Genomic DNA, 54,951 nt, shown 5'->3' on the forward strand with positions numbered 1-54,951 from the left:
ACGACGGCGCCGAACGGCTACGGGCAGAGCCGCTCCACCCGCCACCCGGTGGGGTCGGCCGGCTCGGCGAGGTAGCGGAGCCGGTCGTGCAGCCGGTTCTCCCGCCCCTGCCAGAACTCGACGCTCTCCGGGATCACCCGGTACCCGCCCCAGAACGGCGGCACGGGCACGCCCTCGCCCTCCGGGTAGCGGCGTTCCAGTTCGGCGTAGCGCTGTTCGAGGACGGCACGCCCGCCGACCGGGCTGGACTGCTCGCTGGCCCAGGCGCCGAGCTGGGAGCCGTGCGGCCGGGTGCGGAAGTAGGCGGCGGTCTCGTCCCGGCCGACCTTCTCCACCCGGCCCTGGACGATCACCTGGCGGGCCAGCTCGATCCACGGGAACAGCAGTGCGGCGTACGGGTTGACGGCGAGCTCGGAGCCCTTGCGGGAGCCGTAGTTGGTGAAGAACACGAAGCCGCGCGCGTCGTAGCCCTTGAGCAGGACGGTGCGCGAGCTGGGCCGCCCCTGGGCGTCGGCGGTGGAGAGCACCATCGCGTTGGGCTCGACCACGCCGGCGTCGGCCGCCTCGTGGAACCAGCGGGCGAACTGGCCGATCGGCTCGGGCGCGAGCTGCTCCTCGACCAGGCCCTCATGGCTGTAGTGCTTGCGCATCACGGTGAGGTCCGGTCCGGGCCGGGCCTCGTCGGCCAGGTTCCGGGTGGCGGGGCTCAGGGGCGTCGACTGGGCGCGTTCCGGGGTCTGCACGTCAACATCATCCCGTACGACAAGCAACCGGCACCGCTACCTCCGGACAAACCCCGGTGGGAGTTAAGGTGTCTCGCCACCGCTCGGCCACCCGCCGTACGGTGAATTGTCCGGAACACGGCGTTTGGTTCCGGAGATTCCCGGGCACGACCGACCCTCGGCGAAAAAGTCAAGCGGGCCCAGGGGCAACATCACCGCGGTGGTGTATGGCGTAATGCACCCCGTGCCTGCCACTCTGGCACCGAGTGCCAACCACCATTCGGTCACTGGCGCGCCGCCCCACCACGGCGCAGCGCCGATCGCAGAACTGAAGGAGCCGTCGTATGTCCGACTTCGTACCCGGGCTTGAGGGAGTCGTCGCGTTCGAGAGCGAGATCGCCGAACCCGACCGTGAAGGCGGCGCGCTGCGGTACCGCGGTGTCGACATCGACGACCTGGTGGGGAAGGTCTCCTTCGGCCACGTGTGGGGCCTGCTGGTGGACGGCAAGTTCAACCCCGGCCTGCCGGCCGCCGAGCCGTTCCCGATCCCGGTGCACTCCGGTGACATCCGGGTCGACGTGCAGTCCGCGCTCGCCATGCTCGCCCCGGTCTGGGGCCTCAAGCCGCTGCTGGACATCTCCGCCGAACAGGCCCGCGACGACCTCGCCCGCGCCGCCGTGATGGCGCTGTCCTACGTGGCCCAGTCGGCCCGCGGCCAGGGCCTGCCGATGGTCCCGCAGAGCGAGATCGACAAGGCCGAGACGGTCGTCGAGCGGTTCATGATCCGCTGGCGCGGCGAGCCGGACCCGAAGCACGTCAAGGCCATCGACGCCTACTGGACCTCCGCCGCCGAGCACGGCATGAACGCCTCCACCTTCACCGCCCGCGTCATCGCCTCCACCGGCGCCGACGTGGCGGCCGCGCTCTCCGGCGCGGTCGGCGCGATGTCCGGACCGCTGCACGGCGGCGCGCCGTCCCGCGTGCTCGGCATGATCGAGGAGATCGAGCGCACCGGCGACGCCACCGCCTGGGTCAAGAACGCGCTGGACAAGGGCGAGCGCCTGATGGGCTTCGGCCACCGCGTCTACCGCGCCGAGGACCCGCGCGCCCGGGTGCTGCGCCGCACCGCCAAGGAGCTCGGCGCGCCCCGCTTCGAGGTCGCCGAGGCGCTGGAGAAGGCCGCGCTGGAGGAGCTGCACAACCGCCGCCCCGACCGCGTGCTGGCCACCAACGTCGAGTTCTGGGCCGCCATCATGCTGGACTTCGCCGAGGTGCCGGCGCACATGTTCACCTCGATGTTCACCTGCGCGCGCACGGCCGGCTGGTCGGCGCACATCCTGGAGCAGAAGCGCACGGGCCGGCTCGTGCGCCCGGCCGCGCGCTACATCGGCCCGGGCCCGCGCCGCCCCGAGGAGATCGAGGGCTGGGAAGCCATCGCCCACTGACCACCTCGGTACCGTCCTGAGCAGCGGGTCCGGCCTCGTCCGGGCCCGCTGTTTCCGCAGCTGGGAGCCGCGAAGATCACATCTCACCGGGCGGACGACCGTACCCCGGCCGGGTCCGCGGCCGGTAGGCTGCGCGCGTGGCTCAGATCCAGATCCCCGCTGACATCAAGCCCGCAGACGGCCGTTTCGGCTGCGGACCGTCCAAGGTGCGCCCCGAGGCCCTGAGTGCCCTCGCCGCCACCCAGACCTCCCTGCTCGGCACCTCGCACCGCCAGGCCCCGGTCAAGAACCTGGTCAAGCGCGTACGCGAGGGCGTGAGCAGCCTCTTCTCGCTCCCCGAGGGCTACCAGGTCGTCCTCGGCAACGGCGGCTCCACCGCCTTCTGGGACATCGCCGCCTTCGGCCTGGTGCGGGAGAAGTCCCAGCACCTGGACTTCGGCGAGTTCTCCTCCAAGTTCGCCTCCTCGGTCAAGGCCGCGCCGTGGCTCGCCGAGCCGACCGTGATCAAGACCGCCCCGGGCACCCACCCGCTGCCGGTCGCCGAGGCCGGCGTGGACGTCTACGGGCTCACCCACAACGAGACCTCGACCGGCGTCGCGATGCCGATCAAGCGCCCGGTGGGCGCGGACGAGGGCTCGCTGGTCCTGGTGGACGCCACCTCGGGCGCCGGCGGCCTGCCGGTGGACATCACCGAGACCGACGTCTACTACTTCGCCCCGCAGAAGTCCTTCGCCTCCGAGGGCGGCCTGTGGCTGGCCGCGTTCTCCCCGGCCGCCCTGGAGCGCGCCGCCGGGATCGCCGGCTCCGGCCGCTACATCCCGCCGTTCTTCGACCTGCCGACGGCCATCGACAACTCGTCGAAGGACCAGACGTACAACACCCCGTCGATCGCCACCCTGTTCCTGCTGGCCGACCAGCTGGAGTGGCTGAACGGCAACGGCGGGCTCGACTGGGCCGTCGCCCGTACGGCTGACTCCTCGTCCCGGCTGTACGCGTGGGCCGAGAAGTCCGGCTACGCCACCCCCTTCGTGGCGAACCCGGCCGAGCGCTCCCAGGTGGTCGGCACCATCGACTTCGACGCGTCGGTGGACGCCGCCGCGGTCGCCGAGGCACTGCGTGCCAACGGCATCGTCGACACCGAGCCGTACCGCAAGCTGGGCCGCAACCAGCTGCGCATCGCGATGTTCCCGGCGATCGACCCGGCGGACGTCGAGGCGCTCACCCACTGCATCGACTACGTGGTCGAGCAGCTCTGAGCACCGACCCCACGCACGGCTGAGGGCCACCGCCTCCGGGCGGTGGCCCTCGCGCCGTTCCGGCCCATCCGCCCTTTCGGGCCTACTTGCCGACCATCGAGCTGATCAGCACGACGACCAGCAGCAACACCAGGGTGCCGGTCACGATACGCATACGAGTCTTGGGATCCACGGTCAACGAGCGTACCTCCGCCTCACCCCCGACCGAACGCCGAGGCCCGCGCCGCACCCCGGGACCTGCCCCGACGCCGAGTCCCGCCCCGACGCCGAGTCCCGCCCGCCCCCGGGGCCCGCACCCCGGGCGTCAGCTCCAGTGGGCCAGCGGCCAGGCGTGCAGCGAGGCGTAGTGCGCGGAGACACCGTCCGGCTCGCTCCGCATCAGGTGCAGTTCGGTGGCCTCCCACATCGGCCCCCGGTATTCGGCCAGTGCGGCCGCCAGGGCCTCCAGCTCGGCCGCCGCGACGCGCTGGGCGGCCCGCCGGCGGCCGCGGGAGGAACCGGCCCGGGCCAGGGTGAGGTGCGGATGGAAGGTGAAGGTGTCGAGTTCCCCGGTCAGCTCGGCGGTGGCGTCGCCGACGGCCTCGGCGAGCCGGCGCAGCGCCCAGGTCTGCCCCTCCAGCCCGGCCCAGAGCACCCGGTCGCCGAACCGGCCGGCGCCGGACACCCGCAGCCGGTGCGCCGGGTGGACCTCGGCGACGGCGGCCAGGTCCGCCTCCAGCTCCGGCAGCCGCTCGGGCGCCACCGCGCCGAGGAAGGCCAGCGTCAGGTGCCAGCCCTCGACGGTGGTCCAGCGCAGCCGGTCGGCCCCGGGCAGCCCGCGCACCGGCGCCACCGCATCGGACAAGCCCTGCAGCACGTGGACCGGCGGGAGGACCGCCACGAAGAGCCTCACACCGCCATCTTCCCTCGAACGTCGGTTTGGGCTAGAACGGCCTCTGTGATTCGTTCCAGCAACATCAAGATCCGCACCGGTGGTCCCGAGGACGTTCCCGCCATCCTCGCCCTGCTCGACGGCGCCGTGGGCTGGCTGGCCGGCCAGGGCCGCACCGGCCAGTGGGGCGACCAGTCGTTCAGCACCGTCCCGGCCAGGGTCGAGCAGATCGCCCAGTACGGCACCGAGCCGTTCCTGATCCGCCTCGCCGAGGACGACGAGGGCCGCGCGGTCGGCTCCTGCGTGCTGTCCGAGCAGCGGGGGAAGTACATCCCCGCAGTGGACGAGCGCGAGCTGTTCATCCGCAACCTGGTCACCGACCGCAGCCGCAAGGGCTCGGGGATCGGCGCCGCACTGATCGCCGACGCGGTCGAGGAGGCCCGTCGGCGCGGCATCGGCCTGCTGCGGGTGGACTGTTACGGGGGCGCCGACCGCAAGCTGGTCGGCCAGTACCGGGCGCTCGGGTTCACCGAGACGGAGTCGTTCGAGGTCGAGCAGCCGAGCGGGATCTGGCCCGGCCAGGTCCTCGCCATCCGCCTCTGACACCGCTGCCCAACCCCTGCGTCACACACCCCGGGGGCGGCCACCGCCCCCGGGGTTTGACGCACCGTCAGCAGGCCGGAGCCAGCCCCGACTTGGCGGTGGCGACGGCGCGCGGCACGAAGGCCACCACCCGGCCGCCACGACCCGGGTGCAGGTCGAACCGCACCCGCAGGTCCGCGCTGCGGGCCAGCACCAGGCCGACCACGCCGGCCGCCAGCGCGGACACCAGCCCGCAGGCCAGCAGGCCCAGCCGGGGCCCGTACGAGGCGGTCACCCAGCCGACGATCGGGGCGCCGATCGGCGTGCCGCCGGTGAAGACCAGCACCAGCAGGCCCATCACGCGCCCGCGCATCGCGGGGTCGGTGGCCAGCTGCAGCGAGGCGTTGACGGAGGTGTTGAAGCTGAGTCCGAACACGCCGACCAGCATCAGCAGCACCGCGAAGGTCCAGTAGTCGGGCGCGAACGCGGCCACCACCTCCAGCGCGCCGAAGGCCAGCGCCGCCCCCACGAGCCGGCGCAGCCTGGGCACGCCCCGGCGGGCCGCGAGCAGCGCGCCGGTCAGCGAACCGACCGCCATCGCGGTGTTCAGCAGGCCGTACTGCCCGGCGCCGACCTTGAAGGTGTCGTAGGCGAACCCGGAGAGCAGCGTCGGGAAGTTGAAGCCGAAGGTGCCGATGAACCCGGCCAGGACCATCGGCCAGAGCAGTTCGGGCCGCTCCTTCACGTACCGCAGGCCCTCCCGCAGCTGGCCCTTCTCGCGGGCGATCGGCTCGGTCGGGCGCAGTTCGCTCTCCCGCATGGCGAGCAGCCCGCCGATGACGGCGACGAAGGACAGCGCGTTGACCGCGAACGCCCAGCCACTGCCGACCGCGGCGATCAGCAGGCCCGCGACGGCGGGGCCGACCAGCCGGGCGGTCTGGAAGTTGGCGGCGTTCAGGCTGACCGCGTTGGCGAGGTCCTTGGGCCCGACCATCTCGGACACGAAGGCCTGCCGGGTCGGGTTGTCGACCACGGTGACCAGGCCGAGCAGCAGCGCGAAGGCGTACACGTAGTACGGCGTCACCACGCCACCGAAGGTCAGGGCGGCCAGGCCGGCGGCCAGCAGGCCCATCGTGCCCTGGGTGTAGATCAGCAACCGGCGCTTGGGCATCCGGTCGGCGAGCACGCCGCCGAACAGGCCGAGCAGGAGCATCGGCAGGAACTGCATGGCGGTGGTGATGCCGACCGCGAGCGGGCTGCCGGTGAGGCTGAGCACCAGCCAGTCCTGGGCGATCCGCTGCATCCAGGTGCCGGTGTTGGACACCACCTGGCCGGCGAAGAAGTAGCGGTAGTTGCGGACGCGCAGGGAGGAGAACATCCCTCCGGGCCGGGTGAAGCGGGCGCCGGCGGCGGACGAGCCGCTGGACGACGAGCCGGTGGCGGACGACGGCGTGGCCGAGTGGGTTCGGCCGGGAGCGGCGGGGTCGTCCGCCGCGGTGCGTTCGTCGGGGTCGTCGTCGCCGCTGCCGGGCAGCCCCGTGGGGGCGGGTGCCTGGAGGTCGGCGGCCGCGGCGCCCGCCGCGGTGGGGTCGGTGGTCTGGTCGTCGGTACGGATGGCGGCGGCGCTGGCTGCGGCCGGCGGTGTCACGGTGGTCTCCCCTCGCGGCGCGACGGCCCGGACGAAGGCCGTCGCGCTCCTGGTTTCGGTGGTCGGTCCTGCGGTGATGCGGTACTCCTTCTTCTCCCGGCGGCCGGCCGGGGTCGGTGTGCCTAGAGGTGTGCGAGCTTGTAGAGCACGGGCGCGGCCTCCCGGAGGACGGCCCATTCCTCCTCGTCGAGCCCCTCGGCGAGCTCGGCGAGCCAGACGTTGCGACGCCGACGGCTCTCCGCGAGGATCGCCTCGGCCTGCTCGGTGCTGCTGACGACCACCTGGCGGCGGTCCTCGGGGTGCGGCTCCCGCCGCACCAGGCCCTTCTCCTCCAGCATCGCGACGATCCTGGTCATGGAGGGAGGCTGCACGTGCTCCTTCCGGGCGAGCTCACCCGGTGTGGCCTTTCCGCATCGGGCGAGGGTGCCGAGCACCCCCATCTCGGTGGGGCTCAGCGACTCCTCGACCCTCTGGTGTTTGAGTCGACGGGAGAGGCGCATCACGGACGACCGCAGCTGATTGACCGCTGCGAGGTCCTGCTCGGACATCTCGGGCATGTTCTTTAGCTTACGTCATTACTCTCCCTAAGGAAAATGCGTTCACTTCGCGCCCCATCAGCCTCACCGACCCTCGCCCCGCCCGCCCGTCCACCCGCCACCCCGTTAGCCCGACCAGCCCTCCGGCACCACCGCGCCGGCCCGCCCGACACCACCGCACCAGCCCCTCCGGCACCACCGCGCCGGAAGATCGGCCCGGTGCGATGCTGGTCGTAGGCCTCGATCCGACGCGCCGCCGGGCGCCCGCTCCCCCTTCCAGAAGGGCCGACACCACTCCCAGAAGGGCCGACCAGACATGTCCGACCTCGCCGCCGAGCAGAACGACACCGGGTTCGCCCGCCTCGCCATGGTCACCATCGACTGCGCCGACCCGGTCGCGCTGGCCGGCTTCTACGGCGAGCTGCTGGGCTGGGAGACCCGTCACACGGACGAGCAGTTCGCGATCCTGGACAACCCGGAGGGCGGCAGCCCGCTGGGCTTCGGCCGGGTCACCGGCTACCGGCCGGAGGCGTGGACGGAGCCGGACGGCGGCAAGCACTTCCACCTGGACTTCTACGTGGACGACCTGGACGAGGCCATCGCGAAGGCGCTCGCGCTCGGCGCGACCGAGCCGACGTACCAGCACGGCCGGACGCTCAAGGTGCTGATCGACCCGGCCGGCCACCCGTTCGGGCTAGCCCCGTTGGAGTAGCCCTGCGCAGGCGTTGTCAGGAATTGGTGCCAAGATCATGTAGGCCCCGTAAATGCCCATCCTGACCTGGGATTTCACGAAAAGCACGAACATTGTGCGACTGCCGGGTAGTGGTTACTGTCCCGGTTGTCAGGGGCACCACTACGCCAGGTCTCCCTTCGGCGGGACCATTCTCCCGTGCCCACCTCCGCACGCGTTCCCCCGGCCTTCCCCTCCTCGGCCACCCGCGTCCGCCCGAGTCCTGGCGCCCTTATCCCCGCATCCCTCCAGGGAGCTCTCTTGGGTGAGATCCATCATGCCGACCACGGCTGGGTGACACCGGCGGTCTCGTACTTCGTCGCCTGCCTCGGCGCCTTCGTCGCCCTGCGCAGCGCCCGCTGGGCTCTCGTCTCCCAGGGCCGCACCCGGGTGGTCTGGCTCCTCTTCGCCTCGACCTCGCTCGGCGCCGGGATCTGGTCCATGCACTTCATCGCGATGCTCGGATTCTCCGTCTCCGGGGTCGAGATCAGCTACCAGCCCTGGCTGACCGTGCTCAGCCTGCTGGTCGCCGTCGCCGTGGTCGGGATCGGCCTGTTCACCGTCGGGTACAGCCGCCGTCCGGTCCTGTCGCTGCTGGCCGGCGGGCTGACCACCGGCCTCGGGGTCGCGGCGATGCACTACCTCGGCATGGCCGCGATGGTCCTGCCCGGCCACCTCCAGTACGACCACGTCACGGTGGGGCTGTCCGTCGCCATCGCGGTGTTCGCGGCGACGGCCGCGCTCTGGGCCACGCTGAACATCCGCGGCACGCTCGCCGTCCTCGCGGCGGCGCCGGTGATGGGCGTGGCGGTCTGCGCGATGCACTACACCGGCATGGCGGCGCTCTCGGTGCAGCTCGACTTCTCCCACTCCACTCAAGACGGGGTGATGGCCCTGCAGTTCATCTTCCCGCTCGGGGTCGGACTCGGCTGCTACATCTTCTTCGGCTCGCTGGCCTTCGCCGTCTCGCCGAGCCGCGCGAGCTCTCAGCCGCTGCTGGTCGGCCCGGCGGCCCCGCTGGTCCCGCGCCCGCGGCGGCCGCTGAACCAGGCCGGCGCCAGGCGCTGAGCCGGCCGACCGAAGCTCCGGAGGCGTCCGGCCGGGTCCCCCACCCCGGCCGGACGCCTCCGGCTCGTTCCGAACACCCTCAGCTCACGCGGGACACCCTCAGCTCACCCGGGACGCCCCCCGCTCGCACCGGACGCCCCGCTCACGCGGGACGTCCCCGCCTCACTCCGGCCGCCCGAGCAGCCCGGTCAGGTGCTCGGGCGTGGCCACCGGGCAGACCTTGTGCACGAAGTCCCGCCGCAGCGCGTGGTACGGCTCGCCCACCCGGTAGAAGTTGGCGTGCATCCGCCGCAGTTCCTCCGCCCGGTACTCGGCCAGCGGCTGCGCCTCCTCGTCGGCGGACCGGCGGCGCTTCTTGTCGACCAGTCGGCCGGTGAGCTCCGGCGAGGCGCCGAGCCCGGCGGCCTCCCGGGCCACCCGGCGGCGGAAGGCGGCCGCGTCCCCGCCGAAGGTGCGGTCCACCAGGCCGATCCGGCGCGCGTGTTCGGCGCCGACCGGCAGCGCCTCGGTGGTCAGCCGATCGGCCTGCTCGGCACCGACCCGGCGCGGCAGGGTGTACGTCCAGTACTCGGAGCCGTACAGGCCCATCAGCCGGTAGTGCGGGTTGAGCACCGCCGACTCCCGGCACCACACCTCGTCGGCGGCGAGCGCCAGCATCAGGCCGCCGGCCGCCGCGTTCCCCGCCAGCGCGGCGACGGTGAGCTTGTCGGTCGTGGCGAGGATCGCGTGGACGAGGTCGTCCATCGCGTTGATGTTCTCCCAGGACTCCAGCGCCGGGAAGGCCGCGCCCTCGATGACGTTGAGGTGGATCCCGTTGGAGTAGAAGTCCCGGGGCGCCCCGAGCACCAGCACCGAGGTGGGCCGGTCGGCGGCCTGGCGGTAGGCGGCGAGCAGCCGGCGGCACTGCCCGGTGCTCATCGCCCCGCCGGCGTAGGCGAATTCGAGGTAGCCGACGTCGCCGTCCTCGCGGTAGCGCAGCTCCGACCAGGTGTCCCGGCGGGCCGCCGAGGCCGGTGTCACCGGCACTTCGCGGACCCGGTGCAGCCGGTCGGCGAGCACCGTCGCGGCGGGGAGCTTGTAGGTGGCCGGCCCGCCCGGGGTGCGGCGCGGGCGCAGTTGCGGAATCCAGACCGCGCCGTCCACGGTGGCCCGGCAGATCGCGCCGTCGCGGGTGGCGAGCACGGCACCGGGCACCGGGCCACGCAGCTCGTCCTCGGGGTGGCCGCCGTGCAGGAAGTACTCGCGCCCGAACAACTCGTCGAGCACGCCGGGTTGGGAGTCGGCGGCGCGGAGCTTGCGGAGCACGGTGGCGGTGTCGTCGGCGGCCCAGTCGATCCGGCGCGCCTCCTGCCGCAGGAGCGGGCGGAGCCTGCCGTGGACGTCCGGCCGGTCGTAGTCGAGCGGTTCGGGGGTGAACAGGCCACCCTCGTAGCGCTGGACGGCGAGCAGGACGGCCTCGACGGCGGCGTCGGCGACCTCGCCCCGGTACAGCTCGCTCTTGCCGCAGTCGGCGACGGGGAACTCGACGGACGCCCAGATGTCGCCGGCGTCCATCTCCTCGACGGCCTGCAGGACGGTCACGCCCCAGCGCTCCGCCCCTTCGGTGATCGCCCAGTCGAGCGAGGAGGGCCCGCGGTCGCCCTTGGGACCGGGGTGCACGATCAGGACGGTTCGGGTGGACCAGATGTCCTCCGGGACAGCCTTGGTGAGCATCGGGCAGATGATCAGCTCGGGGTCGGTACGGGCCACCGCCGCCCTCATCGGCTCGTCACCGAGGGCGAGTTGGACGGCGACCTGGTGGCCGCGCTCGCGCAGCTCGGTGTGGACGCGCTGGGTCAGGCTGTTGAACGCGCTGGCGATCAGGAGAATGCGCAAGGGGGCCTCCGGCAAGGAACTGGGGTCGCGCGCAGGCGATGAAACCAGGGCATGGACACGCAATGATTACGTTTTACGCCTTCCCGCCCGACCCTCACGCATCCCGCACACCTGTGTCCCCGGAGTGGCCCGCACGCGCCGGATCTCCCCAGCGCCTCCCCGGAGTTGACGTACGGCGCTCGCCTTCGTCCGCTAGGGCCCGTCCGGCCGGTCCTGCCGGACCGGCCCTGGCGCGGCGGGCTACCTCGGGAACGCCCGGCGGGCCCGCCAGGTGGTGTGCTCGCGGGACACGGCGTCCTCCGCCTCGGCGGCCAGCCGGGCCCACCGCGCCTCGGCGTCCGGCGCCTTGAGGTCGAGGTCGGAGAGCTGGTTGCCGACGTTCTCCAGCTCGCGCGCGGCCAGCTGGTAGGCGGCGGCCAGCGGGCGCAGCTGCTTGAGCTGGGTCCAGGCGATGATGGCGGCGGCCGCGGCCGAGCTGGCCCCGAAGACGTGCACCTGCAGGGCGCCCGTCGCCTGGGCGATGGCCGCCGCCGCGCCGATGATGATCATCGCCGCGATGCCGAGCCCCCAGGACACCCCCTGCGTCTCGCACGCCTCGGCCCGGGCGCGGTACCAGGTGCGCTGGCCCTCGACGCGGGTGCGCAGGTAGAGCGTGCGGCGGGCGGTCAGGCTGCCGGCCCGCATCCGCCGCATCTCCGGGGTGATCTCGGGGACGGTGCCGGGCGGCACGATCTCCGGGTCCTCGAAGGCCCGCAGCACGTCCTCGACCTGGAGCAGGTAGCCGCGGTCCACGTCCGCGGACTCAGCCTCGCCGTCGAACGGCCGGGCTCGGACGGTGTACTTCCAGGCCAGCGTCTTGACCGACTCGGCCGCCGCCCGGGCCTCGTACCAGCGGCCCTGCGGGTTGCTGCGGCGCAGCCGGGACCAGAAGTAGCCGGCGATCAGGAAGGCGGCCACCGAGTACAGCGGCGTGGTGTCGAAGGCGCCGCGTTTGTCCGGCCCGGGGAACGAGCCGATCAGGGCGGCGATCACCAGCATCGCGATCAGTCCGCGGTACCAGCGCAGCGTCTCGCGCTGGCCGTCCAGCGAGGCCTTGTCCGCCGTCCAGAACAGCTCCGGCAGCAGCTTCGCCTCGTCTCCCCCGGGCGGATCCTGTTGCACCATCGGTCGAGCCCCCTCCCCGTGTCCGTCCAGGCAGTATTCCCTCCGCCAACTGCCCTACACAGACCGATTTTTGACATATTCCAGCCGACGATGACTGCCCCCGCCGTCCGGAAACCGCTACAACCGGTCACATGCCGCTGCACTGGAAGCTCGTCATCGACTGCGCCGACCCGAACCGCCAGGCCGCCTTCTGGGCCGCCGCCCTCGACTACACCCTGGAGGAGCACGGCGCCCTGATCACCCGCCTGCTCGACGCCGGCGCCGTCACCCCGGACGCCGTCACCGAGGTCGACGGCCACCCCGCCTGGCGCACCCTCGCCGCCGTCCGCCACCCCGAGGACCCGTACGACCCCGCCACCGGCACCGGCCTCGGCCGCCGCCTGCTCTTCCAGGCCGTCCCCGAGCCGAAGCCCGACAAGAACCGCCTCCACCTCGACGTGCACCCGGGCCCGGGCGAGCGGGAGTCGACCGTCGCCCGCCTCCGGACCCTCGGCGCCACCCTCCTGCGCGACGTCAAGGAGCCGGGCGGCGCGTGGACGATCATGGCCGACCCCGAGGGGCAACGAGTTCTGCGTCCACTGACCGGCGGCCGGAAAACGACGGCGGCCCCGCGCTCCGAGGAGGAGTGCGGGGCCGCCGTCGTGGCCGGGCCGAGGAGTCAGAGCAGACCGAGGGCCGGCATCAGGTAGTAGAAGGCGAACACCGCCGCCACCGCGTACAGCGGGACCGGCACGCTGCGCCCGCGCCCGGCGGCCAGCCGCAGGATGCAGAAGGCGATGAAGCCGAAGCCGATGCCGTTGGTGATGCTGTAGGTGAACGGCATCATCACGATGGTCAGGAAGGCCGGGATCGCGATGGTGTGGTCCGCCCAGTCGATCTCCTTGATCGAGCCGGCCAGGATCAGGAAGCCGACGGTGACCAGGGCCGGGGTGGCCGCCTGGGCCGGGACCATGGTGGCGAGCGGGGTGAGGAAGAGCGCCACCACGAAGAGCAGGCCGGTGACGATCGAGGCGAAGCCGGTACGGGCGCCCTCGCCGACGCCGGCGGTCGACTCGACGAAGCAGGTGTTCGCGGAGGCGGAGGTGGCGCCGCCGGCCGCGGTGGCGATGCCGTCGACCATCAGGATCTTGTTGATGCCGGGCAGGTCGCCCTTCTCGTCCAGCAGGTGCGCCTCGTCGGCGACGCCGAGGATGGTGCCCATCGCGTCGAAGAAGCAGGACATCAGCACGGTGAAGACGAACAGCACGCCGGTCAGCACGCCGACCTTCTCGAAGCCGCCGAACAGGCTGACCTTGCCGACCAGGCCGAAGTCCGGGGCGGCGACCGGGTTGCCCGGCCAGACCGGGACGGTCAGGCCCCACTTGAGCGCCGGGATGTCGACGAACTTGTCGACCAGCACGGCGAGCGCGGTGCTGGCCGCGATGCTGATCAGGATCGCCCCGGGCACCTTGCGGATCACCAGGACCAGGGTGAGCACCAGGCCGAACACGAAGATCAGCACCGGCCAGCCGAGCAGGTGCCCGCTGCCGCCGAGCTGCAGCGGGACGGTGGTGTGCGCGGCGTCCGGCATGCGGCTGACGAAGCCGGAGTCGACCAGGCCGACGAGGCAGATGAACAGGCCGATCCCGATCGCGATGGCCTTGCGCAGGCCGAGCGGCACGGCGCTCATGACCCGCTCGCGCAGGCCGGTGGCGACCAGCAGCATGATCGCGAAGCCGGCCAGCACGACCATGCCCATGGCGTCCGGCCAGGTCATCTTGGGGGCGAGCTGGAGCGCCACGATGGTGTTGACGCCGAGGCCCGCGGCCAGGCCGATCGGCACGTTGCCGATGACGCCCATCAGCAGGGTGGTGAGACCGGCGGTGAGGGCGGTGGCGGTGACCAGCTGGGCGCTGTCCAGGTGGGCCCCGGTCAGGTCCGTGCCGCTGGCCAGGATGATCGGGTTCAGCACCAGGATGTAGGCCATGGTGAAGAAGGTGGCGATGCCGCCGCGGATCTCGCGCGGCAGGCTGGAGCCGCGCTCGCTGATCCGGAAGTAGCGGTCCAGGGCACCGGAGGGGGGCTCGGGTGCGCTGGAGGCGGGTTCGGGCGACTCGGTGGTCGGCTGGACCACAGGCATGCGTGCGTCCTCTATGGGGGAGCTGAGGAGGGGACGCCCAGGGCTACGGTGGCCGGGCGGGGGGTTTTCAGTATGGTTTCCCGATCGCACACGCGCTATCTTCGCGCGTAGAACCCCGTGGGCCCCTGCGGGCCACCCGCCGCACCGTACGCTAGGCCCCATGCCCAAGACCCCGCTGCACCCCTCGCCCCCTCCGCTGGAGGCCAACGACGTCGCCATCGTCGGCGGCGGCACGGTGCTGTGGTTCGTCGCCTTTCTGGCCCTGCTCCCCTTCCAGGGCACCCTCTCCGACCACGGCCACGGCACCTGGCCGTGGATCTGCCTCTCCGGCGGCCTACTCGGCTTGATCGGCCTCTGGTACTGCCGCGCCCGGCGGGACGCCATCGCCCGCGACCGCGCCGCCGAGGCCGCGAACCGGACGACCAACGACGCGCAGCGGGCACCCGGCGACGACGGCCAGGGCCCGGCCACCCGGTCGGACTGAATAGTCCTTTAGTAGCACGCATCGGACATAAGGCGCCCGTAGAGTCGGTGCCATGACGCAGCCTGCCCACCCCGCGGAAGAGCAGCCCGGCGACGGCGACCGCCCCGAAGGTGCGCACCCCCTCGGGCTGCTGCCCGGCCGACGCGGCGGGCTGACCGCCGCCGAGGTGGCCGACCGGGTCGCGAACGGGCAGGTCAACGACGTCCCGGTACGGTCCAGCCGCTCCGCCAAGGAGATCGTCCGGGCCAACGTCTTCACCCGCTTCAACGCGATCATCGGCGTGATGTTCGGGATCATCCTGATCGTCGGCCCGATCCAGGACGGCCTGTTCGGCCTGGTCATCGTCGCCAACACCGCGATCGGCATCATCCAGGAGCTGCGCGCCAAGAAGACCCTGGACAGCCTGGCCCTGATCGGCGAGGCCCGCCCGCAGGTCCGCCGGGACGGCAGCGTCGAGGCGATCGCCGTCGCCGAGATCGTGCTGGACGACACGGTGCTGCTCGGCATCGGCGACAAGGTGATCGTCGACGGCGAGGTCACCGAGGCGGACGGCCTGGAGATCGACGAGTCGCTGCTCACCGGCGAGCCCGACCCCGTCCTCAAGCAGCCCGGCGACCAGGTGATGTCCGGCAGCTTCGTGGTGGCCGGCGCGGGCGCGTTCACCGCCACCAGGGTCGGCCGCGAGGCGTACGCGGCGCAGCTCGCCGAGGAGGCCAGCCGGTTCACCCTGGTGAAGTCGGAGCTGCGCAGCGGCATCAACAGCATCCTGCGCTTCATCACCTACCTGCTGATCCCCACCGCCCTCGGCCTGATCATCAGCCAGCTGGCCGTCGAGGGCCGCGACTGGCGCGAGGCCGTGCGCCGCATGGTGGCCGGCATCGTGCCGATGGTCCCCGAGGGGCTGGTCCTGCTGACCTCGGTCGCCTTCGCGATCGGCGTGATCCGGCTGGGCCGCAAGCAGTGCCTGGTCCAGGAGCTCCCGGCGATCGAGGGCCTGGCCCGGGTCGACACCGTCTGCCTGGACAAGACCGGCACCCTCACCGAGGGCGGCATGGACGTCGTCGACCTGCGCGTCCTGTCCGACGGGGAGCCCGGCGCCGTCACCCCGGACACCATCAAGCACGCGCTCGGCGTGATGGCCGGCGCCGACGCCCGCCCCAACCCCTCCATACAGGCCGTCATCGCCGCGTACGGCGACGGCTCCCCGGGCGACGGCTCCACCGGCGACGGGAGCAGCCCCGGGGGCGGCGCCGGCGGCAACGGCTGGCGGGTGATCGAGGCGATGCCCTTCTCCTCCGCCCGCAAGTGGAGCGGCGTGCAGCTGCTGGAGCCGCAGGGCGGCGAGGCCAGCTGGCTGCTCGGCGCCCCCGACGTGCTGCTGCCGGCCGGGCACCCGGCGCTCGCCGAGGTCGACGAGCTGGGCGCCAAGGGCCTGCGGGTGCTGCTGCTCGGCCGCACCCCCGTCCCGCTGGACTCCCCCGACCCGGCGGCCGGGCTCACCCCGCTCGCCCTGGTGGTGCTCCAGCAGCGGCTGCGCCACGACGCCGCCGAGACCCTGCGCTACTTCGAGGGCCAGCAGGTGCAGGCCAAGGTCATCTCCGGCGACGCCGCGGTCTCGGTCGGCGCGGTCGCCGGCCACCTCGGCCTGCCCGGCGCCGACCACCCGCTGGACGCCCGGACCCTGCCCGCCGAACCGGACGCCCTCGCCGACACGGCCGAGCGGACCACCGTCTTCGGCCGGGTCACCCCGCAGCAGAAGCGCCAGCTGGTCGCCGCCCTGCAGTCCCGCGGGCACACCGTGGCGATGACCGGCGACGGCGTCAACGACGTGCTCGCGCTCAAGGACGCCGACATCGGCGTGGCGATGGGCACCGGCAGCGACGCCACCAAGGCGGTCGCCCAGATCGTGCTGCTGAACGACTCCTTCGCCACCCTGCCCTCGGTGGTCGCCGAGGGCCGCCGGGTGATCGGCAACATCGAACGGGTCGCCGGGTTGTTCCTGGTGAAGACGGTCTACTCGGTTCTGCTCGCGCTGCTGGTGATCTTCACCCACTCGCCGTACCCGTTCCTGCCCCGGCACTCCACCGTGCTCTCCACCCTCACCATCGGCGTGCCGGCCTTCTTCCTCGCCCTCGCCCCCAACAACGAGCGGGCCCGCACCGGCTTCGTGAAGCGCGTCCTGCGGCTCGCCGTCCCGGGCGGCGTCATCGCTGGCACGGGGACGTTCGTGGCCTACGCACTGGCCCGCGCCGACCACGTCACCGACCTCAAGGCCGACACCAGCGTGGCCACCCTGACGCTCTTCCTGATCGCCATCTGGGTGCTCGCCATCGTCGCCCGCCCGTACAACTGGTGGCGCCTGCTGCTGATCGGCACCATGGGCGGCGCCTTCGCCCTGGTCCTGCTGGTGCCCTGGCTGTCGGACTTCTTCCAGCTCCGCCTGGTCGGCATCCGCGATCCCTGGGTCGGCGTCGGCATCGCGGTGATCTGCGGTCTGGCCCTGGAGGTCGCCTGGCGCTTCATGAAGCGCCGCGGGATGGAGTGAGGCCCTGGCACCCCCGGCCCGCAGGCTGGATGATGGACCCCGAGAGGGGGTGCCGACATGGCCCGCACGGGTGGGGAAGCCGAGCGCGAGACCGGACAGGTGGAGGCGTTCGCCGCCTTCCTGGCCGGCCTGCTGGCGGCCGGGCTGACGGTCCTGGCCCTGGTGGGCGGCCGCTGGCTGATGACCGCCGACGGGATGACCGCCCTGGCGCTGCCGCGGACGCCGACGGCCCTGAAGGCCCTGGTGGCGGCCGTCTGGCTGGCCACCACCGTCGGCGTCTACCTGCGGCTCAAGCGCCGTGGGCGGGACCGCTGAGGGCTCAGCCCTCGAAGTCCCGCGCCGCGGACAGCTCGTAGGCCCGGTCCGGCTCGCTGAGCGCGGCCAGCACCTCGAACCGCCGGTGCCACTGCCCGACCGACCAGGCGAGCCCGGCCGCCAGGCCCTCCGGAGTGGCGGCGTGCAGCAGCCCGGGCACCGGCGGGAGCTCGAACTCGTCGTCCTCGTCGGCGGCTTCGGCCGCGTCCGGGTCGTAGGGCGCCTCCGGGGCGTCCGCCTCGACGTCCCACCGCCAGTCCACCGCGGCCTCGCCGCCGTCCGGACCGACCACGAGCAGCTCCTCGTGCTCCTCGTAGGCGACCGGGCAGCCGGGCAGCAGCTCCCTGACCACCGCGGGGACCCGGTGTAGCACGCCCTCGGAGAGCACCCGCCCTCCGGCCACCTCGCTGGCGAGCGAGACGTGCAGCCGCTCGGCGAGGTCGGCGGCGAGCGCCGGGGCGACCGGCAGTAGCGGGTACGGGTGCAACAGCTGGACCAGGTCGGGGGCGTCGGCGACGACCGCCTCGGTGGCGTCGACGATCACCGTGTGGGCCGGCCGGCGGCCGGTGTCCGGGTCGAGCGGCGGCAGCGCCCGCACCACGTCGAGCGGATCGATCCGCTCGATCTCGACCCGGGCCAACGCGCTGTGGACGCCGTGCAGTTGACGGTGGCCGATCGCGGAGGCCGGGTCGGTGAGCCGGTCCAGCACCTCGTCCGGGCCGTGCGGTTCGGCGAGCAGCGCGGCCAGCGTGGTGCGCACCCCGAGCGCGTGCAGGAACTGCTCGTCCAGGGTTGTCCGGGCCTCGTCGTAGAGGCCGCGCAGCAGCGGGTCGGCCCCGGCGGCGCGCAGCCCGGCGGGCTCGCGGCCGTCCAGCACCGGGTGGTCGCGCAGCCACCAGGCGGTGTACGGCGGCAGGTCGGCGTAGGAGCCGTCCGGCAGCAGGGTGCGGACGGGGTTGACCACGGCGTCCCGGTACGGCGGGCGGGCGAGCGCGGCCAGCGCCTCCGGCCAGGCGTCGTCGTCGACCAGGTCGAGGTCGCGGACGGCCAGCAGTTCGGCGGCCACCGGCGGGACGCCCGAAACGTCGTCGGCGTGCAGGGTTTCGAGCGCGTCCTCGGCCCATTCGGCGAGGCCGTCGGGCGCCTCGTCGAGCAGGCCGGTGGGCAGGCCGCCGGCCGCGCGGTCGGCGGGCGCGGTGGGGTCGAGCCGCTCCAGGTCGTCCGGGTCGAGCACCACGTCCTCGGCGCGGACCAGGACGAAGTCGGCGAGCACGCCGACGGCGGTGAGCACGTCGGGGCCCCAGCGCTCCAGCAGTTCGTCGTCCACCCAGCCGGCGTCCTCCTCGCGGGCGAGGGCCGCGAGCGGGCTGCCGGGGAGCAGGAGTTCGCCGGCGCGGGCGGGCTCGCCCTCGTCGTCGAGCAGGGCCAGCCGGGCCAGCCACGGGTGCTCGCCGACGGCCGGGGCGGCGGCCTTGACCAACGCCAGGACGGCATCGCCCAGTTCGAGCGCGGCGTCCGGGTCGTCCTCGGCCACCTCGTAGGAGCGGGCGACGGCGGCCCGCACCTCGGGGGTGTCGAGCACCCCGGCCGGGGTGGCGGTGCCGGCGCCGAGCTTGGCGAGCAGCGGGTGGGCGGCCTCGGGGTGGGCGAGCCGCAGGTCGAGGGCGGCGAGCGCGTCGGCCAGCGACTCGGGGTAGCCGGGGAAGGCCGCCCAGTCGGCGTCCTCGGAGGGCAGCAGGACGCGCCGGGGCCCGGTGACGGTCCGGCCGTCGGCGAGCGGGACGGGCAACGCGCCGAGCGCCTCCGGGTCGGCGGCGCCGAGCGCCGCGTACAGGTTGCGCCACCAGGCGGGTTCCCGGTCGAGGCCGCCGAGCTGGTCGACGACCTCGGCCAGCGGCACCCGGCGCACGTTCAGCACCCGCAGCTCGGTGCGGCGTTCCAGGCCGGCCGGCAGCAGCCCGGGGAAGATCGGCGCGAGCGCCTCGACCACCGAGCCGTCGGCGCCCTCCAGCAGGGTGGCGTCCCGGGGCCGCAGCGCGGGCGTGCCCTCCTCGACCGGCGCCGGGTGCGGCAGGAACGGCGTGCCGGGCAGCCGGGAGAGCACGGCCGCGCGCAGGGCGTTGTCGAGCGCGCCCTGGCCGAGCGGCCCGGGGACGAGCCCGAGCGAGCCGAGGTCGGCGCCGCGGGCCCGCAGCAGGTCGGCGTAGCTGTCGGCGGCGCGCTCGGTGAGGAAGTCGGCGAGCGGGCCGGGGGCGACGTGCCGGCGGGTGGAGTCCAGCGGGTAGGAGGCGATGAGCAGCGCGGGCAGCCCGATCGGCTCGTCGCTGGGGGTGGGCGCGTGCAGCACGGGGGCGATGCCGGGCGGCTGCGGGGCGCCGTCGGCGGCGACCGGGACGGCCCAGGTGACGGTCCAGTACGGGCGGGCGCGCTCCTCGGTGGGTCGGTCGGCGAGCAGGTCGGCGTCCAGGGTGCCGGTGGCCCCCGCGGTCTGCCAGACGGTCCGCCGCGGCTGCCCGTCCCCGTCGTCGGTGACGGCGACCTCGGTGACGCCGTCCGGGCGGGGCTCGGCGGCGGCGCGGGTGAGCGTCCGGGTGCCCTCCGGGGTCTCCACCACGACCTCGGCGAGGCCGGGCAGGGTGAGCAGCAGCGCGTCGTCGATGCCGGCCAGCAGACGGCGGGTCAGGTCCTCGGCGGCGGCGTCCCGCAGCGGCAGCACGACCACCGTGTCGTAACCGGCGGGGGCCGGGCCCTCGGCGGCGAACGGCAGCCGCAGCAGCGGCACGTGGCCGTCCCGGCGGCGCAGTTCCTCGGCCAGCGCGGGCTGCGCGGCGGCCAGCGAGCGGGCCTCGCCGAGTGACCAGCGCACCCCGCCGGCGGCGCCGAGCACGGCGGGCTCGTCGGTGACGGCGAGGACGGCGGCGAAGCCGACGCCGAACCGGCCGACGGCGGGCGTCTCGCCGCGCTTGGAGGAGGCGCGCAGGGTGGACAGCGACTCGACGGCGGCCGCGTCCAACGGGGCGCCGGTGTTGGCGGCCGCGAGGACGCCGTCGGCGAGGGTGAGCCGCAGCCGCCCGGGCCCGTGGCCGGCCCGGACCGCCGCGTCGGCCGCGTTCTGCGCCAACTCGACGACCAGGCGGTCGCGGTAGCCGCCGAGCGCGAGTTCCTCCTCGGCGTTGGCGTCCTCCCGGAACCGGGCCGGCGAGGCGGCCCAGGCGTCGAGCACCCGCCGGCGCAGCGCGGCGCTCCCGAAGGGGTCCGCGAGGTGCTCGTCCGTGCCGCTGCCGATGATCCGAGGTTCCACTGGACCTGCCGCCTTCCGCCGCCCTGTACTTCGTACGGTGGGCATTCTCCCCCGCCCCGGCCGCTGCTCCGGACCGCGCCCCCGTCCTGGGGTCCGTCTGCACGAACGCCGCGGCCCGCTCCACCGGTTCGGTGGAGCGGGCCCCGGGCCCGAACGATCAGGAGTGGCCGAGCTCCTCGGCCGGGGCGTCCGGCTCGACCGAGCCGGAGGTGCGGTCGGGGTGCAGCTGCAGCGGCTCGACCACCAGCTCGTCCAGGATCAGCTCGGACGGCGCCGGCGGGGCCGGGATGACGGCCGCCTCGGAGTGCCCCCCGCAGCCGTACGCGAAGGAGACGATCTGCCCGTCCGCCGGGCCGAACTCGTTGCCGCACACGCCGAAGGCCTGCCCGAGCGAGCCGCCGATCGGGATCAGGAAGCCGCAGCTGCCGCACGCGGCGGGCGCGGCCTGCGCCATCGGGGTCTGCGGGCCGTGGGACTTCTCCCAGCGGTCGGCGGCCAGGTGCAGGCCGAGCCTGGAGAGCACCCGGCTGCGGCCCATGCCGAGTTCCTCGGCGACGGCGTTGATCTGGGCGCGGGCCGGGGCGGGCTGGACGCCCGGGTCGGAGACGACCACGTCCTCCTCGGCGGCGAGGGCGACCGCGGAGTTCGGGGCGAGCTCGTCGTCGCCGCTCCAGCCGGGCTCCAGGCGCTCGTCGTCGGCGCCGGTGGGCAGCAGGTCACCGGGGCCCATGTCGCCGGGGCGCAGCCGCTCGCTCCACGGCACCCACTCGGGGGCGAGGACGGCGTCGGGGCCGGGCAGCAGGACGACCTCGTCGAGGGTGACGTTCTTGGCGCGCGGGGCGCGGGCGACGGTGACCGCCCAGTGCCAGCCGCGGTAGGCGGCGTCCAGGCACTCGAAGGTGTGGGTGACGACGCGGTCGGCGTCCGCCTGGGCACCGAGATGTGGACCGACGGTCTCCGGCCCGACGGCCTCCTCGGCCGCTTTCCGTGCGAGTTCGACGGCCTCGGCACAGAGCCGATCAGGGGTACGGCTTCGCATCGCAGCACTCACGGCGTCGATTCTCTCCCAGTTCTTCTGTCGCCCACGGCGTGTTGCCTGTTCCGTCGCGGATCGGTAGTCCCTTGTCCATTCTGCGCGACCGGGGGCCGTCGCGGATACCGGCCGCGCCGCTCGTCCGGACCTGCCCGGCGCCCCGGCGCTCGGCGCACGGCCTCCGGGCAGGCTACCCGCCGGTCGGCGCCCCAGCACAGTCCGGGGCGGCAGCAGCCGTTCCAGGGCCGCGCCGAGCGGGGTCGAATCCCGCGTCACTGTGGCGATTCTGGGGCAGGATGGGCATGTGGCGGACGAGAACCCGTCGCAGCACGCACTGCGCCCCTCGCAGGCCGGCAGCCCCGACGAGGCGGATGCCGCGCCGCGACAGCAGTCTCCGGTCCCCGCTGCGGGCGAACCGCAGCCGGTGGGCGATCCCGGGCCGCCCGCCTCCCCGGTGAGCCTCATGAAAGCCGACCCCGAACCCGGCCTCCTGGACGAGGACGACGAGGACCTCGCCGAGGAGCCCCCCGAGCCGAGCCGCAACCTCCTGGTCCGCACCGCCTCCGCCGCCGGCGCCCGGACCGGCCGGGTGGTGCACGGCACCGGCCGCCGGATCCGCAAGGCCACCTCCGCGGAGGGCGCGGGCGAGTCCGGCCTGGCGAAGCTGATCGAGCTGCACGCGCTGAACTCCTTCGGCGACATGCTGATCACCATCGCGCTGGCCTCGACCATCTTCTTCTCCGTGCCCACCGGCGAGGCCCGCGGCCGGGTGTCGCTCTACCTGCTGATCACGATGGCCCCGTTCGCCCTCCTGGCCCCGGTCATCGGCCCGCTGCTGGACCGCCTGCCGCACGGCCGCCGGGCGGCGATGGCGATGTCGATGCTGGCCCGGGCAGTGCTGGCCTGGACGATGGCCGGGGTGATCGCGGGCGGCGGCCTGGCGCTCTACCCGGAGGCGCTGGGCGTGCTGGTGGCGTCCAAGGCGTACGGGGTGGTGCGCAGCGTGGTGGTGCCGCGGCTGCTGCCGAGCCGGCTGTCGCTGGTGAAGGCGAACTCGCGGGTCACCCTGGCCGGGCTGCTGGCCACCGGGGTGGCGGCCGGGGTGGGCGGCCTCCTGCACCTGATCGGGCCGGGCTGGCCGCTGCGCGGCGCGTTCCTGGTCTTCGTGATCGGCACCCTGATGGCCTTCCACCTGCCGCACGCGGTGGACTCCGCGAAGGGCGAGCAGCGGGCCGTCCTGCACGCCGAGGTGCACGGCGGGCCGGCGCGGGAGGGCACCAGGACGCCGAAGGCCTCGCTGCGCACGGTCGGCCCGTCGGTGATCCTGGCGCTGCGGGCGATGTCGGCGCTGCGCTGGCTGGTCGGCTTCCTGGTGATGTTCCTGGCGTTCCTGCTGCGGGACGAGCCGATCGGGGGCCTGCGGCCGACGCTGGCGCTGGGCCTGGTGGCGCTGGCGGCGGGGACGGGCAACGCGCTGGGTTCGGTGCTGGGCTCCTGGCTGCGCACCCGGGGCCCGGAGGCGACGGTCACCGCGATGCTGCTGCTGGCGACGGGCGTGACGGCGGCCGCGGCGCTCTGGTACGGCGTGGTGACGGTGGTCCTGGTCGCGGGCGCGGCCGGGGTGGCGGCCTCGCTGGGCAAGCTGGCGCTGGACGCGCTGATCCAGCGGGACGTCCCGGAGGCGGTGCGGACGTCGGCGTTCGCCCGCTCCGAGACGCTGCTCCAGCTGTCCTGGGTGGCCGGCGGCGCGGTCGGCATCCTGCTGCCGCTGAACGGGGTGCTGGGGCTGTCGGTGGCCGCCGCAGTGGTGGGCCTGATGCTGCTGTGGACGGTCCGCACGCTGTTCCGGGTGGGTTGGCGGCGGCGCACGGCGGCGCCCCGGGTGGCGTGAGCGGGCGACGGGCAACACGCGGTGGCCGACCCCCGCGTAGCGTGATCGGCGAAGCCCGGTAGATTCTGACGCATGAGCCTCAATACCCGTGCCATCGCCGCCCTCGGCGCCGTCGTCGTGGTCGGTGTCGCCACGGTCGGCACGTCCGTCGCCATCGCGAGCGGCCAGACCGAGCACAGCTCCCACCGGGCGACCCTCACGGTCGGCAACTCCTCGATCGTCGCGGACCCGCTGTGCTTCAACGGCGGCAGCCCGATCACCGAGGACCTGCAGCAGGAGTGCCAGGACAAGGCCACCCAGGCCCTCAAGGACGGCACCCTGCCGACCTCGGACGTCGTGGTGAGCGACCAGGTCGGCGTCGGCGTCAGCCCGAACGTGGCCGACAAGGGCTGGTGGGCCTTCACCAACGGCGGCTCGCAGGGCCAGGGCGGGCGCTACAGCCTGTTCTCCTACGCCAAGGGCCCGAGCTACTCCGGCTCCCAGTCGGCGAGCAAGCTGCTGAACGCCTCCGGCAAGACCCTGCTCACCGTGGTCGAGGGCGACAAGAACTCGGACAACCCGGTCGCCGTCTGGTACTTCCAGCTGAACACCCAGGACAACTGACGGTCCTGCGATGACCGCGCACGCCGTCTCCGACGGGCGGAACGAGCAGTCGGGCCCCGACCGGGCCCGGCTGCTCGTCGTCGTCGCGGTGCCCGCCGAGGCCGAGGCGGTCCTGCGCGGCCTGCCGGGCCCGGCCGCCGTGCTGCCGCTGCCCGGCGGTGAGCTGCACCGCGCCGAACACGTCCCGGTGGACGTCCTGGCGGGCGGGGTCGGCCCGGCCGCCGCGGCGGCCGCCACCTCCGCCGCGCTCGGCGCGTCGGGGGCCCGGGGAGAGCGCTACGGCCTGGTCGTCTCGGCCGGGATCGCCGGCGGGTTCGCCCCGCACGCCCCGGTCGGCGCCACCGTGCTGGCCGACGCGATCGTCACCGCCGACCTCGGCGCCGAGACCCCGGAGGGCTTCGCCGACGTCACCGAGCTGGGCTTCGGCACCGTCCGGCACACCCCTCCCCCGGCCGCCGTCGCCCTGGCCGCCGAGGCCGTGGGGGCCGTCACCGGCCCGGTGCTGACCGTCTCCACCGTCACCGGCAGCGCCGAGCGGGCCGCCGCGCTGGCCGCCCGCCACCCGGGCGCGCTGGCCGAGGCGATGGAGGGCTTCGGCGTGGCCGAGGCCGCCGCCCGGTACGGCGTGCCGGTGCTGGAACTGCGGACCGTCTCCAACCCGGTGGGCCCGCGCGACCGGGCCGCCTGGCGGATCGGCGAGGCACTGACCGCCCTGGCGCGGGCCTTCGCCGCGCTGCCCGTCCCCGAACTGATCGAGGAGGCCGGCCGTGGCTGAACGGCTGAGCATCGCGTACTCGCCCTGCCCGAACGACACCTTCGTCTTCCACGCCTGGGCGCACGGCCTGGTGCCCGGGGCGGACGCCCCCGAGGTGACCTTCGCGGACATCGACGTCACCAACGGCCTGGCCGAGCGCGGCGAGCTGGACGTCCTGAAGATCAGCTACGGCGCGCTGCCCTGGGTCCTGGACGAGTACACCCTGCTGCCCTGCGGCGGCGCGCTCGGGCGCGGCTGCGGCCCGCTGGTGCTCACCCGGCCCGGCACGGAGGCCCCCGCGGACCTCACCGGGAAGACGGTCGCGGTGCCGTCCGAGCGCTCCACCGCCTACCTGCTGTTCCGGCTCTGGGCGGCGAAGGCGGTGCCGGGCGGCTTCGGCGAGATCGTCGTACTGCCGTTCCACGAGATCATGCCCGCCGTGCGGGACGGCCGGGTGGACGCCGGCCTGGTGATCCACGAGGCCCGGTTCACCTACCGGCAGTACGGCCTGCACAGCCTGGCCGACATGGGCGAGGCCTGGGAGCGCGAGACCGGCCTGCCGATCCCGCTCGGCGCGATCGTCGCCCGGCGTTCGCTCGGCGCCGAACGGCTGCGCGCGCTGACCGACGCCGTCCGCGCCTCCGTCCGGCAGGCCTGGGCGGACCCCGCGGCCAGCCGGGAGTACGTGCTGGCGCACGCCCAGGAGATGGACCCCGCCGTCGCGGACCAGCACATCGGCCTGTACGTGAACGAGTTCACCGCGGACCTCGGTGAGGAGGGCTACGCGGCCGTGCGCGCGCTGCTCACCCGGGCCGCCGCGGAGGGGCTGGTGCCCCCGCTCGACCCGGGTGCGCTCGACTTCTAGACCCTTCCGGACCCTTCCTGACCTCAGATGTCGAACTGGTCGGCCACCGCGCGCAGCAGGCCGGCCAGCTTCTGACCGGTCGCCTTGGCCGGGTAACGGCCGTGCTGGAGGCCCGGCAGCACCGCGTCCAGCGTGGTGATCAGGTCCTGGACGATCGGCGCCATGTCGTCGGCGCTCTTGCGCTGGGCGGCGGCCACCGACGGCAGTGCGTCCAGCAGCTGCACGGCCATCGCCTGGTCGCCGCGGTGGCCGGCGACCACGCCGAACTCGACCCGCTGGCCCGGCTTCAGCACGGTGACACCGGCGGGCAGCGCCTTGGTGTGGACGAAGACGTCGCCGCCGTCGTCGCGCGACAGGAAGCCGAAGCCCTTCGTCTCGTTGAACCACTTGACCTGGCCGGTGGGCATCTCGAACAGTCCTCGAATGGGTGTGAGGGATCCCGGCCCTGGCCGGGGATCACTGGGTGGTGGGAAAGGCGGCCGACCTCGGCTCGGCGCCCGCGGGCGCTCATGGTCAGCACGCTGCCAGGAGCAGACTAACGGTCCGTCACTGCCTCATCCGCGTTCCGCGAAAGATCCGCGTTCCAGGGCCCGTTGGGGGCGGTACGGGCGCGGCGTTCTCGCGGTCCGGAGCGACCCGGTACTGGCACGACCGGGGCGCGACTCGGCGCGGTCCATCGGCTCACACCCCCGGGTCTGAGGACACGGGGCGCACCTGTCGCACCCCTCGGCACCCCCTGCATACCCCCGCCCAGCAGGGATCAAAACGTTCAGCTTCCGAGAAACTGCGCAACGTGACCGAACCGCTCCGGTGACGGGGCCCGGCGGCCGCTCTGCCAGACTGGGGGGACCGCCGGACAGCCCCGAGGAGCGAGCAGTCGTGAGCAGCCAGAGCGCCGATCCCGGCGACGTGTACGTCAAGGCCGGAACGGTCGTCTTCGGTCTGGGCGCGCTCGCCACCCTGGTGACCTTCGTCCCGCTGTTCCTGCACCTGACGCCGCTGCCGACGGCCGCGTACTGGCTGAGCATGCTGATGCCGGCGGGCTTCCTGGCCGCGCTGGTCGGGCTGCTGCGCAACGCCCGGGCCCAGCGCCGCCGGGTGGAGGCCCAGTCCTAGGGCCTGGGCTCAGCCCGCCAGGTGGACGGCGAGCCAGGCCGGGAACTCGGTGAGGTCCGCGAGCACCACGTCGGCCCCGGCCGCGCGCAGCTCGTCCGCGTCGTACGGGCCGGTGGCCACGCCCACGGCGACGGCGTCCGCGTGCCGGGCGCCCCGGATGTCGCCGAGGTGGTCGCCGACGTAGACGCTCGCGCCGTGCTCGCGCAGCGCTTCGCCCTTGGTCTCCGCCCACAGGTCGCCGACCAGCGCGTCCGCGTGCAGCCCGGCGTGCTCCAGGTGGAGGCGGGCGTTCGGCTCGTACTTGCCGGTGATCACCGCGACCCGGCCGCCGTGGCTGCGGACGGCCTCGATGGCGGCGTGCGCGCCGGGGAGGGGGACGGTCGGGGCGAAGGCGTGGGCGCGGTAGAGCTCGCGGTAGCGGGTGGCGACCCGCTCCACCTCGTCCTCCGGGAACCAGTTGCGGATCTCGTCCAGCAGCGGCGGGCCGAGCCGGGTGACGACCAGGTCGACGTCGATGTGGGCGCCGGTCTCGGCCGAGAGCGCCAGATAGGTGGCGCGGATACCCGGCCGGGTGTCCAGCAGCGTCATGTCCAGGTCGAAGCCGACGGTGAGCGGGGCGAAGGAGGTCGCGGGCATACCGCCAGGTTATCCAACGAGCGGTACGGGCACCGGGGTAATTTGCCCCGGCTTCCGGCGGGAACTTAGGTTGACCTGAGTTGTCTGCGGAGAGGGCTCATGACCGACACCACCGCGCCGCCCGGCGCGAGACGGACACCGCGCCACCGAATAGCGTGGCTCGCCGCCGCACTGGCCGTGCTGGCCGTCGCGGTGCTGCTGAGCCTGGCGGTCGGCAGCCGCACCATCCCCTTCGGCGACACCCTGAACGCCCTGCTGCACGGCGGCGACAGCGCCAACGCCGTCGTCGTCCGCGAGCTGCGGGTGCCGCGCACCGTCGTCGGGCTGGCCGTCGGCGCGGCCCTCGGCCTCGCCGGCGCCGTCATGCAGGGCCTCACCCGCAACCCGATCGCCGACCCCGGCATCCTCGGCGTCTCGCAGGGCGCGGCGGCCGGCGTGGTCGTCGCGATCTCCGGCTTCGGCATCTCCACCCTGACCGGCTACGTCTGGTTCGGCTTCGTGGGCGCCGTGATCGCCACCGTGCTCGTGTACGGCCTCGCCGGGCGCGGCCGGGGCGGGGCCACGCCGATCAAGCTGGCGCTGGCCGGCTCGGCGATGTCCGCGTTCATCGCCTCGCTCAACACCCTGGTGCTGACGACCGACGCGGCCACCATGGACCAGTTCCGCTTCTGGCACGTCGGCTCGCTCTCCGGCCGGACCTCGGACGTGGCCTGGCAGCTGCTGCCGTTCCTCGCGGTCGGCACGGTGCTGGTGGTCGCGGTGGCGCGCGGCCTGGACGCGCTCGCGCTCGGCGAGGACACCGCCAAGGGCCTCGGCGCCAAGACCGGCCTGGTCCGGGCCGTCGGCGCGCTCGGCGCGACGGTGCTGACCGGCTCGGCCGTCGCGGCCGCCGGGCCGATCGCCTTCGTCGGCCTCGCCGTCCCGCACGCGGCGCGGGCCGTCGCGGGGGCGGACCACCGCTGGATCCTCGCTTTCTCCGCCGTCCTCGGCCCGGCCCTGCTGCTGCTCGCCGACACCCTCGGGCGGGTCCTCTTCCCGCCCTCGGAGGTCCCGGCGGGCGTGATGACCGCGCTCGTCGGCGTCCCGGTGCTGGTCGCCCTGGTCCGCCGCCGGAAGGTGGTCGCGGCATGAGTGAGCTCGTCGTCGAGCGGGGCGCCGTCTCCCTGCGCGGGTACACCGTGCTGCGGGCCGGGCGGGCGTCCGTGCTGCTGCACCGTCGGTCGGCCGCGGTGGTGCTGGGCCTGCTGGTCGCGCTGGCCGGGACGGTCGTCGCCTCGCTGTGCCTGGGCGAGTCGGCCGTGTCTCCGGTCGAGGTGGTGAAGGTGGTGCTGGGGCAGCCCAGTCCGCACGAGCTGGTGGTCGGCGAGTTCCGGCTGCCCCGGGTGGTCGTGGGCCTGCTGGTCGGGACGGCGCTGGGGCTGGCCGGCGCGCTGATCCAGACCGTCGCCCGCAATCCGCTGGCCAGCCCCGACGTGGTGGGCGTGACCTGGGGCGCGACCGCCACCGTCGTCGGCCTGACGGCGTACGGCGTGGTCGGCTCGACCGGTCAGGCGCCGTACGCGGCGGTGGCGGGCGGGCTGGTGGCCGGGCTGCTGGTGTACGCGCTGGCGTGGCGGCGCGGCCTGCACGCGCAGCGCTTCGTGCTGATCGGGATCGGGATCAGCGTGGCCCTGTCCTCGCTCACCTCCGTGTTCCTGACCAAGGGCGACGGCTTCCAGGCGCAGGCCGCGAAGGTCTGGATGACGGGCAGCCTGAACGGCGCCGGCTACGACCGGGCCGGCTGGCTGGCCTGGGTGCTGCTGGCCGCCGTGCCCGTCGTCCTGTGGGCGGCGCGGGCGCAGCGCTCGATCTCCTTCGACGACGCGACGGCCGTCGGCCTGGGCCTGCGGCTGGACCGGATCCGGCTGGGCACGGCGCTGCTGGGCATCGTGCTGGCCTCGTGCGCGGCGGGCGCCGCCGGGCCGGTGGACTTCGTGGCGCTGATGGCCCCGCAGATCGCGCTGCGGCTGGCCCGCTCGGCGCAGGTCCCGTTGTTCTGCTCGGCGCTGACGGGCGCGCTGGTGGTCGTGCTGGCCGATCTGATCGCCCGGCGGCTGCTGGCGCCGACCGAACTGCCGGTGGGCGTGGTGACCGGCATGGTCGGCGCGCCGTACTTGATGTGGCTGCTGATTCGTTCCCGTCGTGGAGGTTCCTGATGTCCGCACACCGGATGTCCGCACACCGGCTGGAGGCCCGGGGCCTCACCCTGGCCTACGAGGCGCGCACGGTCGTCGAGGGCCTGGACGTCGGCATCCCGGACGGGCGGGTGACGGTGATCGTCGGCCCGAACGCCTGCGGCAAGTCGACGCTGCTGCGGGCGCTGGGCCGCCTGCTGAAGCCGGTCCGGGGCGCGGTGCTGCTGGACGGCGAGGAGCTGGCGCGGATCCCGACGAAGCGGATCGCCCAGCGGCTGGGCCTGCTGCCGCAGTCACCGACGGCCCCGGAGGGCATCTCGGTGGCGGACCTGGTCTCGCGGGGCCGCCAGCCGCACCAGAGCTGGTGGCAGCAGTGGTCACCGGAGGACGAGAAGGCCGTCGCGGAGGCGCTGGAGCGGACGTCCACGGCGGAGCTGGCCGAGCGCAGCATGGACGAGCTGTCGGGCGGCCAGCGCCAGCGCGCGTGGATCGCGATGGCCCTGGCGCAGGGCACCGACATCCTGCTGCTGGACGAGCCGACCACGTACCTGGACATCGCGCACCAGGTGGAGGTGCTGGACCTGGTCCGGCGGCTGAACGTCGAGCGCGGCCGGACGGTGGTGGCGGTGCTGCACGACCTCAACCAGGCGGCGCGGTACGCGGACCACCTGGTGGCCATGCGGGACGGCCGGGTGGTGGTGCAGGGCCCGCCGGAGGAGGTCGTGACGGCGGAGCTGGTGCGGGAGGTGTTCGGGCTGGAGTCGGTGGTGGTGCCGGATCCGGTGACGGGCACGCCGTTGGTCGTTCCGGGCGCTCCGTGGGCGGCGGTCGTGGACGCCTGACGGCGATTCCGACACCAAACCGGACATAATCGACGGACCCCTGAAGCCTCATCGCCTGAGGACCGCCGATGCACCGGATCGCCCGCCGTTCGTTCCTCGCCGGTCTCGGTGGGGCCGCGCTCACGGCCTGTACGACGCGCAGGCCGGAGCCGTCGACCGCGGACGGCCTGGGCGCCTCCGCCTCACCCACCCCGGCGCCGCCGGTCACGGTGAACACGGCCGCCGGGCCGGTGCTGGTGCCGGGCGCGCCGCTGCGGGTGATCGTCCTGGACACGGACGTGCTGGACTCGGCGCTGACCCTCGGCATCACCCCGATCGGCGCCGCGCTCCCGGCCCTCGACACCCGGTTCCCGGAGTACTGGCCGGCCTCCCGGGTGATCGGGATCCGCCGGGTCGGCCAGGCCGGCGCACCGGACCTGGCCTCGGTCCGGGCGCTGCGGCCGGATCTGATCCTCTCCAACCAGACGCGCGACGGCGACCGCTACGACCAGCTGCGGGAGATCGCGCCGACCGTGCTCACCCAGACCAGCGGGGCGCCGTGGAAGGCGAACGTCCAGCTGCACGCCCAGGCCCTGAGCCGGGTGGACGCGGGGGTGGCCTTCCTCGGCGCGTACCAGAAGCACGCCAACCAGGTGGCGCAGGCGCTGTCGGCGGCGAAGCTGTCGGGCCGGAAGGTCAGCCTGGTGCGGTTCGTGGAAGGCGGCGGGATCCGGATGTTCGGCAAGCAGAGCTTCCCCGGGATCGTGCTGTCGGACGCCCAGGTGGGGCGGCCGGACGCGCAGAACGTCGACCAGTCCGACGTCGAGATCCCGCTGGACCAGATCGCGAAGGCGGACGGCGACCTGCTGCTGTACGCCACCTACGGCGACCCCGGCCGGGCCGGCACCGACGCGGCGCTGGCGAGCCCGGGCTGGCAGGCACTGGGGGCGGTCCGGGCGCACCGGGCGTTCCCGGTGGACGACCAGCTGTGGTTCCAGGGGATCGGGTACACGGGCGCCAACTTCATGCTGGACGAACTGCAGCGCTTCCTGGGGGCTTGATCCCTCCTGGGGGCGTGACCGCGGGCGTGCCCCGGCGCGCGGCGCCGGCGTAGCGGGCCGGGGAGGTGCCGACGGCGGCCGTGAAGTCGCGGGTGAGGTGCGCCTGGTCCGCGTAGCCGAGTTCGGCGGCGAGCGCGGCCAGGTCCAACGCGCCTCCGGTGTCGGCGCGTTCGGCGGCCTCGTGGAGCCGGGCACGGCGCAGCACCCACTTCGGGGAGGCGCCGACGTACTCGGCGAACAGTCGCTGGAGCCGGCGGACGGTCAGGCCCAGCTCCCGGGCCAGGTCGTCGACCCGGCACAGGTCGGGGGTGCCGGTGATGCGCTCCACCATGGCGGCGACCTCCTCCGCGAGCGGATCGGGCGCGGGCAGCCGGGGCAGCAGGAAGGCGTCCACGCGGGCGGCGGGGTCCTCGGGTGAGCGGTGCAGCTGGTCGTTGAGCCGGTCCGCCCCGGGGCCGAAGTACTCGGCGGCGGGCACCGACCGGTCGGCGATCGCGGCCACCGGGTGCCCGGCGAAGGGGCGGAACGCGCCCGGCCGGAACTTCACGCCCAGCGCGAACCCCGCACCCTCCAGGCGGCGGACGAAGAGCGAGCGGTCGACCCCGTGGACGCGGGCCTGCGGGGCCTCGAAGACCAGGTGGACGTTCGGGTGGGCGAGCACCTTCTGCTCGTGCGGGGGGAGGCCGCGCCGGTCCCAGCGGACCAGCCAGTAGAACTCGACGAAGCGCGCCACGGCGGGCGCGGGTTCGAGCCGGTCCACGGTGATGGCCTCCGCCGCGCGGGCGGGGTGGAGCACGCCGCGGCCGAGGTCGGGAGAGTCCATACGGCCAGGTTAGGGTGCGGGCCGTCGCGTTTGTTCAAGACCGGGTGACGGCGCCCGGCGCAGGATCGGGGCATGAACGATCACCCGATGCTGCCCTTCCTGATCCGCGCCACGACGGCCGCCGCCCGCGTCGCCGACGCCGTTCCGGCGGACCGGCCGCTGGACGGTCCGACGCCCTGCCCGGAGTTCGACACCCGCGCGCTGGTCAACCACTGGGTGCTCTACACCTCGCACGGCCTGGAGCACCGGGCCCGCCGCACCGAACTGCCCGAGGAACTGGTCGACCACGACTTCGCCGCCGGCCCCGGCTGGGCCGCCGACTACGCGGCGCAGCTGGACCGGGCGGTCGCGGCCTGGGCCGACCCGGCCGCCTGGGAGGGGGACGTCGACCTCGGCGGCTCCCCGGTCCCGGCGGCGGGCATCGCCCGGATGCTGATCGCGGAGCTCGTGCTGCACGGCTGGGACGTCGCCCGGGCGGTCGGCGGGCGGATCGACGTCGACGAGGAGCTCGCCCTGCTGGTGCTGGCGATCGTCGAGGAGAACGCCGAGCTGTACCGCCAGTACGGGGGCTTCGCCGAGGCGGTGACGGTACCGGACAGCGCGCCGGCGCTGGACCGTGCACTGGCCGCCTCGGGGCGCGATCCGCGCTGGGGCGGCTGAGCGGTCAGCGGGGGCCGAGCAGGGACGTCCGCAGGCGGGAGCGGAGCAGGCGTACGGCGGGCGAGTGCTGGTCGGGGCGGGCGACCAGGCCGAGGCGGGCGCGGGCGGGCGCGTCGCTGATCGGGACGGCCCGCAGGCCCTCCCCGGCGGCGGAGGACGGGCTGAGGACGGCGACGCCCGCGCCGCGTTCGGCGAGGCGGAGGAGGGTGGCCGGGGAGCTGGCGTCGATGTCCACGCGCGGGTCGAGGCCGAGCTGGAGGCAGGAGCGGTCGTAGGCGGCGCGGATGCCGGTGCCCGGGGAGAGGCAGAGGATCTTCGACGAGCGGAGGTCGGCGAGCCGGAGGGACGGCCGGTCGAGGGGGTGTCCGGCGGGGACGACGGCGGCGATCGGCTCGTCGACGACGAGCGTGACGTCCAGGCCGGGGCCGGGCTCGCCGGTGAAGCCGATCAGGGCCAGGTCGAGGGAACCGGAGACGATCTGCGCCTGGAGGAGGTCGGAATCGCCCTCGTGCAGGCTCAGTTCGATGCCGGGGTGGGTGCGGCCGAGGTCGGCGACGACGTCGAGGAAGGGCGGGATCGAGCAGCCCATGATCATGCCGAGCCGGACACGGCCACGGACGGCGTCGGCGAACTCGGCGGCGGTGTGCTGGATGGCTTCGAGGGTGGCGAGGGCATCCTTGGCGAGCGGCAGGACGGCCTCGCCGGCGGGGGTGAGGTGGACGCGGCGGCCGGAGCGGTCGAGGAGCTGCTGGCCCAACTCCCGTTCGAGCTTGGCGACCTGGGTGCTGATGCCGGACTGGCTGACGTGCAGCCGGGCTGCGGCAGCGGTGAAGGAGCCCTCGTCGACGACGGCGGCGAAGTAGCGCAGCTGGTGCATCTCCATAACTCAGGATGATAGTTGGCATCGGATCCATCTGTTGGACGGATGAACGAGGTCGCCGGGAGGATGGAGGCATGACGACGAACACCGCGCGTGAGATTGCCGAGACGTACTTCAAGGCTTGGGAGGCGGGCGACTTCGAGACCATGCGGGGGCTGCTGGCCGAGGACGTCGACTTCGTCGGGGCCATGGGTACGGCTTCGGGGGTGGAGGAGGCACTGGCCGGGCTGAAGGGGCTCGGGCAGGTGCTGGAAAGGATCGAGGTGAAGGTCCGGGTCGCCGAGGGCGACGACGTGATCACCTGGTTCGACCTGTGCACCAGCATCGCGCCGCCGGCGCCGACGGCGAACTGGATGCACGTGGAGAACGGGAAGATCGCTCGGATCCGGGTGACCTTCGACCCGCGCGGGCTGCTGGCGGGGTTCGGCCGCTGAGCGGGCTCAGGCATGCGCAGGGGGCAGGAGGGCCGTGACCGCCGGGGGCGGCGACGGCCCTCTTGGCTGCCCTCTTCGGCTTGTGCGGTCAGGCGTCCTCGTCGGGCGGGTCGTCCTCCTGGAGCTCCTCGGGCGGCGGCGCGAGGACGATTGGCCAGTCCTCCGCCGAGGTGAGAACGTCGTCGAGCGTGGTACCGGGCCGTGCGCAGGTGAAGACGGCCGTGCCCTCGGAGAGTTGGACGTCCGACTCCGGGTCGACCGTCGTCTCGGCGTGCAGGACCAGGACGGCCCGTGGGTCGACGGTCGAGCGGAGTGGGAAGTCGGCCGGGTCGACGTCCACCGCCTTCAGCGCGGCCGGGTAGACCGCGATGTCGACCGCCAGCCGGCCGCCCTCGCGTGCGCGCTCGGCCCAACCGTCGGTCTGCACCAGGTAGAACACCCCGTCGCCCTCGTAGCAGTACGCGCCGAGCCGCTCCATGGCGCGCTCCCCGGGGGAGCCGTCCGGGTCGACCAGCAGGACGGCCACGGGCGTGTCCGGCTCGTCGGGGTCGAGGCCGGGACGGACGTACAGGCGGGCCATCGGCACCTCCGGGTCGCGGGCGGGTCGGGCACCAGTACACACCGCGCCAACGACAATGTGGCGCCGAGGGTTTGTCGCGTACGGGCGCCAGGCGCCGGACATCGGGCGCCGGACATTGGACGTCAGGCCTCGGGCGTCGGGCGATGCCGCCGTCTCATGCGAAACGGCCCCGGGCGCCGCCACCGCCTGGTCGTCCAGGTCGTGGCCGCGTCCAGGGCCGGGGCACCTGCGGCGAGCGGTGTCAGGCCGTCGAGCCGTCAGGCCGTCAGGCCGTCCGCTCGGCCGCCGGACGGGTCAGCCGGCGGCGGGCCGCCCAGGCCACCGCACCGAGGGCGAAGCCGTACACCGCCACCAGGCCGTGGCCGTTGTCCTGGGCGAGCCACATGGCCAGGCCCAGCACCGGGACGCCGATCGCCAGGGCGAGCTCCTTGGGGAGGCGGGTGCGGGTGAGGAAGGCGATGGCCAGGGTGGCGCCGAGGAAGTAGGTGGCGCCGGAGCTGCCGGCGAAGTTGCGGGGGTCGGTGCTGGGGCCGTCGCCGAAGCCGAGCAGGCTGTCGATCCGGCCCGGCAGCAGGATGCCGGCGAGGAAGAAGCCGAGGGTGAGCGGGCCGCCCCAGTACCACTGGGCGAGCGCGGCGACGGCCGCGAGGGTGGCGAGGTTCCACAGGCCGCCGCCGAGGCCGCCGTTCTGCATGAACACCGAGGTGAACTCGCGCCACCAGCCGGACTTGGCGGGGTCGGCGTCGAGCGCGTCCATCGCGCCGGACCAGAGCAGCTGGAGCAGGACGCCGCCGACGGCGATCGCGGTCAGCGCGACGGCCGCCCACGGGATCGGCCGCCCGCGCAGGGTGTCCCGGCCGACCACGCCGAGCCCGCAGTTGACCATCATGACCATCAGCGCGGCCGTGGTCACGTTGAACAGGATCGCCCCCATGCTGCCTTCCCCCATCTAAGTATTCCAACACCGTTCGAAAGACCGGCGAGGCAAAGCTAGCACAGTTTTCGAACGGTGTTGGAAAACGTTGTACGGTGGTGGCCATGAAGCTCACCAAGGAGCGCATCGTGGACGCGGGCATGGCCGTGTTCGCCCAGGTCGGGTACCACAACCTGTCCATGCGCCAGGTCGCCGACCGCCTCGACGCCCACGCCGGCAGCCTCTACTACCACGTACGCGGCAAGGACGAGTTGCTCACGCTGATGGCCGACCGGGTCTGCCGCCAGGCCTACGACGCCGGCACCGAAGCCCTCGCCGCCCTCCCCCCCACCGCCACCTGGCAGGACCGGATCGACGTCCAGGCCGCCACCCTGCGCCACAGCATCCGCCAGCACCCCGGCGGAGCCCTGCTGCTCGCCGAGAGCCCCGGAGTGCTCAGCCCCGGCGGGCTCTCCCTGATGGAACGCCTCCTGCGCACCCTCCTCGACGCCGGCCTGCCCGCCGCCCACTGCGGCACCGCCGCCGACACCCTGCTCAGCCACGCCACCGGCTTCGTGCTCCAGGAACAGAACCAGCCGCCGACACCGGCGGTCTCCGCCGAGCTCTACGCCGAGCTGTGCGCCCAGTTCCCGCTGATCATGGGCGGGTTGATCCCCCGACTCGGCCAGGACGAGAAGTACGCGCAGAGCATCCGCCTGCTCTGCACCGGCTTCGCCGCCCTCATCCCGGGCGGTGAGCCGAGCGCGGGGCAGTAGGCCGTCCGCCGGCCGCTGCCTGCCGCCGGCCGGCCGCCGCCCGGGCCTCAGCCCTGCGGCGGCGGCTGGCGGCGCAGGCTCAGCAGCAGCAGGACCACGGCCGACAGCACCGCCGACAGACGCAGCACGCCCGGGGCCGCCGACCAGCTGATCTGGGTCAGCTGTGAGCCGGCCTGCAGGCCGGCGCCGCCCTGGGCGCCCGGCTTGGCCTGCATGGCGTGCAGGGTGGCCGCGCTCATCGTGATCAGCGGAACCCCGAGGATAGCGAACTTGCGCATCAGGTCGGAGAGTTGGCGGGAAAGGTAGCCGAGGCCCCAGCCGATCAGCATGGCCGGGAAGAAGCTCATCGCGGCGCCGCCGACCAGCAGGGCGCAGGAGAGCAGGACCAGCAGGGACGGCCTGCGGGCTCCGGCGCCTGCACCCGCGCCCGCGCCCGCACCGGCCTGGGCGGCCGGGGCGGACGGCTGCGCCTTGGCCTTCCCGGCGGCGGCCGCCTTCGCCTTGGCCTTGCGCTGCTTTCTGCCCTTCCCCGGGGGCGCCGCCCCCGCCGGCCCGGCGGCCTTCGCGCCCTCCGCCCCGGCCGCCGCCCCGTCCCCGGCGCGCTGCTCGGGGATCTGCTTCGGTGGGGCCTGCGGCGAGTCGGAGAAGTTGAGCAGCACCAGGTCCCAGCCGTTCGCACCCGAGCTGTACACCTGCGGCGGCGGAAGCGGGCGATCGTCCTCGACCCCGTCGATCGGGCCACCGACGGGCCCGCCGACGGGCGGCTTGTCCAGCGCTACGGGCGGAGCGCCGGCCGTAGGGGCGCGCGTCGGCCGGGGCGGGTCCAGCGGTACGGAGGGAGTCCCCCCGGCCGGCGGGGCCGAGTCGTACACGCTGTCCGCGTCGGAGGCACCAGAAGGAGCGGAAGCACCGGAGCCGCCGCCGTCACCGGACGCGCCAGACCGCCCGGCGGACCCGCCCGACGAACCCGACCCACCCCCCGAACGGTCGCTCCACGGCCCGCTCTTGCGCCACCACTCGCCGTCCGTCATCACCGACACCCCGCCTCGCGCCCGAACCCCGGCCCACCGAACCACCCTCGGCCGTGACGCTACCCACCCCGCCCCCGCCCACGCGAGTCCAGGGCCCGTCGTCAAACCCCCGTTGTCGCCCGGAGGGCGGGCGTGGCGGCGTCGGGGTGCGTCCATCGCAAGGCGGAGAAGGGACGCGATGCGGTGGGGGCACCTCCCGGCCGAAGGCTGGGAGAGCGTCGGCGCGCAGGCGGGGGTTTCGAAGACGGGCCCTCCGAGCACACCACCGCACGCCGCCGGACGGACACCCCACCGTCCGCACACCCGACTAACCTAGGTCGAATGACCACACAGCAGGGCCCTCAACGCCAGGGCAGGTCCGCCGCCGGCCCCCGCACCCTCGCCGAGGAGCTGCGCGCGCGCCCCGACGACGCGCTCGCCGCCCTGCTCCGTTCCCGCCCCGACCTGCTCAACCCCGTCCCCGGTGACCTCACCCAGCTGTCCGCCCGGCTCTCCTCCCGCGCCTCGGCGCTGCGCGCCCTGGAGCGCCTGGACCGCTTCACCCTCCAGGTCGCCGAGGCCCTGGCCACCGCCCCGGACGGCACCGGCCTCGCCACCGTCCGCACCCTGCTGACCGGTCCGGCCAAGGTCAAGCCGCACCCCGGCGCGACCCCGCTGACGCCCGCCGACCGCTCCGCCGTCGCCGCCGCCCTCCCCCGGGCGATCGCCACCCTGCGTGACCGGGCGCTGGTCTGGGGCCCGGACAACGGCCTGCGGCTGGTCCTCGCCGTCCGCGAGGCGCTCGCCCCGACGGCCGCGAACCCCGGCCGCACCGGTCTCGGCCCGACCCTCGCCGACGCGACCATCGGTATGTCCCCGGCCCGGCTGCAGCAGCTGCTCACCTCCGCCGGGCAGCCCGCCACGCCGGACCCGGTCACCGCCGTCGCCGCGCTCACCGCCCTGCTGAACGACCGCGCCCGCTGCACGGCGCTGCTCGACACCGCCCCCGAGGCCGCGCTGCGGCTGCTGGAGCGGCTGGTCTGGGGCCCGCCCACCGGCACCGTCCCGGACGCCACCCGCCCGGTCACCGCCGAGGACGCGCAGAGCCCGGTCGAGTGGCTGCTCGCCCGCGGCCTGCTGCTGCCCAGCGGGCCGGGCAGCGTCGTCCTGCCCCGCGAACTCGCCCTGCACCTGCGCGGCGGCCGCACCCACCGCACCGTCGAACCCGTCCAGCCCGAGCCCGCCCCGGCCGCCGCCCCGCGCGATCCACAGGCTGTGGACGGCGCGGCGGCCGGCCAGGCCCACACCGCCGTCAAGACCGTCGAGGAACTCCTCGACCTCTGGGGCCTCACCCCGCCGCTCACCCTGCGCGCCGGCGGCCTCGGCGTCCGCGACCTCAAGCGCACCGCCCAGGCCCTGGAGACCACCGAGCAGCAGGCCGCCTTCTGGCTCGAACTCGCCTACGCCGCCGGGCTACTGGCCCCCGACGGCGAGGCCGACGAACGCTGGGCCCCGACCCCGGCCTACGACACCTGGCTCCAGCAGGACACCGCCGAGCGCTGGTCCGCCCTCGCCCGCGCCTGGCTCGCCGCCACCCGCGTCCCCGCCCTCACCGGCACCCCGGACGGCAAGGGCAAGCCGCGCGCCGCCCTCGGCCCCGAACTCGACCGCACCCTGGCCCCGTCCGTCCGCCGCGCCACCCTCGCACTGCTCGCCGAACTCCCGCCCGGCACCCCGGCCACCGCCGCCGAACTCCTGCCCACCCTGCGCTGGCAGCGCCCGCTGCGCGGCGGGCCGACCGGCCCGGACGGCCACGAGCTGCGCGACGACCTCACCACCTGGACCCTCGCCGAGGCCGAACTCCTCGGCGTCACCGGCCGCGGCGCCCTCGCCGCCCCCGCCCGCGCCCTGCTCACCGCCGAGTCCGACCCGGCCGAGGTGCTCGCCCCGCTGCTGCCGCAGCCGCTCGACCACGTGATCCTGCAGCCGGACCTCACCGCGATCGCCCCCGGCCCGCTGCTCACCCCGCTCGCCCAGGCCCTCGCCCTGTGCGCCGACATCGAGTCCAAGGGCGGCGCCACCGTCTACCGCTTCACCCCGGTGTCCGTCCGCCGCGCCCTCGACGCCGGACGCACCGCCGCCGACCTGCGGACCTTCCTGGAGCAGCACTCCCGTACGCCCGTCCCGCAGCCGCTCGCCTACCTGATCGACGACGTCGCCCGCCGGCACGGCATCCTGCGGGTCGGCGCCGCGTCCTCCTACCTGCGCTGCGACGACCCGGCCCTGCTGAACGAGGTCCTCGCCGACCGCCGCTCCGCCGACCTGCGACTGCGGCTGCTCGCCCCCACCGTCCTCGCCGCCCAGGCCGCCCCGGACGTCCTGCTCGCCGCCCTGCGCACCATGGGCTACGCCCCGGCCGCCGAGTCCGCCGAGGGCGACGTCCTGATCACCCGCCCGGACAGCCACCGCACCCCGCCCCGCACGGCGCCCACGCCCGTCCCGGACGGCCCGCCCACCCCCGACGACACCCTGCTCGCCGCCGCCATCAAGGCCATCCGGGCCGGCGACCGCGCCGCCACCGCCAGCCGCCGCGACCCCGCCCCCGACCCGCGCCAACTGCCCCGCACCGCCGCCGCCGAGACCCTCGCGGCCCTGCAGACCGCCGTCCTGCTCGGCGAACGCATGTGGATCGGCTACCTCAACGCCGAGGGCATCGCCAGCCAGCGCATCATCGACCCGGTCAAGGTCGAAGGCGGCTTCGTCACCGCCTTCGACCACCACGCCGACGAGCTCCGCACCTTCGCCCTGCACCGCATCACCGGCGTCGCGGAGCTCGACGAGTAACCCCGGCGGCAGGACCGGGCTCAGTGCCCCTGCGACTCCTTCATCTTCTCCTTGACCGCCTTGTCCGCCAGGCTGCCGATCTCCCCCTGCCCGACCGGCAGCGAGCCGCCACCGACCTGGTCGGCGATCAGGAATCCGGGCGCCGCGAGCAGCCCGCCGGGCCCCTCCCCGATCCCCGCGAGGGCGTGCGCGGAACCGGCGGACGAGGCGGTGGCCGCGAAGGCCGTACCCATCAGGGCGAGAGCGGTGAGAACGCGCTTCGACTTCTTCATGCCCGGCTCAACGAGCGACCCGCACCACGGTCACCCACCACCACGGCCCGCCCACCCACCGTACGAATGACCGGAGCCCGCTCACGTTCGCCGCGGAATGCGCGACACTGGAGGGTCTGCGTCAATCCAGCAAGTCAGCCAGTGGAGGGCTTCCCCGCGTGAACGACGGACCGCTCATCGTCCAGAGCGACAAAACTCTTCTTCTGGAGATCGATCACCCCAAGGCCGCCGACTGCCGTCGCGTCATCGCGCCGTTCGCCGAGTTGGAGCGCGCGCCCGAGCACGTGCACACGTACCGGGTGACGCCGCTCGGGCTGTGGAACGCGCGGGCGGCGGGGCACGACGCCGAGCAGGTGGTGGACGCCCTGGTGACGTACTCGCGCTACCCGGTGCCGCACGCGCTGCTGGTGGACGTGGCCGACACCATGGGCCGGTACGGGCGGCTCCAGTTGCTCAAGCACCCGACGCACGGGCTGGTGCTCACCACCACCGACCGGCCGGTGCTGGAGGAGGTGCTGCGCTCCAAGAAGATCGTCCCGCTGGTCGGCGCCCGGGTCGACCCGGACACGGTGGTGGTGCACCCCTCCGAGCGCGGCCAGATCAAGCAGGTGCTGCTCAAGCTCGGCTGGCCGGCCGAGGACTTCGCCGGGTACGTGGACGGCGAGGCGCACCCGATCGAGCTGGACGAGGACGGCTGGCGGCTGCGCCCGTACCAGGCGCAGGCCGTCGAGGGCTTCTGGCACGGCGGCTCGGGCGTCGTGGTGCTGCCCTGCGGCGCCGGCAAGACGCTGGTCGGCGCGGCCGCGATGGCGCACGCCAAGTCGACGACGCTGATCCTGGTCACCAACACCGTCTCGGCCCGCCAGTGGAAGCACGAGCTGGTCAAGCGCACCTCGCTCACCGAGGACGAGATCGGCGAGTACAGCGGGACGCGCAAGGAGATCCGCCCGGTCACCATCGCCACCTACCAGGTGATGACCACCAAGCGGAAGGGCGTCTACGCGCACCTGGAGCTGTTCGACGCCCGCAACTGGGGCCTGGTGGTCTACGACGAGGTGCACCTGCTGCCGGCGCCGGTGTTCAAGTTCACCGCCGACCTGCAGGCCCGCCGCCGCCTGGGCCTGACCGCGACGCTGGTGCGCGAGGACGGCCGCGAGGGCGACGTGTTCAGCCTGATCGGGCCCAAGCGCTTCGACGCGCCGTGGAAGGAGATCGAGGCGCAGGGCTACATCGCGCCCGCCGACTGCTGCGAGGTGCGGGTCACCCTGACCGACTCGGAGCGCCTGTCCTACGCCACCGCCGAGCCCGAGGAGCGCTACCGCTTCTGCGCCACGACGGCGACCAAGCGGCGGGTGGTGGAGGCGCTGGTGAAGAAGCACGAGAAGGACCAGACGCTGATCATCGGCCAGTACATCGACCAGCTGGACGAGCTCGGCGAGGCACTGGACGCGCCCGTGATCAAGGGCGAGACCAGCAACGCTCAGCGCGAGAAGCTGTTCGACGCGTTCCGCAACAAGGAGATCGGCGTCCTGGTGGTCTCCAAGGTCGCGAACTTCTCGATCGACCTGCCCGAGGCCACCGTGGCCATCCAGGTCTCCGGGACGTTCGGCTCCCGCCAGGAGGAGGCCCAGCGCCTGGGCCGCGTCCTGCGCCCCAAGGCGGACGGCCACTCGGCGCACTTCTACTCGGTGGTCGCCCGGGACACCGTCGACCAGGACTTCGCCGCCCACCGGCAGCGCTTCCTGGCGGAGCAGGGCTACGCGTACCGCATCATCGACGCGGACGACGTGCTGTAGTCGGGCTCACCATCGGCCGGCAGGCCGGTGAGCAGGCTCAGTACCGGACACCGTCGCGCCCGAGGAAGACCACGCGCGCGGCGGTGTCCAGGGCGATGCCGAGGTTGCGGACGGCGGTGACCAGGGGGCCCCGGCGGCGGCCACCGGGCGCAGTGACGGCGGTGGAGCCGGCGGGGGCGGTCGGGACGGACGGGACGGTCAGGACGGACTTCTGGATCGGCACTCGCGGCGCCGCGTGTACGGTGCTCATGTCTCCAACGGTAGGCACCGGACACGCCGGACACATCACCCCAAAGGCCGTACCCGCCGAGCCGGAGGTCGTCCTCCCGGTGTACGGAGAACCCCGAGACCTGCGGGGCTGGAACCCTGAGGCACGCGGGTCTAAGATCGTCGGTCTGCCCCCTCCCGAACCGTGGTACCTGCTGAAGTCGCGCAGGCAGCCGGGGGAGGCGCCGACCGCACGGCAACCGGTCGGCTGTACCCACTGTGAGCTCCATCGATCCGCTGCGCCCGGTTCCGGGGCAGCCGGGAAGGTTCGCTGTGCCCGCCACCCCCACCACCGACCCCCTCCAGCGCGAACGCGACCACCTGGCCGCCTCCAGGTCCGCGCTGCGGGCGATGCGCGAGGACGTCCAGTCGCTGGACCTGCGCGACGTGACCGGCACCTGGGTGTCCGCCGCCGTCCTCCAGAACCAGATCGAGGCCCGGATCGCCGCCCTCGCCGACCTCTCGCACACCCCGCTGTTCTTCGGCCGCCTGGACTACCTGCACGCGATCAGCGAGGAGCTGAGCGAAAGGGAAGGTGCCGCGCGAAGCGCGCCGGGCAAGGGCGGTGGCGGGCGACGGGCGGGCGGGGGCGAGAGCTTCTACATCGGCCGCCGGCACGTCCACGACGCCGACGGCGACCCGATGGTGATCGACTGGCGCGCGCCGGTCTCCCAGCCGTTCTACCGGGCCAGCCGCACCGAACCGCTGGACGTCGAGCGCCGCCGCCGCTTCGGCTACACCGGCGGCGAGCTCACCGCCTACGAGGACGAGCACCTCAGCGACCCGGCCGAGACGGACACCGCCTCCGCCCTGCTCGCCGCCGAGATCGAGAAGCCCCGCGTCGGCCCGATGCGCGACATCGTCGCCACCATCCAGCCCGAGCAGGACGAGATCGTCCGCTCCGACGTGACGGGCACCATCTGCGTCCAGGGCGCCCCCGGCACCGGGAAGACGGCCGTGGGCCTGCACCGCGTCGCGTACCTGCTGTACGCGCACCGCGAGCGGCTGGCCCGGACCGGCACGCTGGTGATCGGGCCGAACAACGCCTTCCTCTCCTACATCGAGCAGGTGCTCCCGGCCCTGGGCGAGTTGGACGTCGCCCAGGCCACCGTGCAGCAGCTGGTCGGGCACGTCGAGGTGCGCGGCGAGGACGACCCGCAGGCGGCCCGGCTGAAGGGCGACGCGCGGATGGCCGAGGTGCTGCGCCGGGCGGTGCGGGCGGGCATCGTGCTGCCCACCGAGCCCTGCGTGGTGGTCCGCGGCTCCCGCCGCTGGCGCGTCCCGGTGTACGAACTCGTGGAGATCATCGAGGAGTTGAAGGGCCGCGAGATCCGCTACGGCGCTGCCAGGGACGCCCTGCCGCAGCGGATCGCGCACGCCGTGCTGCTGAAGATGGAGCAGGGCGGCGAGGCCCCGGACGACCGGGTGCAGGACGCGGTGGCCCGCAACGCCGCGGTCAAGGCGGTGGTCAAGGAGTGCTGGCCGGCGGTCGATCCGGCCAAGCTGGTGCTGCGACTGCTCTCCGATCCGCAGTTCCTGGCCGCCTGCGCGGAGGGCGTGCTGACCGCGCAGGAGCAGCAGGCGGTGCTCTGGCCCAAGCCGGGGCGCTCGGTGAAGACGGCCCGCTGGACGCAGGCCGACGCCGTCCTGGTCGACGAGGTGACGGACCTGGTGCAGCGCACCCCCTCGCTCGGGCACGTGGTGCTGGACGAGGCGCAGGATCTCTCCCCGATGCAGTACCGCGCGGTCGGCCGCCGCTGCACCACCGGCTCGGCGACCGTCCTCGGCGACCTCGCCCAGGGCACCACCCCGTGGGCGGCGGCGAGTTGGCCGGACGCGCTGCACCACCTGGGCAAGCCGGACGCCCATGTCGAGGAGCTGACCAAGGGCTTCCGGGTGCCGGAGGAGGTCATCGCGTACGCCTCCCGGCTGCTCCCGGCGATCGCCCCGGGCCTGGCCCCGGCGACCTCCGTCCGCGACGCCCCGGGCTCGCTGACGATCCGTCACATCGCGGACGGGGAGTCGGTGGCCGCCGTCCTCGCGGCCTGCCACGAGGCACTGGAGCACGAGGGCTCGACCGGGCTGATCGCCGCCGACGCCCGGATCCCGGTGCTCGCCGAGGCGCTGACCGCGGCCGGCCTGCCGTACCTGTCCCCCGGCACCGAGACCAGCGCCGAGGCCCGGCTGACGCTCGTCCCGGCCTCGCTGGCCAAGGGCCTGGAGTACGACTACGTGGTGCTGGACGAGCCGGCCGCGGTGATCGCCGGCGAACCGGACGAGCGGACCGGCCTGCGGCGGCTGTACGTGGCGCTCACCCGGGCCGTCTCCGGCCTGACGGTGCTGCACGGCGAACCGCTGCCCGAGCAGCTGCGCCGGTAGACGGCGGGGCCGGCCCCGCGACCGGGACCGGCCCCTCCCGGGACACGCTCAGGCGTCGATCAGCGCCCGCCACTCGGCCACCTTGGCCGCGTCCACCGGAGTCCGCCAGCCGTCGGCCCGCACCGCGCCGCCGACGTGGAAGGCGTCGAAGCCCTCGGCCCGCAGCCCCTTCAGGTGTTCGGCCCGCAGGCCACCGCCGATCAGGATCCGCTGCCCGTACCCGGGCTCGCCCGCACGGGCCAGCTCCGCCAGCAGCACCTCGCGCCCGGCGTCGACCCCGGCGGCCGTGCCCGAGGTGAGGAAGGTGTCCAGCCCGGGCAGCGCGCCGACGGCGGTCCGCAGGGCGGCCCGGTCGGCACTGTGGTCGATCGCCCGGTGGAAGGTCCAGCGGCAGCCGGCCACCGCCTCGGCGACGGCGGTGGTGGCGGCCAGGTCGACCGCGCCGTCGGCGCCGAGGAAGCCGAGGACGAACTCCTCGGCGCCCTCGGCCCGCAGCGCGGCGGCGCGGGCCGCCAGGTCGTCCAGGTCGCCGGGGACGAAGCCGTCCCGGATCCGGAGCATGACGCGCAGCGGGATGCCGACGGCGGCCCTGATCCGGGCGAAATCCTCGACGGACGGGGTGAGCCCGTCCGAGGCCATGTCGGTGACCAGTTCGAGCCGGTCGGCGCCGCCCGACTCGGCGGCCCGGGCATCCTGGGGCGTCAACGCGATGACTTCGAAAATTGGTCTAGACATATCAGACAGCCTGCCACATCCGACCCGCCCCGGCGAGCCCCTGCGTCGCCTTCCGGTCACGCCAGGCTGCGCCCGCTCCCAGAGCCCCCTTCGGCGTCTCCGCCGACTCCGCCGCCGGTCCCCCCACCGACCCCGCCGCCGGTCCCGATCCGGCGCACGGCCTTCGCGGCCGCCACCAGGAGCAGCACCACCGGCACCGACATCAGCAGCGTCATCGAGATCCCGCCGGACGTGCGCCAGACGTTGAACAGGCCGGCGAAGGTCGTCAGCGACAGCATCGCGACCCCCACGGCCGCCGGCGCCACCCGCCCGCGCAGCGCGCTGAAGGTCAGCAGCACCGGCGCGATCAGCAGCACCACGAACCACTGGACGTCCAGCGGGAAGCTGGAGTCGTCCCAGCGCAGGAGCGCCACCAGCGCCCCGCCGCCGACCACCGAGGCCAGCACCAGCCCCGCGGCCCGCCAACCGGCCCTGGGCAGCAACTCCGTCGGCGCCGCGAACAGCAACAGCGCGGCGGCCACGGCGGGCAGGGTGGTCATGCCGGTGTACCCCACCCACCAGACGTCGAAGAAGCCCGGCACCACGGCGGCCTTCGCCAGGGTGGCCAGCGCGAAGAGGGCCTGAATCCCCGTGATGACCCGCACCGCCGTCCAGCGCCCCAGCAGGGCGGCGACCCCGAGCAGCAGCGCGAGCACCGGCGGCGCGATGGTCATGGCGTACGTGTTGTACGAGTGGTCCCAGGTCAGCCGCCAGGCGGCCTGGTCCGGATCGGTGACCCACGGCAGCAGCCCCGCGCCGGCCAGCGCCCCGGCGGCCATCGGCGCGGCCAGCGCGAGCACCCGCCCGCCCATCGAGGAGCCGGTCAGCCCGAGCCGCACCCGCAGCCCGTACAGGGCCAGGTCGAACACCTCGCGGGCGACGGTCGACCGGTTCGCCTCCGCCGTGGTGTCGGCGAACACCGCGGCCATCTCCTCGCCCCGCTCCCGGCGGTAGTACTCCGGGTAGAGCTGCAGCACGGCCCGCAGCGCGGCGGCCGGCGTCCCCATCGTCGGCGTGGTCATGCGAAGAACCCCCTCCTCGTGAACAGCCCCTTCGGCCCCGCCTTCGCCTGCATCGCCAACCGGACGTTGGCGAGCCGGCGCTCGGCCTCGGTGGCGACGGCCCGCAGCCGCTCGGCCTCGGTGGCCAGCGCGGTCCGGCCGGCGTCGGTCAGCGCGTAGCTGCGCCGCGCCCGCCCGTCCACGACCTCCTCTGCGGCGACCTCGATCAGCCCCTGCTGGAGCAGCCGGTCGAGGGCGCCGTACAGGGTGCCGGTGCGCATCTTGACGCGACCGTCGGAAATCGCGGCGATCTCCTGGATGAGGGCGTAGCCGTGTCTGGGGGCGTCCGCCAGTGCGGTGAGCAGCAGCAGCGTCGGCTCCTGCATCGAGCGTTCTGTCATACGACTACATATATCGTCAACCTACCTATAGGTCCAGTGCCCGGCCCGCCCGCCACAATGTCCCCCATGCCCACCACCGAGGACCTCACCGCCGGACCGCTCCCCGGACCGCCCCCCGGACCGCTCGCCGAACTGCTCGCCGAGTGGACGGCGCTGCTGCACCGCTGCGCCGCCACGACCGACCCCGAGCCGTACGGCCGCGAGCTGCTGCGCCGCTGGTCGGAGCCGCAGCGCCGCTACCACACCCCCGGGCACCTGCACGCGGTCCTGCGGCACGTCGACGGCCTCGCCGGGCACGCCGGCGACCCGGACACCGTCCGGCTCGCCGCCTGGTTCCACGACGCCGTCTACCGGCCCGACCGCTCCGAGAACGAGGAGCGCAGCGCCGCCCTGGCCGTCCGCGCGCTGACCGCCGCGGGCCTGCCCGCCGCCCGGGTGGCCGAGGTCGAGCGGCTGGTCCTGCTCACCGTCGACCACCACCCCGAGCCCGGCGACCGCGACGGCGAGGTGCTCTGCGACGCGGACCTCGCCGTCCTCGGCGGCGCCCCCGAGGCGTACGCGGCGTACGCGGCCGCCGTCCGCGCGGAGTACGCGTTCGTCCCGGAGCCGGACTTCCGCGCCGGGCGCGCGGCGATCCTGCGACAGCTGCTCGCGCTCCCCGCGCTCTACCGCACCCCGGCCGCCCACGCGCGCTTCGACGCCCCCGCCCGCGCCAACCTGACGGCCGAACTCGACGGCCTCTAGGGCAGCTTCCCCACCGGCGCCACCACCGCGCCCTGCTGGCCGCACACCCAGTGCGGCTCCGGCCCCAGCTCCGGCTCCACGCCCAGCGCGTGCGGGTCACCGTCGGCCGCGCACTCGGCGCACAGCGGCCAGCGCCCGTACGCCTCCAGCAGCGCGTCCTGGACGTCCTGGGCGACGAGCCCGAGCACGTAGTCGGTGCCGTCCGGCCACTGTTCCAGCCACCAGCGCCGGTGCGTCACGGCCTGCTCCACCAGCGACACCACGGCGGCGTCCGCCACGTCCCGGGCGGTCAGGTCGGCCAGGATCAGTGCCCGGGCGTTGTGCAGAGCGGTCTCGATGTCGTCAGCAGCCATCCGCCCATTCTCCCAAACACGCGAAGGCTCCCGAACGCGCGAAGGCTCCCGAACGCCGCGAGGGCGGCCTCCCCGTCGGGGAGACCGCCCTCGCGAACGATCCGAACCGTCCGATCCCAGCGGGATCAGAAGTCCATGTCACCGCCCGGCATGCCGCCGCCGGCGGCCGCAGCGGCCTTCTCCGGCTTGTCGGCGATGACGGCCTCGGTGGTGAGGAACAGCGCCGCGATGGAGGCGGCGTTCTGCAGCGCGGAGCGGGTGACCTTGGCCGGGTCGATGATGCCCGCGGCGACCAGGTCGACGTACTCGTTGGTGGCGGCGTTCAGGCCGTGACCGGCGGGGAGGTTGCGCACCTTCTCCACCACGACGCCACCCTCCAGGCCGGCGTTGGTCGCGATCTGCTTGATCGGGGCCTCCAGCGCGACCTTGACGATGTTGGCACCGGTGGCCTCGTCGCCGTCCAGCTCCAGCTTGTCGAAGGCGACACCGGCCTGCAGCAGCGCGACGCCACCACCGGCGACGATGCCCTCCTCGACGGCGGCCTTGGCGTTGCGGACGGCGTCCTCGATGCGGTGCTTGCGCTCCTTGAGCTCCACCTCGGTGGCCGCGCCGGCCTTGATGACGGCCACGCCGCCGGCCAGCTTGGCGAGGCGCTCCTGGAGCTTCTCGCGGTCGTAGTCCGAGTCGCTGTTCTCGATCTCGGCACGGATCTGGTTCACGCGACCGGCGACCTGGTCGGCGTCACCGGCACCATCGATGATGGTGGTCTCGTCCTTGGTGATGACCACCTTGCGGGCGCGGCCCAGCAGGTCGATGCCGGCGTTCTCCAGCTTGAGGCCGACCTCCTCGGAGATCACGGTGCCACCGGTGAGGATGGCGATGTCGCCGAGCATGGCCTTGCGGCGGTCGCCGAAGCCCGGGGCCTTGACGGCGACGGACTTGAAGGTGCCGCGGATCTTGTTCACGACCAGGGTCGACAGGGCCTCGCCCTCGACGTCCTCGGCGATGATGACGAGCGACTTGCCGCTCTGCATGACCTTCTCCAGCAGCGGCAGCAGGTCCTTGACCGAGCCGATCTTGGAGTTGGCGATGAGGATGTACGGGTCCTCGAAGGACGCCTCCATCCGCTCCAGGTCGGTGGCGAAGTAGGCGGAGATGTAGCCCTTGTCGAAGCGCATGCCCTCGGTGAGCTCAAGCTCCAGGCCGAAGGTGTTGCTCTCCTCGACGGTGATGACGCCTTCCTTGCCGACCTTGTCCATGGCCTCGGCGATGAGCTCGCCGATCTGGGTGTCGGCGGCCGAGATGGAGGCGGTGGAGGCGATCTGCTCCTTGGTCTCCACGTCCTTGGCCTGGGCCAGCAGCTGGTCGGAGACGGCGGCGACGGCCTTCTCGATGCCGCGCTTCAGGGCCATCGGGTTGGCGCCGGCGGCGACGTTGCGCAGACCCTCGCGAACCAGGGCCTGGGCCAGCACGGTGGCGGTGGTGGTGCCGTCACCCGCGACGTCGTCGGTCTTCTTGGCGACCTCCTTGACGAGCTCCGCGCCGATCTTCTCGTAGGGGTCCTCGAGCTCGATCTCCTTGGCGATGGAGACACCGTCGTTGGTGATCGTGGGGGCGCCCCACTTCTTCTCCAGCACGACGTTGCGACCCTTGGGGCCGAGCGTGACCTTCACTGCGTCGGCGAGCTGGTTCATGCCACGCTCAAGGCCGCGGCGAGCTTCCTCATCAAAGGCGATGATCTTGGCCATCAGAAGTGGTCCTCCGGGACACGGTCGACTGCTCGGACCAAGGGGTGCCCGCGACGGACGGCCCTGGTGTGCGGGGGTCCTTTCCCCTACCGCTCCCGGGGGCCTCACCGACCCGGTCCGCTGTCACTCTCACGCTGTGAGTGCTAACGCCAATGATTAGCACTCCGGGTGGTCGAGTGCAAGCCCAATCGCGATCCCGCGAGCCGTCCGGCGCGCCCCCGCCGCGCCCCGCAACTCCCCGCCGGGGAACGCCGACGGGCCCGTACGACGCGTGTCGTACGGGCCCGCCGAGAAGCGAGTGGTCACCAGCCGTGGGCCGTGCCGAGCTCCTGGAGGAGAAGGAAGGTCAGACCGCCGCGCGGACCATGTCCGCCTGCGGGCCCTTCTGTCCCTGGGAGATCTCGAACTCGACCCGCTGGCCCTCCTCGAGGGTGCGGTAGCCGTCCATCTGGATCGCGCTGTAGTGGACGAAGACGTCCGCACCACCGTCGACCGCGATGAAGCCGTAGCCCTTCTCCGCGTTGAACCACTTGACGGTGCCCTGAGCCATTCCGAACTCCCCTAGTGCTGTGCTGGCCCTTCACGCGCCCGCAGGTCGCGGGCCCGGGTCTGGTTTGAAGGCCGGCCCGGGGAACCCCCCCTGGGCGCAGCCGTGCACGCCGCAATCCTCCGCAGGGGCACCTGACGGCGCCCCGTGAGCGGGTGATTACGTCGACCGCGGCTGAATGTATCCGGATCGACGCCCTCTGCAACAGGGTCAGCTGCGGGGAATTCCGGCACCACATCAAAGGACAGGACGGGCCAAACCGGGAGGAATTCGGCATTTCACGCCGGACATAGCGGACGGATTACAACAAATCCCCGCGGGAATTCTGACATCTGCCTGACATGTTTCACGGTCCCGCACCCGGTCGGTCTCAACAGCCGGTCTCAACGGCCGATCCCAGCAGCCGGACGAACTCCGGCGATTCACGGGTGGGGATGAGGGGAAGCCCTGTTCCCAACCGAGCCACACTCTACTCCGACTCGACCCCGAAATATTCCCGCCGAAATGCGACCGGCCGCCCGCGCGCACGGGGAACGGAATTCCGTACGCGGGACGGCCGGTCGAACCAGGGCCGGTCCGGTCGACGCGGGCGGGCGCCGCCGGGGCGGGGTCTCGGCTCAGCAGCCGCCGGCCACCGCCGGGATGATCGAGACGCTGGCGCCGTCCGCGATGCCGGTCGCGAGGCCCTCGGCGAAGCGCACGTCGTCGTCGTTCACGTAGACGTTGACGAAGCGGCGCAGCTTGCCGGCGTCGTCCAGGATGCGGGCCGAGATGCCCGCGTGGTTCTTCTCCAGGTCGGCGATGACCTCGCCCAGGGTGGCGCCCTCGGCGGCCACCTCGGCGGAGCCGCCGGTGTAGGTGCGCAGGATGGTGGGGATACGGACGTTGGCGCTCATGGCTCTCCTAGCGGGTGCGACCCAGCGGGGTGGGGGGTTCAGGCGGACGCGAGGCCGGCGTCGCGGAAGGACGCCAGCGTCGGGCGGATCACGGCGGTCATCCCGGAGTCGGCCACGGCGTCCAGGGTCTTCAGGCCGTCGCCGGTGTTGATCGCGACGGTCTCCTTGGCCGGATCCAGCCGGCCGGTCTCGACCAGCTTCTTCAGCACGCCGACGGTCACCCCGCCCGCGGTCTCGGCGAAGATGCCCTCGGTCCGGGCCAGCAGCCGGATCGCGTCCACCACCTCGGCGTCGGTGACGTCCTCGACCGCGCCGCCGGTGCGCCGGGCGATGTCCAGCACGTACGGGCCGTCCGCCGGGTTGCCGATCGCCAGCGACTTGGCGATGGTGTCCGGCTTGACCGGGCGGATCACGTCCTGGCCGGCCTTGAAGGCGGCCGACACCGGCGAGCACCCCGCCGCCTGGGCGCCGAAGACCTTGTACGGCCGATCCTCGACCAGGCCGAGCTTGATCAGCTCCTGCAGCCCCTTGTCGATCTTGGTCAGCTGGGAGCCGGAGGCGATCGGGATGACGATCTGCTCCGGCAGCCGCCAGCCGAGCTGCTCGCAGATCTCGTAGGCCAGCGTCTTGGAGCCCTCGCCGTAGTACGGGCGCAGGTTGACGTTGACGAAGCCCCAGCCCTCGCCGGCCGGGTCGCCGATCAGCTCCGAGCAGAAGCGGTTCACGTCGTCGTAGTTGCCCTCGATGCCGACCAGCTCGCCGCCGTACACCCCGGCCATGACGACCTTGCCCTGCTCCAGGTCGTGCGGGATGAACACGCAGGACTTGAAACCGGCCCGGGCGGCCGCCGCGCCGACCGCGCCGGCCAGGTTGCCGGTGGAGGAGCAGGAGAGCGTCGTGAAGTCGAACGCCCGCGCGGCCTCGATGGCGCAGGCCACCACGCGGTCCTTGAACGAGTGGGTCGGGTTGCCCGAGTCGTCCTTGATGTGCAGCTGGGCGGTGAAGCCGAGCTCGCGGCCCAGGTTGTCCGCCTTGACCAGCGGGGTCCACCCCGGGTTCAGGTTCGGCTTGGTGGCGACGTCGGCCGGGACGGGCAGCAGCGGCGCGTAGCGCCAGATCGAGGACGGACCGGCCTCGATCCGCCGGCGCAGCGCCTCGGCGTCCTCGCCACCGAACTCGTACGCGATCTCCAGCGGGCCGAAGCACTCCAGGCAGGCGAAGCTCGGACCGAGCGGGAAGCGGGTGCCGCACTCGCGACAGGACAGCGCGGCGGCGGGGCCGAGGTCAACGGAAGCGGGTGCGACGGTGTCGATAGCCATGATGGCGGAGGCCTCTCTCCTCATCTTCCCCGTGGCACGGTCGCGCCACAGGCCGGAATTGGCACCTGTCCCGCGGGGGGCCTGTCGACGGACAGCCGCGCGAGAAGGTTGCCGGGACGTCAACGGGCCGTTCCCTCAGTCCCTCTGGATGAGCTTGTGAAATTGTGGTGGTGCTGAACGGCGACCCCGGCGTGCAAAGGTCCGACCGCTGTACGAAGACTGTATCCGAAGGCGTCAACCCCGAAAGGGATCGTCCGCCACGCGAGATGGCGCGTCCCGCCCGACCCCGCCGAGGAGAGTCCAGTGCCCGCCGAACCGACCCCCGCGCTGCTCCCCCAGGCGGCGTCCTGGCTGCGCCGCCGCTCGTGGAGCGCGGCCGACCGGCCGGTGCACGCCCTCCTGGAGGCCAAGCGCCGGACCGGCCAGACGGTCAGCGTGGTGCTGCCCGCGCTGGACGAGGAGGCCACCGTCGGCGACATCGTCCGCACCATCCGCCGCGAGCTGATGGAGCGCCTCCCGCTGGTCGACGAACTCGTCGTGGTCGACTCCGGCTCGGCCGACGCCACCGCCGCCGTCGCCGCCGGGGCCGGCGCCCGGGTGGAGCACCGCGACGCGATCCTGCCCCGGCTGCCCGCCGCCCCCGGCAAGGGCGAGGTGCTCTGGCGCTCGCTGCTGGTCACCCGCGGCGACATCGTCTGCTTCGTCGACGCCGACCTGCGCGAGTTCGACCCGACCTTCGTCTCCGGCATCCTCGGCCCGCTGCTCACCGAACCGGACATCCAGCTGGTCAAGGCCATGTACGACCGGCCGCTCGAAGTGTCGGTCGGCGGCTCCGGCGCGGGCGACGGCGCGGTCGTCCCGTCCGGCGGCGGCCGGGTCACCGAACTGGTGGCCCGCCCGCTGCTCAACCTGCACTGGCCGGAACTCGCCGGTTTCGTCCAGCCGCTCGGCGGCGAGTACGCGGCCCGCCGCGCGCTGCTCGAACGGCTCCCCTTCCCCACCGGCTACGGCGTCGAACTCGGCCTGCTGGTCGACGCGTTGGAGACGGTCGGGCTGGACGCCCTGGCCCAGGTGGACGTCGGCGTCCGGCACCACCGGCACCAGGACGGCCAGGCCCTCGGCCGAATGGCGGCGACCATCTACCGCACCGCCCTGGAACGCCTCGACCGCACCCACCGGCTGAAGGCCTCCGCCGACCTGGTCCACCCGCTGCTCACCCAGTTCACCCGCGACCCGCAGACCCGGGAGTTCACCGCCCACACCCACCCGGTGACCGCCCTCGAACGCCCCCCGATGCACACCGTGCCCGAGTACGCGACCCGGCACTGAACGCCCGCCGAAAGGGTTTGCCGCACCGGAGCCACGGCAACGTACCAACCATGGGCGATCTCACGACCGAACGTTCGAGTGCGACCGGCACCGCCCCCGTCCTGGTGGCATCCAATCGGGGACCGGTGTCGTTCAGCACCTCGGACGACGGCACGCTGACCCTCCGACGCGGCGGCGGAGGCCTGGTCTCGGGCCTCTCCGCCATCGACGACCCCGACGCCGTCTGGGTCTGCGCCGCTCTCGGCGCCGCCGACCGGCAGGCCGCCGGACAGGCCCCGCACGGCCGGCTCGACCTCGCCGGGCACGACGTCGGCGGCCAGGCCGTCCGCATGCTGGACATCGACCCCGAAACCTTCGCCCTCGCCTACAACGGCGTCGCCAACTCCACCCTCTGGTTCGTCCACCACCTGCTCTACGCCACCCCCACCGCCCCCGTCTTCGACGCCGGGTTCCGCACCGAGTGGGCCGCCTACCGCGCCTACAACACCGCCTTCGCCGAGGCGCTGGCCGCCGAGGCCGCGCCCGGGGCCGCCGTGCTGGTCCAGGACTACCACCTCTCGCTGACCCCGGCCCTGCTCCGCGCCCTCCGC

General features: G+C 73.7%; 53 protein-coding genes and 1 riboswitch (1 of these 54 only partly in view). Of the genes, 27 read left to right on the forward strand and 26 right to left on the reverse strand.

Features of this window, described 5'->3' with window-relative positions; all coding sequences use genetic code 11:
• Nucleotides 1-17: 17 nt before the first annotated feature.
• Nucleotides 18-650 carry a pyridoxamine 5'-phosphate oxidase gene (pdxH, locus tag P3T27_RS15735; protein ID WP_280678855.1) on the reverse strand — a complete coding sequence of 211 codons (633 nt, stop codon included), beginning with the start codon at nt 648-650 and terminating at the stop codon, nt 18-20.
• A gap of 416 nt (nt 651-1,066) precedes the next feature.
• Here pdxH and P3T27_RS15740 point away from each other — a divergent pair, with 416 nt between their 5' ends.
• Entirely contained in the window at nt 1,067-2,167 is a 1,101-nt protein-coding gene (locus P3T27_RS15740; RefSeq protein ID WP_280678719.1) for a citrate synthase 2, read from the forward strand.
• A gap of 137 nt (nt 2,168-2,304) precedes the next feature.
• Nucleotides 2,305-3,423: a phosphoserine transaminase gene (gene serC, locus P3T27_RS15745; protein WP_280678721.1), complete on the forward strand. Its 1,119-nt coding sequence runs from the start codon at nt 2,305-2,307 to the stop codon at nt 3,421-3,423.
• Between the two features lie 304 nt (nt 3,424-3,727).
• Here the strand turns inward: serC and thpR are convergent, their stop codons facing one another.
• Complete coding sequence (thpR, locus tag P3T27_RS15750; protein ID WP_280678723.1) at nt 3,728-4,315, reverse strand: RNA 2',3'-cyclic phosphodiesterase; 588 nt, start codon at nt 4,313-4,315, stop codon at nt 3,728-3,730.
• A gap of 45 nt (nt 4,316-4,360) precedes the next feature.
• On the opposite strand from thpR, the gene P3T27_RS15755 reads away from it, so the two are divergent.
• The gene (locus P3T27_RS15755; protein ID WP_280678725.1) at nt 4,361-4,897 is read left to right on the forward strand and encodes a GNAT family N-acetyltransferase; all 537 of its coding nucleotides are present in this window, start codon (nt 4,361-4,363) and stop codon (nt 4,895-4,897) included.
• 67 nt (nt 4,898-4,964) lie between these two features.
• Here P3T27_RS15755 and P3T27_RS15760 read toward each other — a convergent pair whose 3' ends face one another.
• Complete coding sequence (locus P3T27_RS15760; RefSeq protein ID WP_280678858.1) at nt 4,965-6,254, reverse strand: MFS transporter; 1,290 nt, start codon at nt 6,252-6,254, stop codon at nt 4,965-4,967.
• Between the two features lie 392 nt (nt 6,255-6,646).
• Nucleotides 6,647-7,081, reverse strand: coding sequence for a MarR family transcriptional regulator (locus tag P3T27_RS15765; protein ID WP_280678727.1), 435 nt, complete (start codon nt 7,079-7,081; stop codon nt 6,647-6,649).
• 295 nt (nt 7,082-7,376) lie between these two features.
• Here P3T27_RS15765 and P3T27_RS15770 point away from each other — a divergent pair, with 295 nt between their 5' ends.
• Nucleotides 7,377-7,772 (forward strand): VOC family protein, encoded by a 396-nt coding sequence (locus P3T27_RS15770; protein ID WP_280678729.1) that lies wholly within the window; start codon nt 7,377-7,379, stop codon nt 7,770-7,772.
• Nucleotides 7,773-8,051: 279 nt separating this feature from the next.
• A complete protein-coding gene (locus P3T27_RS15775; protein ID WP_280678731.1) occupies nt 8,052-8,858 on the forward strand; it encodes an MHYT domain-containing protein in 807 nt (268 codons plus the stop codon).
• A 162-nt stretch (nt 8,859-9,020) separates the two neighbouring features.
• Here P3T27_RS15775 and P3T27_RS15780 read toward each other — a convergent pair whose 3' ends face one another.
• Together P3T27_RS15780 and P3T27_RS15785 are read right to left on the reverse strand one after the other, a co-directional pair.
• Nucleotides 9,021-10,733, reverse strand: a complete 1,713-nt coding sequence (locus P3T27_RS15780; protein WP_280678733.1) for a hydrogenase maturation protein — start codon at nt 10,731-10,733, stop codon at nt 9,021-9,023.
• A 240-nt stretch (nt 10,734-10,973) separates the two neighbouring features.
• Complete coding sequence (locus tag P3T27_RS15785) at nt 10,974-11,897, reverse strand: DUF4231 domain-containing protein (RefSeq protein ID WP_280678735.1); 924 nt, start codon at nt 11,895-11,897, stop codon at nt 10,974-10,976.
• A gap of 131 nt (nt 11,898-12,028) precedes the next feature.
• Here P3T27_RS15785 and P3T27_RS15790 point away from each other — a divergent pair, with 131 nt between their 5' ends.
• Nucleotides 12,029-12,586: a VOC family protein gene (locus P3T27_RS15790; RefSeq protein ID WP_348534102.1), complete on the forward strand. Its 558-nt coding sequence runs from the start codon at nt 12,029-12,031 to the stop codon at nt 12,584-12,586.
• Here P3T27_RS15790 and P3T27_RS15795 read toward each other — a convergent pair.
• Entirely contained in the window at nt 12,556-14,016 is a 1,461-nt protein-coding gene (locus P3T27_RS15795; protein WP_280678737.1) for an NCS2 family permease, read from the reverse strand. The genes P3T27_RS15790 and P3T27_RS15795 overlap by 31 nt on opposite strands.
• Before the next feature lie 160 nt (nt 14,017-14,176).
• Between P3T27_RS15795 and P3T27_RS15800 the strand changes: the two genes are divergently transcribed.
• Genes P3T27_RS15800 through P3T27_RS15810 form a run of 3 tightly spaced genes read left to right on the forward strand, consistent with a single transcriptional unit; the run spans nt 14,177 to nt 17,360 of the window.
• Nucleotides 14,177-14,500 (forward strand): DUF2530 domain-containing protein, encoded by a 324-nt coding sequence (locus tag P3T27_RS15800; protein WP_280678739.1) that lies wholly within the window; start codon nt 14,177-14,179, stop codon nt 14,498-14,500.
• A gap of 52 nt (nt 14,501-14,552) precedes the next feature.
• Complete coding sequence (locus P3T27_RS15805) at nt 14,553-17,045, forward strand: HAD-IC family P-type ATPase (RefSeq protein ID WP_280678741.1); 2,493 nt, start codon at nt 14,553-14,555, stop codon at nt 17,043-17,045.
• Nucleotides 17,046-17,102: 57 nt separating this feature from the next.
• Nucleotides 17,103-17,360, forward strand: coding sequence for a hypothetical protein (locus tag P3T27_RS15810; protein WP_280678743.1), 258 nt, complete (start codon nt 17,103-17,105; stop codon nt 17,358-17,360).
• A gap of 4 nt (nt 17,361-17,364) precedes the next feature.
• Here the strand turns inward: P3T27_RS15810 and P3T27_RS15815 are convergent, their stop codons facing one another.
• Complete coding sequence (locus P3T27_RS15815) at nt 17,365-20,661, reverse strand: molecular chaperone Hsp90 (RefSeq protein ID WP_280678745.1); 3,297 nt, start codon at nt 20,659-20,661, stop codon at nt 17,365-17,367.
• 157 nt (nt 20,662-20,818) lie between these two features.
• Nucleotides 20,819-21,700: a DUF3027 domain-containing protein gene (locus P3T27_RS15820; RefSeq protein ID WP_280678860.1), complete on the reverse strand. Its 882-nt coding sequence runs from the start codon at nt 21,698-21,700 to the stop codon at nt 20,819-20,821.
• A gap of 298 nt (nt 21,701-21,998) precedes the next feature.
• On the opposite strand from P3T27_RS15820, the gene P3T27_RS15825 reads away from it, so the two are divergent.
• From P3T27_RS15825 to P3T27_RS15840, 4 genes are all read left to right on the forward strand, one after another.
• Complete coding sequence (locus tag P3T27_RS15825) at nt 21,999-23,585, forward strand: MFS transporter (protein ID WP_280678746.1); 1,587 nt, start codon at nt 21,999-22,001, stop codon at nt 23,583-23,585.
• A gap of 72 nt (nt 23,586-23,657) precedes the next feature.
• Nucleotides 23,658-24,188 (forward strand): hypothetical protein, encoded by a 531-nt coding sequence (locus P3T27_RS15830; RefSeq protein WP_280678748.1) that lies wholly within the window; start codon nt 23,658-23,660, stop codon nt 24,186-24,188.
• A 10-nt stretch (nt 24,189-24,198) separates the two neighbouring features.
• Nucleotides 24,199-24,963, forward strand: a complete 765-nt coding sequence (locus tag P3T27_RS15835; RefSeq protein WP_280678750.1) for a futalosine hydrolase — start codon at nt 24,199-24,201, stop codon at nt 24,961-24,963.
• Entirely contained in the window at nt 24,956-25,807 is an 852-nt protein-coding gene (locus tag P3T27_RS15840; protein WP_280678752.1) for a 1,4-dihydroxy-6-naphthoate synthase, read from the forward strand. Before P3T27_RS15835 ends, P3T27_RS15840 begins: the two co-directional genes overlap by 8 nt.
• Nucleotides 25,808-25,830: 23 nt before the next feature.
• Here the strand turns inward: P3T27_RS15840 and P3T27_RS15845 are convergent, their stop codons facing one another.
• Nucleotides 25,831-26,214 (reverse strand): cold-shock protein, encoded by a 384-nt coding sequence (locus tag P3T27_RS15845; RefSeq protein ID WP_280678754.1) that lies wholly within the window; start codon nt 26,212-26,214, stop codon nt 25,831-25,833.
• A gap of 472 nt (nt 26,215-26,686) precedes the next feature.
• On the opposite strand from P3T27_RS15845, the gene P3T27_RS15850 reads away from it, so the two are divergent.
• The gene (locus P3T27_RS15850; RefSeq protein WP_280678756.1) at nt 26,687-26,923 is read left to right on the forward strand and encodes a hypothetical protein; all 237 of its coding nucleotides are present in this window, start codon (nt 26,687-26,689) and stop codon (nt 26,921-26,923) included.
• A 9-nt stretch (nt 26,924-26,932) separates the two neighbouring features.
• Here the strand turns inward: P3T27_RS15850 and P3T27_RS15855 are convergent, their stop codons facing one another.
• A complete protein-coding gene (locus tag P3T27_RS15855; RefSeq protein WP_280678758.1) occupies nt 26,933-27,559 on the reverse strand; it encodes an HAD family hydrolase in 627 nt (208 codons plus the stop codon).
• A 99-nt stretch (nt 27,560-27,658) separates the two neighbouring features.
• Between P3T27_RS15855 and P3T27_RS15860 the strand changes: the two genes are divergently transcribed.
• The 4 genes from P3T27_RS15860 to P3T27_RS15875 all read left to right on the forward strand — a co-directional run bounded on the left by P3T27_RS15860 (nt 27,659) and on the right by P3T27_RS15875 (nt 31,615).
• Entirely contained in the window at nt 27,659-28,690 is a 1,032-nt protein-coding gene (locus tag P3T27_RS15860; protein ID WP_280678760.1) for an iron ABC transporter permease, read from the forward strand.
• Nucleotides 28,687-29,754: an iron ABC transporter permease gene (locus P3T27_RS15865; protein WP_280678762.1), complete on the forward strand. Its 1,068-nt coding sequence runs from the start codon at nt 28,687-28,689 to the stop codon at nt 29,752-29,754. The genes P3T27_RS15860 and P3T27_RS15865 overlap by 4 nt, the downstream gene beginning before the upstream one ends.
• Nucleotides 29,754-30,575 (forward strand): ABC transporter ATP-binding protein, encoded by an 822-nt coding sequence (locus P3T27_RS15870; protein ID WP_280678764.1) that lies wholly within the window; start codon nt 29,754-29,756, stop codon nt 30,573-30,575. Before P3T27_RS15865 ends, P3T27_RS15870 begins: the two co-directional genes overlap by 1 nt.
• A 68-nt stretch (nt 30,576-30,643) precedes the next feature.
• The gene (locus tag P3T27_RS15875; RefSeq protein ID WP_280678766.1) at nt 30,644-31,615 is read left to right on the forward strand and encodes an iron-siderophore ABC transporter substrate-binding protein; all 972 of its coding nucleotides are present in this window, start codon (nt 30,644-30,646) and stop codon (nt 31,613-31,615) included.
• Here the strand turns inward: P3T27_RS15875 and P3T27_RS15880 are convergent.
• On the reverse strand, nt 31,578-32,438 hold the full coding sequence (locus tag P3T27_RS15880) for a helix-turn-helix domain-containing protein (protein ID WP_280678768.1): 861 nt from the start codon (nt 32,436-32,438) through the stop codon (nt 31,578-31,580). The genes P3T27_RS15875 and P3T27_RS15880 overlap by 38 nt on opposite strands.
• A gap of 72 nt (nt 32,439-32,510) precedes the next feature.
• Here P3T27_RS15880 and P3T27_RS15885 point away from each other — a divergent pair, with 72 nt between their 5' ends.
• The gene (locus P3T27_RS15885) at nt 32,511-33,098 is read left to right on the forward strand and encodes a TIGR03086 family metal-binding protein (protein ID WP_280678770.1); all 588 of its coding nucleotides are present in this window, start codon (nt 32,511-32,513) and stop codon (nt 33,096-33,098) included.
• Between the two features lie 4 nt (nt 33,099-33,102).
• Here P3T27_RS15885 and P3T27_RS15890 read toward each other — a convergent pair whose 3' ends face one another.
• A complete protein-coding gene (locus P3T27_RS15890) occupies nt 33,103-33,981 on the reverse strand; it encodes a LysR family transcriptional regulator (protein ID WP_280678772.1) in 879 nt (292 codons plus the stop codon).
• Between the two features lie 71 nt (nt 33,982-34,052).
• Between P3T27_RS15890 and P3T27_RS15895 the strand changes: the two genes are divergently transcribed.
• Nucleotides 34,053-34,412 (forward strand): nuclear transport factor 2 family protein, encoded by a 360-nt coding sequence (locus tag P3T27_RS15895; RefSeq protein ID WP_280678774.1) that lies wholly within the window; start codon nt 34,053-34,055, stop codon nt 34,410-34,412.
• Nucleotides 34,413-34,500: 88 nt separating this feature from the next.
• Here P3T27_RS15895 and P3T27_RS15900 read toward each other — a convergent pair whose 3' ends face one another.
• A complete protein-coding gene (locus P3T27_RS15900; RefSeq protein WP_280678776.1) occupies nt 34,501-34,992 on the reverse strand; it encodes a hypothetical protein in 492 nt (163 codons plus the stop codon).
• Nucleotides 34,993-35,257: 265 nt separating this feature from the next.
• Nucleotides 35,258-35,926: a hypothetical protein gene (locus P3T27_RS15905; RefSeq protein ID WP_280678778.1), complete on the reverse strand. Its 669-nt coding sequence runs from the start codon at nt 35,924-35,926 to the stop codon at nt 35,258-35,260.
• Nucleotides 35,927-36,030: 104 nt separating this feature from the next.
• Between P3T27_RS15905 and P3T27_RS15910 the strand changes: the two genes are divergently transcribed.
• On the forward strand, nt 36,031-36,681 hold the full coding sequence (locus P3T27_RS15910) for a TetR/AcrR family transcriptional regulator (protein WP_280678780.1): 651 nt from the start codon (nt 36,031-36,033) through the stop codon (nt 36,679-36,681).
• Nucleotides 36,682-36,728: 47 nt separating this feature from the next.
• On the opposite strand, the gene P3T27_RS15915 is transcribed toward P3T27_RS15910, so the two are convergent.
• Nucleotides 36,729-37,373 (reverse strand): hypothetical protein, encoded by a 645-nt coding sequence (locus P3T27_RS15915; RefSeq protein WP_280678782.1) that lies wholly within the window; start codon nt 37,371-37,373, stop codon nt 36,729-36,731.
• Between the two features lie 660 nt (nt 37,374-38,033).
• On the opposite strand from P3T27_RS15915, the gene P3T27_RS15920 reads away from it, so the two are divergent.
• The gene (locus P3T27_RS15920; protein WP_280678784.1) at nt 38,034-40,535 is read left to right on the forward strand and encodes a helicase C-terminal domain-containing protein; all 2,502 of its coding nucleotides are present in this window, start codon (nt 38,034-38,036) and stop codon (nt 40,533-40,535) included.
• A 20-nt stretch (nt 40,536-40,555) separates the two neighbouring features.
• Here P3T27_RS15920 and P3T27_RS15925 read toward each other — a convergent pair whose 3' ends face one another.
• Nucleotides 40,556-40,807, reverse strand: coding sequence for a hypothetical protein (locus tag P3T27_RS15925; protein ID WP_280678786.1), 252 nt, complete (start codon nt 40,805-40,807; stop codon nt 40,556-40,558).
• A 158-nt stretch (nt 40,808-40,965) separates the two neighbouring features.
• Here P3T27_RS15925 and P3T27_RS15930 point away from each other — a divergent pair, with 158 nt between their 5' ends.
• On the forward strand, nt 40,966-42,603 hold the full coding sequence (locus P3T27_RS15930) for a DNA repair helicase XPB (RefSeq protein ID WP_280678788.1): 1,638 nt from the start codon (nt 40,966-40,968) through the stop codon (nt 42,601-42,603).
• 37 nt (nt 42,604-42,640) lie between these two features.
• Here P3T27_RS15930 and P3T27_RS15935 read toward each other — a convergent pair whose 3' ends face one another.
• On the reverse strand, nt 42,641-42,853 hold the full coding sequence (locus P3T27_RS15935) for a hypothetical protein (RefSeq protein ID WP_280678790.1): 213 nt from the start codon (nt 42,851-42,853) through the stop codon (nt 42,641-42,643).
• Nucleotides 42,854-43,143: 290 nt separating this feature from the next.
• Here P3T27_RS15935 and P3T27_RS15940 point away from each other — a divergent pair, with 290 nt between their 5' ends.
• Complete coding sequence (locus P3T27_RS15940; protein ID WP_280678792.1) at nt 43,144-45,249, forward strand: AAA family ATPase; 2,106 nt, start codon at nt 43,144-43,146, stop codon at nt 45,247-45,249.
• Nucleotides 45,250-45,297: 48 nt separating this feature from the next.
• On the opposite strand, the gene P3T27_RS15945 is transcribed toward P3T27_RS15940, so the two are convergent.
• From P3T27_RS15945 to P3T27_RS15955, 3 genes are read right to left on the reverse strand one after another with little or no spacing between them, the layout of a single operon-like run.
• Complete coding sequence (locus P3T27_RS15945; protein WP_280678794.1) at nt 45,298-45,984, reverse strand: copper homeostasis protein CutC; 687 nt, start codon at nt 45,982-45,984, stop codon at nt 45,298-45,300.
• A 56-nt stretch (nt 45,985-46,040) separates the two neighbouring features.
• On the reverse strand, nt 46,041-47,045 hold the full coding sequence (locus P3T27_RS15950) for a hypothetical protein (RefSeq protein ID WP_280678796.1): 1,005 nt from the start codon (nt 47,043-47,045) through the stop codon (nt 46,041-46,043).
• Nucleotides 47,042-47,425: a PadR family transcriptional regulator gene (locus P3T27_RS15955; protein ID WP_280678798.1), complete on the reverse strand. Its 384-nt coding sequence runs from the start codon at nt 47,423-47,425 to the stop codon at nt 47,042-47,044. Before P3T27_RS15955 ends, P3T27_RS15950 begins: the two co-directional genes overlap by 4 nt.
• Nucleotides 47,426-47,491: 66 nt before the next feature.
• Here P3T27_RS15955 and P3T27_RS15960 point away from each other — a divergent pair, with 66 nt between their 5' ends.
• Nucleotides 47,492-48,169 (forward strand): hypothetical protein, encoded by a 678-nt coding sequence (locus tag P3T27_RS15960; RefSeq protein WP_280678800.1) that lies wholly within the window; start codon nt 47,492-47,494, stop codon nt 48,167-48,169.
• On the opposite strand, the gene P3T27_RS15965 is transcribed toward P3T27_RS15960, so the two are convergent.
• From P3T27_RS15965 to thrC, 5 genes are all read right to left on the reverse strand, one after another.
• Nucleotides 48,166-48,522, reverse strand: a complete 357-nt coding sequence (locus P3T27_RS15965) for a hypothetical protein (RefSeq protein ID WP_280678802.1) — start codon at nt 48,520-48,522, stop codon at nt 48,166-48,168. The two genes, P3T27_RS15960 and P3T27_RS15965, sit on opposite strands and share 4 nt — an antisense overlap.
• Nucleotides 48,523-48,647: 125 nt before the next feature.
• Nucleotides 48,648-50,270, reverse strand: coding sequence for a chaperonin GroEL (gene groL, locus P3T27_RS15970; RefSeq protein ID WP_280678804.1), 1,623 nt, complete (start codon nt 50,268-50,270; stop codon nt 48,648-48,650).
• Between the two features lie 346 nt (nt 50,271-50,616).
• A complete protein-coding gene (locus P3T27_RS15975) occupies nt 50,617-50,820 on the reverse strand; it encodes a cold-shock protein (RefSeq protein ID WP_030289665.1) in 204 nt (67 codons plus the stop codon).
• A 614-nt stretch (nt 50,821-51,434) separates the two neighbouring features.
• Nucleotides 51,435-51,713 (reverse strand): MoaD/ThiS family protein, encoded by a 279-nt coding sequence (locus P3T27_RS15980; RefSeq protein WP_280678811.1) that lies wholly within the window; start codon nt 51,711-51,713, stop codon nt 51,435-51,437.
• A gap of 38 nt (nt 51,714-51,751) precedes the next feature.
• A complete protein-coding gene (gene thrC, locus P3T27_RS15985; protein ID WP_280678813.1) occupies nt 51,752-53,032 on the reverse strand; it encodes a threonine synthase in 1,281 nt (426 codons plus the stop codon).
• Nucleotides 53,033-53,049: 17 nt separating this feature from the next.
• Nucleotides 53,050-53,187: riboswitch (SAM riboswitch) on the reverse strand.
• A 148-nt stretch (nt 53,188-53,335) separates the two neighbouring features.
• On the opposite strand from thrC, the gene P3T27_RS15990 reads away from it, so the two are divergent.
• Nucleotides 53,336-54,361, forward strand: a complete 1,026-nt coding sequence (locus P3T27_RS15990) for a glucosyl-3-phosphoglycerate synthase (RefSeq protein ID WP_280678815.1) — start codon at nt 53,336-53,338, stop codon at nt 54,359-54,361.
• Nucleotides 54,362-54,411: 50 nt separating this feature from the next.
• Nucleotides 54,412-54,951 carry the start of a trehalose-6-phosphate synthase gene (locus P3T27_RS15995; protein WP_280678817.1) on the forward strand. 927 nt of this gene lie beyond the right edge of the window, so 540 of the gene's 1,467 nt are visible here — the first part of the coding sequence; the start codon lies at nt 54,412-54,414; the stop codon falls past the right edge of the window.

It is taken from the genome of Kitasatospora sp. MAA19 (assembly GCF_029894125.1).
Classification (GTDB): domain Bacteria; phylum Actinomycetota; class Actinomycetes; order Streptomycetales; family Streptomycetaceae; genus Kitasatospora.

Coding starts and splice junctions, on each gene's coding strand:
- P3T27_RS15805 (WP_280678741.1), top strand. CDS start 14,553: ATGACGCAGCCTGCCCACCCCGCGGAAGAGCAGCCCGGCGACGGCGAC.
- P3T27_RS15770 (WP_280678729.1), top strand. CDS start 7,377: ATGTCCGACCTCGCCGCCGAGCAGAACGACACCGGGTTCGCCCGCCTC.
- P3T27_RS15810 (WP_280678743.1), top strand. CDS start 17,103: ATGGCCCGCACGGGTGGGGAAGCCGAGCGCGAGACCGGACAGGTGGAG.
- P3T27_RS15920 (WP_280678784.1), top strand. CDS start 38,034: ATGACCACACAGCAGGGCCCTCAACGCCAGGGCAGGTCCGCCGCCGGC.
- P3T27_RS15895 (WP_280678774.1), top strand. CDS start 34,053: ATGACGACGAACACCGCGCGTGAGATTGCCGAGACGTACTTCAAGGCT.
- P3T27_RS15785 (WP_280678735.1), bottom strand. CDS start 11,897: ATGGTGCAACAGGATCCGCCCGGGGGAGACGAGGCGAAGCTGCTGCCG.
- P3T27_RS15795 (WP_280678737.1), bottom strand. CDS start 14,016: ATGCCTGTGGTCCAGCCGACCACCGAGTCGCCCGAACCCGCCTCCAGC.
- P3T27_RS15845 (WP_280678754.1), bottom strand. CDS start 26,214: ATGCCCACCGGCCAGGTCAAGTGGTTCAACGAGACGAAGGGCTTCGGC.
- P3T27_RS15880 (WP_280678768.1), bottom strand. CDS start 32,438: ATGGACTCTCCCGACCTCGGCCGCGGCGTGCTCCACCCCGCCCGCGCG.
- P3T27_RS15890 (WP_280678772.1), bottom strand. CDS start 33,981: ATGGAGATGCACCAGCTGCGCTACTTCGCCGCCGTCGTCGACGAGGGC.
- P3T27_RS15855 (WP_280678758.1), bottom strand. CDS start 27,559: ATGCCCGCGACCTCCTTCGCCCCGCTCACCGTCGGCTTCGACCTGGAC.
- P3T27_RS15790 (WP_348534102.1), top strand. CDS start 12,029: ATGCCGCTGCACTGGAAGCTCGTCATCGACTGCGCCGACCCGAACCGC.
- P3T27_RS15835 (WP_280678750.1), top strand. CDS start 24,199: ATGACCGCGCACGCCGTCTCCGACGGGCGGAACGAGCAGTCGGGCCCC.
- P3T27_RS15900 (WP_280678776.1), bottom strand. CDS start 34,992: ATGGCCCGCCTGTACGTCCGTCCCGGCCTCGACCCCGACGAGCCGGAC.
- P3T27_RS15950 (WP_280678796.1), bottom strand. CDS start 47,045: ATGACCACGCCGACGATGGGGACGCCGGCCGCCGCGCTGCGGGCCGTG.
- P3T27_RS15980 (WP_280678811.1), bottom strand. CDS start 51,713: ATGAGCGCCAACGTCCGTATCCCCACCATCCTGCGCACCTACACCGGC.
- P3T27_RS15740 (WP_280678719.1), top strand. CDS start 1,067: ATGTCCGACTTCGTACCCGGGCTTGAGGGAGTCGTCGCGTTCGAGAGC.
- P3T27_RS15965 (WP_280678802.1), bottom strand. CDS start 48,522: ATGGCTGCTGACGACATCGAGACCGCTCTGCACAACGCCCGGGCACTG.
- P3T27_RS15765 (WP_280678727.1), bottom strand. CDS start 7,081: ATGCCCGAGATGTCCGAGCAGGACCTCGCAGCGGTCAATCAGCTGCGG.
- P3T27_RS15935 (WP_280678790.1), bottom strand. CDS start 42,853: ATGAGCACCGTACACGCGGCGCCGCGAGTGCCGATCCAGAAGTCCGTC.
- P3T27_RS15875 (WP_280678766.1), top strand. CDS start 30,644: ATGCACCGGATCGCCCGCCGTTCGTTCCTCGCCGGTCTCGGTGGGGCC.
- P3T27_RS15910 (WP_280678780.1), top strand. CDS start 36,031: ATGAAGCTCACCAAGGAGCGCATCGTGGACGCGGGCATGGCCGTGTTC.
- P3T27_RS15955 (WP_280678798.1), bottom strand. CDS start 47,425: ATGACAGAACGCTCGATGCAGGAGCCGACGCTGCTGCTGCTCACCGCA.
- groL (WP_280678804.1), bottom strand. CDS start 50,270: ATGGCCAAGATCATCGCCTTTGATGAGGAAGCTCGCCGCGGCCTTGAG.
- P3T27_RS15905 (WP_280678778.1), bottom strand. CDS start 35,926: ATGGGGGCGATCCTGTTCAACGTGACCACGGCCGCGCTGATGGTCATG.
- P3T27_RS15860 (WP_280678760.1), top strand. CDS start 27,659: ATGACCGACACCACCGCGCCGCCCGGCGCGAGACGGACACCGCGCCAC.
- thrC (WP_280678813.1), bottom strand. CDS start 53,032: ATGGCTATCGACACCGTCGCACCCGCTTCCGTTGACCTCGGCCCCGCC.
- P3T27_RS15830 (WP_280678748.1), top strand. CDS start 23,658: ATGAGCCTCAATACCCGTGCCATCGCCGCCCTCGGCGCCGTCGTCGTG.
- P3T27_RS15960 (WP_280678800.1), top strand. CDS start 47,492: ATGCCCACCACCGAGGACCTCACCGCCGGACCGCTCCCCGGACCGCCC.
- P3T27_RS15800 (WP_280678739.1), top strand. CDS start 14,177: ATGCCCAAGACCCCGCTGCACCCCTCGCCCCCTCCGCTGGAGGCCAAC.
- P3T27_RS15865 (WP_280678762.1), top strand. CDS start 28,687: ATGAGTGAGCTCGTCGTCGAGCGGGGCGCCGTCTCCCTGCGCGGGTAC.
- P3T27_RS15975 (WP_030289665.1), bottom strand. CDS start 50,820: ATGGCTCAGGGCACCGTCAAGTGGTTCAACGCGGAGAAGGGCTACGGC.
- P3T27_RS15870 (WP_280678764.1), top strand. CDS start 29,754: ATGTCCGCACACCGGATGTCCGCACACCGGCTGGAGGCCCGGGGCCTC.
- P3T27_RS15925 (WP_280678786.1), bottom strand. CDS start 40,807: ATGAAGAAGTCGAAGCGCGTTCTCACCGCTCTCGCCCTGATGGGTACG.
- pdxH (WP_280678855.1), bottom strand. CDS start 650: ATGCGCAAGCACTACAGCCATGAGGGCCTGGTCGAGGAGCAGCTCGCG.
- P3T27_RS15760 (WP_280678858.1), bottom strand. CDS start 6,254: ATGTTCTCCTCCCTGCGCGTCCGCAACTACCGCTACTTCTTCGCCGGC.
- P3T27_RS15945 (WP_280678794.1), bottom strand. CDS start 45,984: ATGTCTAGACCAATTTTCGAAGTCATCGCGTTGACGCCCCAGGATGCC.
- P3T27_RS15820 (WP_280678860.1), bottom strand. CDS start 21,700: ATGCGAAGCCGTACCCCTGATCGGCTCTGTGCCGAGGCCGTCGAACTC.
- P3T27_RS15885 (WP_280678770.1), top strand. CDS start 32,511: ATGAACGATCACCCGATGCTGCCCTTCCTGATCCGCGCCACGACGGCC.